This is a genomic window from Pseudomonas arsenicoxydans (assembly GCF_900103875.1).
GTDB classification, from domain to species: Bacteria; Pseudomonadota; Gammaproteobacteria; order Pseudomonadales; family Pseudomonadaceae; genus Aquipseudomonas; species Aquipseudomonas arsenicoxydans.
The window spans coordinates 262,501-318,692 of sequence record NZ_LT629705.1 but is presented as its reverse complement, the minus strand read 5'-3'; the positions used below and the strand labels follow the sequence as shown (position 1 = coordinate 318,692).

At 56.3% G+C, this 56,192-nt stretch carries 53 protein-coding genes and 1 pseudogene (2 of these 54 only partly in view); 20 read left to right on the top strand and 34 right to left on the bottom strand.

Going from position 1 to position 56,192, the window contains the following annotated elements:
* Positions 1-838: the 3' portion of an acetyl-CoA C-acetyltransferase gene (locus BLQ41_RS01450; protein ID WP_090175950.1), read on the top strand. Its footprint begins 440 nt before the window's first position; only the last 838 of its 1,278 coding nucleotides appear in the window; its start codon lies beyond the left edge, outside the window; its stop codon occupies positions 836-838.
* Here the strand turns inward: BLQ41_RS01450 and BLQ41_RS01445 are convergent.
* Positions 825-1,853, bottom strand: coding sequence for a bile acid:sodium symporter family protein (locus BLQ41_RS01445; RefSeq protein ID WP_090175949.1), 1,029 nt, complete (start codon positions 1,851-1,853; stop codon positions 825-827). The genes BLQ41_RS01450 and BLQ41_RS01445 overlap by 14 nt on opposite strands.
* An 84-nt stretch (positions 1,854-1,937) precedes the next feature.
* Between BLQ41_RS01445 and BLQ41_RS01440 the strand changes: the two genes are divergently transcribed.
* On the top strand, positions 1,938-2,729 hold the full coding sequence (locus BLQ41_RS01440) for an AraC family transcriptional regulator (RefSeq protein ID WP_090175943.1): 792 nt from the start codon (positions 1,938-1,940) through the stop codon (positions 2,727-2,729).
* Positions 2,730-2,856: 127 nt separating this feature from the next.
* On the opposite strand, the gene BLQ41_RS31275 is transcribed toward BLQ41_RS01440, so the two are convergent.
* Positions 2,857-3,585, bottom strand: coding sequence for a methyl-accepting chemotaxis protein (locus BLQ41_RS31275; protein WP_405046104.1), 729 nt, complete (start codon positions 3,583-3,585; stop codon positions 2,857-2,859).
* A gap of 129 nt (positions 3,586-3,714) precedes the next feature.
* Positions 3,715-4,803 (bottom strand): annotated as a pseudogene (locus tag BLQ41_RS31270) (cache domain-containing protein); the annotation flags it as partial.
* Between the two features lie 444 nt (positions 4,804-5,247).
* Between BLQ41_RS31270 and BLQ41_RS01430 the strand changes: the two are divergent.
* Together BLQ41_RS01430 and BLQ41_RS01425 are read left to right on the top strand one after the other, a co-directional pair.
* Positions 5,248-6,141 (top strand): PA4780 family RIO1-like protein kinase, encoded by an 894-nt coding sequence (locus BLQ41_RS01430; protein ID WP_090175938.1) that lies wholly within the window; start codon positions 5,248-5,250, stop codon positions 6,139-6,141.
* Positions 6,142-6,216: 75 nt separating this feature from the next.
* The gene (locus tag BLQ41_RS01425) at positions 6,217-7,428 is read left to right on the top strand and encodes an MFS transporter (RefSeq protein WP_090175936.1); all 1,212 of its coding nucleotides are present in this window, start codon (positions 6,217-6,219) and stop codon (positions 7,426-7,428) included.
* On the opposite strand, the gene cueR is transcribed toward BLQ41_RS01425, so the two are convergent.
* The 3 genes from cueR to BLQ41_RS01410 all read right to left on the bottom strand — a co-directional run bounded on the left by cueR (position 7,382) and on the right by BLQ41_RS01410 (position 10,728).
* Positions 7,382-7,795 carry a Cu(I)-responsive transcriptional regulator gene (gene cueR, locus BLQ41_RS01420; RefSeq protein WP_090175934.1) on the bottom strand — a complete coding sequence of 138 codons (414 nt, stop codon included), beginning with the start codon at positions 7,793-7,795 and terminating at the stop codon, positions 7,382-7,384. The two genes, BLQ41_RS01425 and cueR, sit on opposite strands and share 47 nt — an antisense overlap.
* Positions 7,792-10,185 (bottom strand): heavy metal translocating P-type ATPase, encoded by a 2,394-nt coding sequence (locus BLQ41_RS01415; RefSeq protein ID WP_090175932.1) that lies wholly within the window; start codon positions 10,183-10,185, stop codon positions 7,792-7,794. Before BLQ41_RS01415 ends, cueR begins: the two co-directional genes overlap by 4 nt.
* A gap of 159 nt (positions 10,186-10,344) precedes the next feature.
* Positions 10,345-10,728 (bottom strand): hypothetical protein, encoded by a 384-nt coding sequence (locus BLQ41_RS01410; RefSeq protein ID WP_090175930.1) that lies wholly within the window; start codon positions 10,726-10,728, stop codon positions 10,345-10,347.
* 147 nt (positions 10,729-10,875) lie between these two features.
* Here BLQ41_RS01410 and BLQ41_RS01405 point away from each other — a divergent pair, with 147 nt between their 5' ends.
* The gene (locus tag BLQ41_RS01405; protein ID WP_090175928.1) at positions 10,876-11,073 is read left to right on the top strand and encodes a cation transporter; all 198 of its coding nucleotides are present in this window, start codon (positions 10,876-10,878) and stop codon (positions 11,071-11,073) included.
* A gap of 143 nt (positions 11,074-11,216) precedes the next feature.
* Positions 11,217-12,413: a multidrug effflux MFS transporter gene (locus tag BLQ41_RS01400; RefSeq protein WP_090175926.1), complete on the top strand. Its 1,197-nt coding sequence runs from the start codon at positions 11,217-11,219 to the stop codon at positions 12,411-12,413.
* Positions 12,414-12,421: 8 nt separating this feature from the next.
* Here the strand turns inward: BLQ41_RS01400 and BLQ41_RS30620 are convergent, their stop codons facing one another.
* The 3 genes from BLQ41_RS30620 to BLQ41_RS01390 form a co-directional block, all read right to left on the bottom strand.
* Positions 12,422-12,592, bottom strand: a complete 171-nt coding sequence (locus BLQ41_RS30620; protein ID WP_167360467.1) for a hypothetical protein — start codon at positions 12,590-12,592, stop codon at positions 12,422-12,424.
* Positions 12,593-12,743: 151 nt separating this feature from the next.
* Positions 12,744-13,757, bottom strand: a complete 1,014-nt coding sequence (locus BLQ41_RS01395; protein WP_090175924.1) for a zinc-binding alcohol dehydrogenase family protein — start codon at positions 13,755-13,757, stop codon at positions 12,744-12,746.
* Between the two features lie 32 nt (positions 13,758-13,789).
* Positions 13,790-14,083 (bottom strand): putative quinol monooxygenase, encoded by a 294-nt coding sequence (locus tag BLQ41_RS01390; RefSeq protein WP_090175922.1) that lies wholly within the window; start codon positions 14,081-14,083, stop codon positions 13,790-13,792.
* 119 nt (positions 14,084-14,202) lie between these two features.
* Between BLQ41_RS01390 and BLQ41_RS01385 the strand changes: the two genes are divergently transcribed.
* Entirely contained in the window at positions 14,203-15,132 is a 930-nt protein-coding gene (locus BLQ41_RS01385) for a LysR family transcriptional regulator (protein WP_090175919.1), read from the top strand.
* Between the two features lie 578 nt (positions 15,133-15,710).
* Here the strand turns inward: BLQ41_RS01385 and BLQ41_RS01380 are convergent.
* Positions 15,711-15,992, bottom strand: a complete 282-nt coding sequence (locus tag BLQ41_RS01380) for a helix-turn-helix domain-containing protein (RefSeq protein WP_090175917.1) — start codon at positions 15,990-15,992, stop codon at positions 15,711-15,713.
* Positions 15,993-16,131: 139 nt separating this feature from the next.
* Here BLQ41_RS01380 and BLQ41_RS30400 point away from each other — a divergent pair, with 139 nt between their 5' ends.
* Positions 16,132-16,860 (top strand): hypothetical protein, encoded by a 729-nt coding sequence (locus tag BLQ41_RS30400; RefSeq protein ID WP_157694994.1) that lies wholly within the window; start codon positions 16,132-16,134, stop codon positions 16,858-16,860.
* Between the two features lie 657 nt (positions 16,861-17,517).
* Positions 17,518-18,711, top strand: coding sequence for a hypothetical protein (locus tag BLQ41_RS01370; protein ID WP_090175913.1), 1,194 nt, complete (start codon positions 17,518-17,520; stop codon positions 18,709-18,711).
* Positions 18,712-18,857: 146 nt separating this feature from the next.
* On the opposite strand, the gene BLQ41_RS01365 is transcribed toward BLQ41_RS01370, so the two are convergent.
* From BLQ41_RS01365 to BLQ41_RS01355, 3 genes are read right to left on the bottom strand one after another with little or no spacing between them, the layout of a single operon-like run.
* Complete coding sequence (locus tag BLQ41_RS01365; RefSeq protein ID WP_090175911.1) at positions 18,858-20,051, bottom strand: patatin-like phospholipase family protein; 1,194 nt, start codon at positions 20,049-20,051, stop codon at positions 18,858-18,860.
* Positions 20,052-20,085: 34 nt separating this feature from the next.
* Positions 20,086-22,185: a tetratricopeptide repeat-containing protein gene (locus BLQ41_RS01360; RefSeq protein ID WP_090175909.1), complete on the bottom strand. Its 2,100-nt coding sequence runs from the start codon at positions 22,183-22,185 to the stop codon at positions 20,086-20,088.
* Positions 22,186-22,212: 27 nt separating this feature from the next.
* On the bottom strand, positions 22,213-22,602 hold the full coding sequence (locus BLQ41_RS01355) for a hypothetical protein (protein WP_090175907.1): 390 nt from the start codon (positions 22,600-22,602) through the stop codon (positions 22,213-22,215).
* 897 nt (positions 22,603-23,499) lie between these two features.
* Between BLQ41_RS01355 and BLQ41_RS01350 the strand changes: the two genes are divergently transcribed.
* Both BLQ41_RS01350 and BLQ41_RS01345 read left to right on the top strand, forming a co-directional pair.
* Positions 23,500-25,380: an ATP-binding protein gene (locus tag BLQ41_RS01350; protein ID WP_090175905.1), complete on the top strand. Its 1,881-nt coding sequence runs from the start codon at positions 23,500-23,502 to the stop codon at positions 25,378-25,380.
* 232 nt (positions 25,381-25,612) lie between these two features.
* The gene (locus tag BLQ41_RS01345) at positions 25,613-26,026 is read left to right on the top strand and encodes a very short patch repair endonuclease (RefSeq protein ID WP_090175903.1); all 414 of its coding nucleotides are present in this window, start codon (positions 25,613-25,615) and stop codon (positions 26,024-26,026) included.
* Positions 26,027-26,462: 436 nt separating this feature from the next.
* On the opposite strand, the gene BLQ41_RS01340 is transcribed toward BLQ41_RS01345, so the two are convergent.
* The 4 genes from BLQ41_RS01340 to BLQ41_RS01325 form a co-directional block, all read right to left on the bottom strand.
* A complete protein-coding gene (locus tag BLQ41_RS01340) occupies positions 26,463-27,524 on the bottom strand; it encodes a DNA cytosine methyltransferase (protein WP_090175901.1) in 1,062 nt (353 codons plus the stop codon).
* 14 nt (positions 27,525-27,538) lie between these two features.
* Complete coding sequence (locus tag BLQ41_RS01335) at positions 27,539-27,913, bottom strand: hypothetical protein (RefSeq protein WP_090175899.1); 375 nt, start codon at positions 27,911-27,913, stop codon at positions 27,539-27,541.
* 422 nt (positions 27,914-28,335) lie between these two features.
* Entirely contained in the window at positions 28,336-28,524 is a 189-nt protein-coding gene (locus tag BLQ41_RS01330; protein ID WP_090188331.1) for an AbrB family transcriptional regulator, read from the bottom strand.
* Between the two features lie 145 nt (positions 28,525-28,669).
* A complete protein-coding gene (locus tag BLQ41_RS01325) occupies positions 28,670-29,140 on the bottom strand; it encodes a hypothetical protein (RefSeq protein ID WP_090175897.1) in 471 nt (156 codons plus the stop codon).
* A gap of 335 nt (positions 29,141-29,475) precedes the next feature.
* On the opposite strand from BLQ41_RS01325, the gene BLQ41_RS30785 reads away from it, so the two are divergent.
* Positions 29,476-29,694, top strand: coding sequence for a hypothetical protein (locus tag BLQ41_RS30785; protein WP_090175895.1), 219 nt, complete (start codon positions 29,476-29,478; stop codon positions 29,692-29,694).
* Here BLQ41_RS30785 and BLQ41_RS30395 read toward each other — a convergent pair.
* Entirely contained in the window at positions 29,652-29,807 is a 156-nt protein-coding gene (locus tag BLQ41_RS30395; protein WP_157694993.1) for a hypothetical protein, read from the bottom strand. The two genes, BLQ41_RS30785 and BLQ41_RS30395, sit on opposite strands and share 43 nt — an antisense overlap.
* A gap of 255 nt (positions 29,808-30,062) precedes the next feature.
* On the opposite strand from BLQ41_RS30395, the gene BLQ41_RS01315 reads away from it, so the two are divergent.
* Positions 30,063-30,599 (top strand): DUF6998 domain-containing protein, encoded by a 537-nt coding sequence (locus BLQ41_RS01315; protein ID WP_197678910.1) that lies wholly within the window; start codon positions 30,063-30,065, stop codon positions 30,597-30,599.
* A 23-nt stretch (positions 30,600-30,622) separates the two neighbouring features.
* The gene (locus BLQ41_RS01310; protein WP_090175893.1) at positions 30,623-31,495 is read left to right on the top strand and encodes a hypothetical protein; all 873 of its coding nucleotides are present in this window, start codon (positions 30,623-30,625) and stop codon (positions 31,493-31,495) included.
* A 262-nt stretch (positions 31,496-31,757) separates the two neighbouring features.
* Here the strand turns inward: BLQ41_RS01310 and BLQ41_RS01305 are convergent, their stop codons facing one another.
* The 4 genes from BLQ41_RS01305 to BLQ41_RS01290 are packed head-to-tail and all read right to left on the bottom strand — an operon-like array spanning position 31,758 to position 36,861.
* On the bottom strand, positions 31,758-32,153 hold the full coding sequence (locus tag BLQ41_RS01305) for a TetR family transcriptional regulator (protein WP_090175891.1): 396 nt from the start codon (positions 32,151-32,153) through the stop codon (positions 31,758-31,760).
* A complete protein-coding gene (locus BLQ41_RS01300; RefSeq protein ID WP_090175889.1) occupies positions 32,150-34,033 on the bottom strand; it encodes a site-specific integrase in 1,884 nt (627 codons plus the stop codon). Before BLQ41_RS01300 ends, BLQ41_RS01305 begins: the two co-directional genes overlap by 4 nt.
* Positions 34,030-35,709 carry a hypothetical protein gene (locus BLQ41_RS01295; RefSeq protein ID WP_090175887.1) on the bottom strand — a complete coding sequence of 560 codons (1,680 nt, stop codon included), beginning with the start codon at positions 35,707-35,709 and terminating at the stop codon, positions 34,030-34,032. Before BLQ41_RS01295 ends, BLQ41_RS01300 begins: the two co-directional genes overlap by 4 nt.
* A 3-nt stretch (positions 35,710-35,712) precedes the next feature.
* Positions 35,713-36,861, bottom strand: coding sequence for a tyrosine-type recombinase/integrase (locus BLQ41_RS01290; protein WP_090188329.1), 1,149 nt, complete (start codon positions 36,859-36,861; stop codon positions 35,713-35,715).
* A 70-nt stretch (positions 36,862-36,931) separates the two neighbouring features.
* On the opposite strand from BLQ41_RS01290, the gene BLQ41_RS01285 reads away from it, so the two are divergent.
* Both BLQ41_RS01285 and BLQ41_RS01280 read left to right on the top strand, forming a co-directional pair.
* The gene (locus BLQ41_RS01285; RefSeq protein WP_090175884.1) at positions 36,932-37,666 is read left to right on the top strand and encodes an ArsR/SmtB family transcription factor; all 735 of its coding nucleotides are present in this window, start codon (positions 36,932-36,934) and stop codon (positions 37,664-37,666) included.
* 137 nt (positions 37,667-37,803) lie between these two features.
* Positions 37,804-39,183 carry an MFS transporter gene (locus BLQ41_RS01280; RefSeq protein WP_090175882.1) on the top strand — a complete coding sequence of 460 codons (1,380 nt, stop codon included), beginning with the start codon at positions 37,804-37,806 and terminating at the stop codon, positions 39,181-39,183.
* 134 nt (positions 39,184-39,317) lie between these two features.
* Here BLQ41_RS01280 and BLQ41_RS01275 read toward each other — a convergent pair whose 3' ends face one another.
* The 3 genes from BLQ41_RS01275 to BLQ41_RS01265 form a co-directional block, all read right to left on the bottom strand.
* On the bottom strand, positions 39,318-40,271 hold the full coding sequence (locus BLQ41_RS01275) for an adenosine deaminase (RefSeq protein ID WP_090175880.1): 954 nt from the start codon (positions 40,269-40,271) through the stop codon (positions 39,318-39,320).
* 79 nt (positions 40,272-40,350) lie between these two features.
* Positions 40,351-41,316, bottom strand: coding sequence for a 2-oxoglutarate and iron-dependent oxygenase domain-containing protein (locus BLQ41_RS01270; protein ID WP_090175878.1), 966 nt, complete (start codon positions 41,314-41,316; stop codon positions 40,351-40,353).
* Between the two features lie 74 nt (positions 41,317-41,390).
* Positions 41,391-42,473 (bottom strand): BMP family ABC transporter substrate-binding protein, encoded by a 1,083-nt coding sequence (locus BLQ41_RS01265; protein ID WP_090175875.1) that lies wholly within the window; start codon positions 42,471-42,473, stop codon positions 41,391-41,393.
* Positions 42,474-42,747: 274 nt separating this feature from the next.
* Between BLQ41_RS01265 and BLQ41_RS01260 the strand changes: the two genes are divergently transcribed.
* Complete coding sequence (locus BLQ41_RS01260; protein ID WP_090175873.1) at positions 42,748-43,836, top strand: calcium:proton antiporter; 1,089 nt, start codon at positions 42,748-42,750, stop codon at positions 43,834-43,836.
* Between the two features lie 118 nt (positions 43,837-43,954).
* On the opposite strand, the gene BLQ41_RS01255 is transcribed toward BLQ41_RS01260, so the two are convergent.
* The 3 genes from BLQ41_RS01255 to BLQ41_RS01245 form a co-directional block, all read right to left on the bottom strand.
* The gene (locus BLQ41_RS01255) at positions 43,955-45,313 is read right to left on the bottom strand and encodes an 8-oxoguanine deaminase (protein WP_090175870.1); all 1,359 of its coding nucleotides are present in this window, start codon (positions 45,311-45,313) and stop codon (positions 43,955-43,957) included.
* A gap of 253 nt (positions 45,314-45,566) precedes the next feature.
* A complete protein-coding gene (locus BLQ41_RS01250) occupies positions 45,567-46,253 on the bottom strand; it encodes an SDR family oxidoreductase (protein WP_090175868.1) in 687 nt (228 codons plus the stop codon).
* Positions 46,254-46,278: 25 nt separating this feature from the next.
* Positions 46,279-46,629, bottom strand: a complete 351-nt coding sequence (locus BLQ41_RS01245) for a MerR family transcriptional regulator (protein WP_090188327.1) — start codon at positions 46,627-46,629, stop codon at positions 46,279-46,281.
* 83 nt (positions 46,630-46,712) lie between these two features.
* Here BLQ41_RS01245 and BLQ41_RS01240 point away from each other — a divergent pair, with 83 nt between their 5' ends.
* The gene (locus tag BLQ41_RS01240) at positions 46,713-47,135 is read left to right on the top strand and encodes a hypothetical protein (protein WP_090175866.1); all 423 of its coding nucleotides are present in this window, start codon (positions 46,713-46,715) and stop codon (positions 47,133-47,135) included.
* A 46-nt stretch (positions 47,136-47,181) separates the two neighbouring features.
* Here BLQ41_RS01240 and BLQ41_RS01235 read toward each other — a convergent pair whose 3' ends face one another.
* The 6 genes from BLQ41_RS01235 to BLQ41_RS01210 form a co-directional block, all read right to left on the bottom strand.
* Entirely contained in the window at positions 47,182-48,108 is a 927-nt protein-coding gene (locus BLQ41_RS01235) for an ABC transporter permease (RefSeq protein WP_090175864.1), read from the bottom strand.
* Positions 48,108-49,214: an ABC transporter permease gene (locus BLQ41_RS01230; protein ID WP_090175862.1), complete on the bottom strand. Its 1,107-nt coding sequence runs from the start codon at positions 49,212-49,214 to the stop codon at positions 48,108-48,110. The genes BLQ41_RS01235 and BLQ41_RS01230 overlap by 1 nt, the downstream gene beginning before the upstream one ends.
* A gap of 11 nt (positions 49,215-49,225) precedes the next feature.
* The gene (locus BLQ41_RS01225) at positions 49,226-50,791 is read right to left on the bottom strand and encodes an ABC transporter ATP-binding protein (protein WP_090175860.1); all 1,566 of its coding nucleotides are present in this window, start codon (positions 50,789-50,791) and stop codon (positions 49,226-49,228) included.
* 529 nt (positions 50,792-51,320) lie between these two features.
* Complete coding sequence (locus BLQ41_RS01220; protein ID WP_090175858.1) at positions 51,321-51,902, bottom strand: IMPACT family protein; 582 nt, start codon at positions 51,900-51,902, stop codon at positions 51,321-51,323.
* 7 nt (positions 51,903-51,909) lie between these two features.
* On the bottom strand, positions 51,910-52,560 hold the full coding sequence (locus BLQ41_RS01215; RefSeq protein ID WP_090175856.1) for a TetR/AcrR family transcriptional regulator: 651 nt from the start codon (positions 52,558-52,560) through the stop codon (positions 51,910-51,912).
* Positions 52,561-52,647: 87 nt separating this feature from the next.
* Entirely contained in the window at positions 52,648-53,568 is a 921-nt protein-coding gene (locus BLQ41_RS01210; RefSeq protein ID WP_007940170.1) for a LysR family transcriptional regulator, read from the bottom strand.
* A gap of 139 nt (positions 53,569-53,707) precedes the next feature.
* Between BLQ41_RS01210 and BLQ41_RS01205 the strand changes: the two genes are divergently transcribed.
* The gene (locus BLQ41_RS01205) at positions 53,708-55,057 is read left to right on the top strand and encodes an aspartate aminotransferase family protein (RefSeq protein WP_090175853.1); all 1,350 of its coding nucleotides are present in this window, start codon (positions 53,708-53,710) and stop codon (positions 55,055-55,057) included.
* A 63-nt stretch (positions 55,058-55,120) separates the two neighbouring features.
* Positions 55,121-56,192, top strand: partial view of a CoA-acylating methylmalonate-semialdehyde dehydrogenase gene (locus tag BLQ41_RS01200; RefSeq protein ID WP_090175850.1) — the 5' portion only. The gene runs 422 nt beyond the window's last position; only the first 1,072 of its 1,494 coding nucleotides appear in the window; the start codon lies at positions 55,121-55,123; the stop codon falls past the right edge of the window.

Sequence of the window (56,192 nt, the reverse complement as noted above, 5' to 3'; positions counted from 1 at the left end):
CAAACTGAAAACCTTTCTGCAATTGCGTCCCCGGGATTTGATCCCTGAGTTCCCGCGCAACGGCGAACCGCGCACCGGTTTGTCCATGGGCCAGCACTGCGAATTGATGGCGCAGACCTGGAACATCCCCCGCGAAGAACAGGATCAACTGGCGCTGGAGAGCCATCGCAATCTGGCCGCGTCCTACACCGAAGGCTGGCACAACGATTTGATGACGCCGTTCCTCGGCCTGACCCGCGACAACAATCTGCGCCCGGACCTGACCCTGGAAAAACTCGCTGCGCTGAAACCGGCCTTCGAGAAAAGCGCCAAGGGCACGCTGACGGCGGGCAACTCCACGCCACTCACCGACGGTGCATCGCTGGTGCTGCTGGGCAGTGAGCAATGGGCGAAGGAACGTGGCTTGCCGATCCTCGCTTACTTGCGCGATGGTGAGACGGCGGCGGTGGATTTCGTCAATGGCGCCGAAGGGCTGTTGATGGCGCCGGTGTACGCGGTGCCGCGTTTACTGGCGCGCAACGGCCTGACCTTGCAGGACTTCGACTACTACGAAATCCACGAAGCCTTCGCCGCGCAGGTGCTCTGCACATTGAAGGCCTGGGAAGATCCAGAGTTTTGCAAAACCCGCCTCGGCCTCGATGCGCCGTTGGGGTCCATCGACCGCAGTCGACTCAACGTCAAAGGCAGTTCGCTGGCGGCGGGGCATCCATTTGCCGCAACAGGCGGGCGCATTGTCGCCAACCTGGCGAAGTTGTTGGATGCGGCGGGCAAGGGCCGAGGCCTGATCTCGATTTGCGCCGCCGGTGGTCAGGGTGTGACGGCGATTATCGAGCGCTGACCAGTTGCGCGGTCTGCTGCGCGATGCGTTCACGGTTGAGGTTGGCGTAACGCTCGGCCATCACCGAGCAGACGATCAACTGCAACGGGTGATAGATCATGATCGGCAGCAGAATCAAACCCAGGCCCGGGTTGGCACCGAAGATCAGCGCCGCCATCGGTGCACCGGCAGCCAGGGATTTCTTGCTGGCGCAAAACACCGCCGCGATCTCGTCTGCCGGGCTGAATTTCAGCGCGCGAGCGGTGCGGGTGGTCATCCACAGGATGATCGCCAGCAGGATCGCACTGCCGATCAGCGCCGTCAGAATCACTGTGTTGCCCTGGTTTTGCCACATCCCCGAGACCATCGAGTTGCAGAACGCCGCATACACCAGCAGCAGGATCACCAGTTTGTCGGCGACGTTGGTGTAGCGCTTGTGTCGCGCGAAAAACTTGCCGAACAGCGGCCGCACCAATTGGCCCAGTACCAGCGGCAACAGCAACATGGCGCAGAGGTCGAGCAGGGTTGAGCCCAGATCGATGCCGCCGGCCCCGCTGCCGACCACGAAGCTGACCAGCAGTGGCGTCAGGAAAATCCCCAGCACGCTGGACAGGCTGGCGTTGAGAATCGCCGCCGGTACGTTGCCGCCCGCGCTGCCGGTCAGGGCCACGGAAGAGGAAATGGTCGAGGGCAGGGCGCAGAGGTAGAGGAAGCCCAGCATCAGCAGCGATGGAAGGTGCGAGCCCAGCAGTTTGTCGCTCAGCAGCCAGATCAGTGGAAACACCGCGAAGGTGAAGCACTGCACCATCACATGCAGCTTCCAGTTCTTCAGGCCATGACGGATCTGCTCGCTGGACAAGTTGACGCCGTGAAGGAAGAACACCAGAAACACACCGATGTTGATCACATATTCGGCGTGCATACCGCCGCCCGTGGCGCCAAAGGTCGGGAAGAAATACGCCAGCAGCGTGGCGATCAGCATGCCGCACAAGAACCAGTCGGTGACCACGCGTTTGAGGTGTTTGAAGGCATGCATAACAGGCACCGAATACATTTGTAAGAAATGGTGACTTAGCCTACCGTTGGCCATGACTGCCGTCTTGCGACATAAGGCCAATCAATGCCGACTAACGGACAACTTTCCCTCGAACGGACCATTCCGACGCTGACCGCGCTGCCGCGTCCGCTGTTTGCGCGGGCGGAAAGCCTGAACGCCGGTTCCTGGACGCCGCCTCATCGCCATGACTGGGTGCAGTTTTCCTACGCCATCAGTGGCGTTCTCGGCGTGCACACCGCGGAGGGCAGTTTCTTTGCGCCGCCGCAGTGGGGCATCTGGATTCCGGCGGACCTGGAACACCAGGTGGTGACCTCGATGCGTGCCGAGATGCGCAGCCTCTACGTGCGCCGCGAAGATTGTGAGTGGGCAGACGGGCGTTGCCGGGTGCTGGAAGTCACGCCACTGGCGCGGGAGCTGATCAAGAGTTTTTGTTTGCTGCCGGTGGAATATCCGCAGGGCGACACTCAGGCCGCGCGGCTGGTGAATGTGCTGCTGGATCAGTTGGCGAGTTTGCCGGAAGTCGGATTTTCTCTGCCATTGCCTAGGCACCCGCGATTGCTGGGCTTGTGCAATGAACTCATCGAAAGCCCGGAGCGCAACGTGACATTGCAGGAATGGGCAGAACGCCTCGGCACTTCGGAAAAGACGCTGATGCGCTTGTTTCAGCGTGAGACCGGGTTGAGTTTTCGCGGGTGGCGCCAGCGGATGCGGCTGCTGTCGTCATTGAGTTTGCTGGAGGAGGGTGACAGCGTGACGAATGCGGCGCTGTCTTGCGGGTATGACTCAACGTCGGCGTTTATTGCGGCGTTCAAAAGCTTGTTCGGGTTTACCCCGGGGGAATTGTTCAAGCAGTGACGGCCTCATCGCGAGCAGGCTCACTCCCACATTGGATCTCAGTGAACACAAGATTTGTGCCTGACATCAATTCTCTGTAGGAGTGAGCCTGCTCGCGATTGGCCGCGAAGCGGCCACCGGGATTGGATCAAGTCCGGAAGCGACGAACCAGAACATCCAGTTCATTCGACAACCCGGCCAGGCTCTGGGAATCCAGCCGCGCCGAGTTGGCCAGTTCCGCCACCAGCTGCGCATCGCCATGAATCTGGCTGATGTGCCGGTTGATGTCTTCCGCCACCTGATGCTGTTCTTCCGCCGCCGTGGCGATCTGGGTGTTCATGTCGCGAATCACATCCACCGACTCACGAATCAGCCCGAAACTGCTGCGTGCCTCGCCAATGCGGCTCACCGATTGCTGAGAGACCTCAAGGCTCGCATGCATCTGCTGAGTCACCTGGCTGGTGCGTTTGGCCAGGTTGCCCAGCAGCCCGTCGATTTCCGCCGTGGAATCGGCCGTGCGCTTGGCCAGGGCGCGAACTTCATCCGCCACCACCGCAAAACCGCGACCTTGTTCACCGGCCCGTGCCGCTTCGATGGCCGCGTTCAGTGCCAGGAGGTTGGTCTGTTCGGCAATCGAGCGAATGGTCCCCAGGATCGACTGAATATCGTTGCTGTCGCGCTCAAGTTGTTGCATCGACTGCGCCGACTGTTCGATTTCCTGGCTCAGGCGATCAACGCTGGTCACGGCCGCATCGATTTGCTGTTGACCTTCACGAGCCTGACGCTGACCGCTGTCTGCCGACTCGGCAGCCTGGCTGCAAGAACGCGCGACTTCGTTGGCCGTGGCGACCATTTCGTGGAACGCCGTGGACACCATGTCCACCGCTTCACGCTGGCGCCCGGCGGCTTCGGCCATGTCACTGGATACCTGGGTCGAGCTTTTGGAGGTGGCGAGAATCTTGTTCGCTGCGCCACCGATGCTCTGGATCAGGTTACGAATCGCGGTCAAGAATTGGTTGAACCAGTTGGCCAGTTGCGCGGTTTCGTCGCTGCCACGGATTTCCAGGTTCTTGGTCAGGTCGCCTTCACCTTGGGCGATGCCTTCCAGGCCACTGGCCACGCTGCGGATCGGCCGCACGATGAGGCTGGCGAAACTGGCGCCGACGATGGCAAAGAATACCGCCAGCACGGCAGCAATGATCGCGATCAGCCAGGTCAGTTGCGTGGCCGAGCTCATCACGTCGTTCTGTTTAATCAGACCGATAAAGGTCCAGCCCAGTTGCTCCGACGGCCAGACGTTGGCCATGTAGCGCTCGCCGTTCAGCTCGACTTCCACCAGGCCTTTACCGGCCTTGGCCAGTTGCGCATAGCCTTCGCCGAGGCTGCTGAGGGCTTTGAAGTTGTGTTCCGGCTGCTTTGGATCGACCAGTACGGTGCCGGTGTTTTCCAGCAGCATCAGATAACCGGTTTCACCGAGTTTGATCTGTTTGACGATCTCGGTGAGCTGCTTGAGCGTCACGTCGATACTGACTACGCCGCCGTTGGTGCCCAACTTGTTGTCGATGGTACGCACGGTGCTGACGTAGGTTGCGTCGTCCTGGGCCCAATAATAAGCCTCGGTGCGAAACGGTTTGCCCGGCTTGGCCTGGGCAGCCTTGTACCAGGGGCGTTGGCGCGGATCGTAATTGCTCAGCTTGGCATCGTCCGGCCAGGACACATAACCGCCCGCCGCCGTGCCGAGGATGGCGTAGGCATAGGATGGATGGCTGTTGCCCAGGTCCTGCAGGAGGCCGAAGACTTTTTTGTCCATCTCGCCCTGGGGAATGCTCTCGGCGTTGGCGCCCATGTAGGTCTTGAGGCTGTCGTCGGAGTTCTTGATCAGAGGTTGATTGGCCAGGTAGTTGACGTTCTGGCTGATGCCGTCGAAGAACAGTTGCATTGCGTTGCTGACCTGACGAATTTCGCGACCGCTGCCGTCGACGAAATTCTCCTTGGCGTCACTGCGCAAGTTCAGCACGACGAGGGTGGCGACCAGCACCACCGGCAAGCAGGCGATGATTGCAAACGCCCAGGTCAACTTCTGTTTGATGTTCATCCGCGCTCCAGATTTTTCTTGTAGGCCCACGCAGTACAGAAGACTCGCGGATTTTTGGCAGCCGTAAACGTTTTTGGTCCCCGATCCTGGAGCGCGCCATCGTTTTTGTTGTCGGAACGATTGTCGGACAAATCACTTTGTCACTGAGGACTTCGGCTGATTGCGGGGGAAATTGAGGCTTAAAAAGAAAAATCCTACGAAGGGTATGAACTAAGGTGTCAGCTTCTGTCGCAAATGCCCTCACAACCCTCTGCCAACAAGTGTTGCCGGCTCAGCTATGATCTTTTGCGGCCGATAATGACCGAAGGAGAGGGACCGAATAATCCGGCACATTGTGTGCATCACGACGTTCATAGGTCGGCAACCCCTCCCCCGAACGAGTGGATTGCCGTATAACGAATGACTTTCGCGTGTTTGGTAATAAAGGACCCACAATAAAAGCTGATGAAGACTCCAAAACGCATTGAACCCCTGATCGAGGACGGTCTGGTCGACGAGGTGCTGCGCCCACTCATGAGTGGTAAAGAAGCAGCTGTTTATGTGGTGCGCTGCGGTAACGAGCTACGTTGCGCGAAGGTCTACAAGGAGGCGAATAAACGCAGTTTCCGCCAGGCGGCCGAATATCAGGAAGGCCGCAAGGTGCGCAACAGCCGTCAGGCTCGGGCGATGGCCAAGGGCTCCAAGTTCGGCAAGAAAGAAACCGAAGACGCCTGGCAGAACGCCGAAGTGGCGGCATTGTTCCGTCTGGCTGGCGCCGGTGTCCGGGTGCCTCAGCCGTACGACTTCCTTGAAGGCGTGCTGCTGATGGAACTGGTGGCCGACGAGTACGGCGATGCAGCGCCGCGTCTGAACGACGTGGTGCTGGAGCCGGATCAGGCGCGCGAATATCACGCGTTCCTGATTTCGCAGATCGTGCTGATGCTGTGTACCGGTCTGGTGCACGGTGACCTGTCGGAGTTCAACGTGCTGTTGACCCCGACCGGCCCCGTGATCATCGACTTGCCGCAAGCGGTCGACGCGGCGGGCAATAACCACGCGTTCAGCATGCTGGAGCGGGACGTGGGCAACATGGCGTCCTACTTCGGCCGGTTTGCGCCGGAGTTGAAAAAGACCAAGTACGCCAAGGAAATGTGGGCATTGTTCGAAGCCGGCACCTTGCACCCGGCCAGCGTGTTGACCGGCGAGTTCGACGAACCGGAAGAGCTGGCTGACGTGGGCGGGATCATGCGCGAGATCGAGGCGGCACGCCTGGATGAAGAGCGTAAACAAGCGGTGCGCGCGGCAGATGATGCGCCACCGGGCAGGACCGAAGAACCGCCTCCACCGTGGATGCAGTGATCGGTTAACGAAAAACCCGGCTTCGGCCGGGTTTTTTGTCGAAACATTGAACATCACCACACTCAAGGATTGAATGTGAACACCTCCACCCGCAACGCCCGACTGATCATCAGCGCTCGTCTGGTCTCGGACTTCGGCGCCTTCCTCAACATGGTCGCCCTGGCCACCTACGTCTACCTGCTCAGCAACGGCGCCATGAGCGTGGGGATCTTTCTCGCCAGTCGCGTGGGCGGAGGTATTTTCGCCAGCCTCATCGGCACGACGTTCTATCGTCGCTGGGCCGGGCGCTGGCCGCTGATCGCATTCGACCTGCTGCGTGCTGCGCTTTTGGGTTTGCTGTTGGTACTGCCGGTCACCCAGCAGGCTCTGTTATTACCGTTTATCGCTTTCGGCCTGGGATTCGGCAATTCCATGTTTGCGATCGGCCTCAACAGCCAATTGCCGCACTTGATCGAAGGCGAACACCTGCCCAAGACCAACGCCTGGATCACCTCGGCGTCGTCGGCGGCCATGGTTGGCGGAAGTCTGGTGGCGGGGTTGTTGGTGGCCGCGTTTGGCTTCGAAACAGTGTTTGCGTTGAACGTGGTCACTTATTTGCTGGCCGCGGTGTTCATCGTGCCGCTGCGCTTTTCCAGACCGGCTTTCGAACCCACTCACGAGCACAGTGAATGGTCGGCCCTGCGCCAGGGTTTGCGCAGCACACCCGTGGTAGCCGCGATGCTGGCCGTCACCATGGCCGACACCCTGGGTAGCGCCGCGCACAATGTGGGCTTTCCGATCATTTCAAAACTGCTCACCCCCGAATCCGCCAGTACCACGCTGGGTTTGATGCTGGCGGTCTGGGCCAGTGGCAAACTGATCGGCGCGCGAATCGCCAGTCACCTGCAAGGCTCGGACAATGCACATCTGGTGCGACGATTTTTCTTCGGCGTGTTGCTGATGTCCTGCGGATTCATCCTGATGTTTCAGCAGCAGACGCTCTACGGTTTGCTGTTGTTCTCGTTGCCGGCTGGGTTGGGTGACGGGTTCTCGGAGGTTGGTTTGATGTCGCGCCTGCAACGCGAGCCGGACAACCTGCGCCTGCCGATCTTCAGCGTGTTGACGCTGCTGCAAATGACCGGGTTCGGCATCGGCATGCTGATCGCCGCGCCGTTCTATGCATGGTGGGCGCCGGGGGCCGTGGTGCTGCTGTTCCACGGCATTCCTATCACCACCGTGTTGCTGGTGAAGGGGCTGGCGCTCAGGCGCGGGCAGGTTCGGCGCAACAGCCCGACGCCAGCTCCTTGAGGATCGGGCAGTCGGGGCGATGGTCGCCCTGACAGTGCTCGACCAGGTCTTGCAAGGTGTCGCGCAACTGTCCGAGTTCGCGGATCTTCTGGTTCAGTTCGTCGATGTGCTGACGGGCCAGGGCTTTCACGTCGGCACTGGCGCGTTGGCGGTCCTGCCAGAGGGTCAGCAGTTTGCCGACCTCCTCGAGTGAAAACCCCAGGTCCCGGGAGCGCTTGATGAACGCCAGCGTGTGCAGGTCGTCATCGCCGTAAACCCGGTAGCCGCTGTCGGTACGGTGGGCGGCCTTGAGCAAGCCGATGGACTCGTAATAACGGATCATCTTCGCGCTCAGACCACTGTGGCGGGCTGCTTGGCCGATGTTCATGGATTGTCCTCCAGGTCCTTGGGTTTCCACGTTTTCAACAGTAACGCATTGCTCACCACGCTGACGCTCGACAACGCCATCGCCGCGCCGGCCAGTACCGGGTTGAGAAAGCCGAAAGCGGCCAGCGGAATGCCGATCAGGTTATAAACAAAGGCCCAGAACAAATTCTGCCGGATCTTCGCGTAGGTCTTGCGGCTGATTTCCAGAGCCGCGGGCACCAGCCGTGGATCGCCGCGCATCAAGGTGATGCCGGCCGCGTGCATGGCCACGTCGGTGCCACCGCCCATGGCGATGCCGATATCGGCCGCCGCCAGCGCCGGGGCATCGTTGATGCCGTCGCCGACCATCGCCACCACGCCGGTTTTTTTCAGTGTGGCGACCGTGGCGGCTTTGTCGGCCGGCAGCACTTCGGCGTGCACATCGGTGATGCCCAAGGCTTCGGCAACCACTTTGGCGCTGCCGCGATTATCGCCGGTCAGCAAGTGGCTGCTGATGTGGCGTGCGTTGAGTTGTTGCACCGCTTGCAGGGCGCCGGGCTTGAGGGTGTCGCCGAATGCGAACAGGCCGAGCACTCGAGGTTTGGGGCTTTGTTCAATCAGCCAGGACAGTGTCCGGCCTTCGGTTTCCCAGGCCGTTGCCGAGTCAGCCAAGGGGCCGGCATTCAAACCGCTTTCTTCCAGCATCCGGCGATTGCCCAGCGCCAGGCGACGACCGTCGAGCGTACCGGCGATGCCGCGTCCGGTCAGCGATTGGCTGTCACTGACATCGGCCACGCTCAGGTTGCGTTCGGCGCAGGCGTCCAGAACTGCCTTCGCCAGTGGATGTTCACTGCCACGTTGCAGGGCACCGGCCATTTGCAGCAGGGCGGCTTCGTCATCTTCGATAGCGCTTAGGTGAGCGATGCGTGGGGTGCCCGAGGTCAGCGTGCCGGTCTTGTCGAACACCACGGCGCTGACTTCATGGGCGCGTTCGAGGGCTTCGGCGTCCTTGATCAGGATGCCATAGCGGGCCGCCACCCCCGTGCCGGCCATGATCGCGGTCGGCGTGGCCAGGCCCAATGCGCAAGGGCAAGCGATGACCAGCACCGCGACGGCGTTGATCAGCGCGGTTTCCATCGGCGCACCGTACAACCACCAGCCGATCAGTGTTGCCAATGCGATCAGCAAAACCGTCGGCACAAACACCTGACTGACTTTATCCACCAGTTTCTGAATCGGCGCCTTGGCGGCCTGGGCGTCTTCGACCAGGCGGATGATCCGCGCCAACACGGTTTCCGCGCCCAAGGCCTGGGTGCGAACCAACAACCGACCTTCACCATTGATCGCGCCCCCCGTGACCTTGTCGCCGGGTTGCTTGGGCACCGGCAGGCTTTCGCCGCTGATCAGCGCTTCGTCGGCGTGGCTCTGGCCTTCGACCACTTCACCGTCCACCGGGAAGCGTTCACCGGGTTTGACCAGCACCAGGTCATTGAGGTGCAAAGCGCTGATGGCGACATCCTGCTCGCGGCCATCGATGACTTGAATCGCTCGTTCCGGGCGCAAGGCTTCGAGGGCGCGGATGGCGCTGGCGGTCTGGCGTTTGGCCCGGCTTTCCAGGTATTTGCCCAACAGCACCAGCGCGATCACCACCGCCGACGCTTCGAAATACAGGTGTGGCATGCGCCCGGCCGCGGTGGCCCATTCATAAAGGCTCAAGCCATAACCGGCGCTGGTGCCGAGGGCGACCAGCAAATCCATGTTGCCGGCACCGGCGCGCACGGCTTTCCAGGCGGCGATATAAAAACGCGCGCCGAAAATGAACTGCACCGGTGTGGCCAGCGCAAATTGCACCCAGGCCGGGAGCATCCAGTGCACGCCAAACGGTTGCAGCAGCATCGGCAACACCAGCGGCAAGGCAAGGGCGATGGCCATGATCAATGCCCAACGCTCGCGATGCAGGCGCTGTTGCTGGTTGTCGGTCTGCGGGTGTTCGACTTCCCAGACACTGGCGCTGTAGCCCGCCTTGGTCACGGCGCCGATCAACGTTTGTGGATCGACGTGTCCGAGCAGTTCGAGGTGGGCGCGCTCGTTGGCGAGGTTGACGCTGACGCTTTTCACCCCCGGCACCTTGGCCAGCGCCCGCTCGACACGGCCGACGCACGACGCACAGGTCATGCCGTCGATGCTCAATTCCAGTGTCTGCTGCGGCACGCTGTAACCGGCCTGCTGCACCGCATCCATCAACGCCGGCAGGCTGTCGCTGGGCGCTTGAACTCGAGCCTGCTCGGTAGCGAGGTTGACGCTGACGGCGGAAGCGCCGACGACTTTGCTCAAGGCACGCTCGACACGCCCGGCGCAACTGGCACAGGTCATGCCGGCAATCGGCAGATCGAACGTAATGGATTCGGACATCGGTCGCGCTCCCTGTAGAAGATGTCTACAGGATCAACCTTGCCATGCTGGCAAGGTCAAGCGCCATGTCTCAGATCAAAAGATCGCAGCCTCGTTGCACTCGACAGCTCCTACACGGTTCGTGTTCCTGTAGGAGCTGTCGAGTGCAACGAGGCTGCCTCAATATCCGAGGGCGGCGGGTTTGAGGTACATCCCTTCCGACGTCATCGCAATCCGGAACTTCAACACATCACCGGCCTTGAGCATGATGTTCTGCGAGCCCGGTGCGAGCATCCCCGGGTTGCAGCCCGGAGCCTGGCCCGGCAACAGTTTGAGGCGCAGGGACACATTGCCCGGCGGCAGGTTGAACGAGGTGCTTTGTTCCTGGAACAGCCGCGCCGACAGTTGATCCTGAATGTACACGCCGATCTCGCAGTTGGTCGAGACTTCCAGGCGCTCGCGGGAAATGATCAGAACCCCGTAGTCCTCCCCGGCGGCTTGAACCGAAGGCGTCGCGGCAAATAGGCTGAGGAAGCCAAACAGGCTGAGAGCTGACCAGCGCATGGCTGAATCTCCTGAGGTCGAGTCATTGATGCACGCAGCTTGGCCGAGCGCGACGCCGATTGCCAGCCCGGCAGCGATTTGCAGAACTTGACCTTGCCATGGTGGCAAGCTCGAGACTGTTCGCAACCTCACTCAAGGAGTCATCCCATGCAAGTGTTCAATGTTCAAGGCATGTCCTGCGGTCACTGCGTCAAAGCCATCACTGCGGCGCTGCAAGCCAAGGATCCTGCGGCGAGTGTGCGGGTCGAACTGGCGGCAAAAGAAGTCGGCGTCGAGAGCACGCTGACCGCCGACGAAGTGATCGCGGCGATCACTGAAGAAGGCTATGAGGCAAAACTCGCCTGAGAACCTTGTGGAAGTGAGCAGGCTCGCTCCCACACAAGTTTTGTGTTCATCCAGCGGTTTTTTAATAGTTAGCGACCTAACGGAATGTTCAAGGCGTCCGCGCGCGGCTAAACTGTCGGGCTGCCGACCCCACTGGATGCCTGATGAACTTCCGTACCATTTTGATTCTTGGCGCCCTGAGCGCTTTCGGCCCGCTGGCGATCGATTTCTACCTGCCAGCGTTCCCGGCGATGGCGCTCGCGTTTGGCACCGATGAGAAACATGTCCAGCTGACACTGGCCGCGTATTTCCTTGGTTTGTCCATCGGGCAACTGGCTTACGGCCCGGTCGCGGATCGCTTCGGGCGACGCATTCCTCTGCTGACTGGCGTGGGCTTGTTCACCGCCGCTTCCCTGGCCTGCGCATTCGCGCCGAATCTGGAATGGCTGATGGGCGCGCGATTCATTCAGGCCCTCGGCGGTTGCGCCGGGATGGTGATCTCCCGCGCGGTGGTCAGCGACAAATGCGATGCGGTGGGTTCGGCGAAAGTCTTCTCGCAACTGATGCTGGTGATGGGGCTGGCGCCGATTCTCGCGCCGATGCTGGGTGGGCTGTTGGTCAACACCACGGGTTGGCAGTCAATCTTCCTGGTGCTGACCGGTTTCAGCGCCCTGGCTGGCCTGGCCGTGGCAATCGGTCTGCCGGAAAGCCTGCCCGCCCATGTACCGCGCCAACCGTTGTCTGGGGCGCTGCGTCAGTACGGTCGGCTATTGTCGGATCCGGTGTATCTGGGCCACGCCCTGACCGGCGGCATCGCCATCGCCGGGATGTTTGCCTACATCGCCGGTTCACCGTTCGTCTTCATCAAGCTTTATGGCGTACCGGCCGAACATTTCGGCTGGCTGTTCGGCACCAACGCGGCGGGTTTCATTCTTGTGGCGCAGGTGAACGCACGGCTGCTGGCCAAACGTGGCCCTGCGTTCCTGTTGGTACGTACGGTATGGATCTATCTGGGGGCAGGCCTGACATTGCTCGCCGTCAGTGCACTGCACACCATGCAGCTATGGCCGTTGCTGATCCCACTGTTTATCTGCATCGCCAGCCTCGGCTGCATCCTCCCGAATGCCTCGGCCTGCGCCATGAACGGGCAGGGCGCTCGTGCCGGCAGTGCGTCGGCGATGCTCGGTTGCCTGCAATTCAGCGTCGCCGCCGGTGCGGCAGCGTTGGTCGGTGTCTTGCATGATGGCAGCGCCGTGCCGATGGCAATGGTCATCAGCCTGTGCGGGATTCTGGTGGTGAGCGCGGCGATGCTCACCCGGCGTTTGCAAAATGCCCGGGCACTGGCGCAAGCCCAGGTCTGAGGAGGGCCTCAGCCAGCGGCGCGTTGCTGGCGGTCGGGAATCTGATGCGGCGCGAGCAAGCGCGCTTCGAGGGTGCGGGTGAAGGCGAGGGCTTCGGCTTCGCTGCGAAAGGTCACGGAATGTTGGTCCAGACGGACCTGCCACTGGGATTTTGCCACTTCTTTTATCAGGATCTTCATTGCTGATCTCTCCTCTCGTAAAAGATGTTGCGTAACGAATTGCATCGTAGAGGAGACGATTGTAGACCTGAATACGATCACTATTATGACGGAGGTCAACTCTCGGACTGACGGTGTCGTCTTTTCGGGACGACACTTGTGTCAGTGTGTTTCAGAATCCTTCGAGCACAATCTTGCCCTTGGCTTTGCCGCTCTCCAGCAGCTCATGGGCGCGACGCAGGTTGGCTGCGTTGATCGTGCCGAAATGCTCGCCGACCGTGGTTTTCAGTGTTCCGGCATCGATCAGCTCGGCCACGCGGTTGAGCAGTTTGTGTTGCTCGATCATGTCGGCGGTTTCGAACAGCGAGCGGGTGTACATGAACTCCCAATGCAACGACAAGCTCTTGCGCTTGAGTTTGGTCACGTCCAGCGCCTTCGGATCATCGATCAGCGCCAGTTTGCCCTGAGGCGCCAGCGCCTCGACCAATTGATCCAGATGCTGATCGGTCTGGGTCAGGCTGGCGACGTGGGTCACCTGGTCCACGCCTGCGCGTTTCAGTTCTTCGCTCAGCGGCTTGCTGTGATCGATCACCAGATCGGCCCCCAACTCGCGCACCCAGCTCTGGGTTTGCGCACGGGAAGCGGTGCCGATGACCTTCAGCCCGGTGAGCTGGCTGGCCAGTTGCGTCAGGATCGACCCGACACCGCCCGCCGCACCGACGATCAGCAGGCTCTGGCTTTCATCGGTTTTGCCTTCACGCACTTGCAGGCGTTCGAAGAGCAGCTCCCATGCGGTGATGGCGGTCAACGGCAGCGCGGCGGCTTCGGCGAAACCGAGGGACTTGGGCATATGGCCGACGATTCGCTCGTCCACCACGTGCAGTTCGCTGTTGCCGCCGGCGCGGGCGATGGAGCCAGCGTAAAACACTTTGTCGCCAGCCTTGAACAGCGTGACATCGCTGCCGACGGCCTTGACCACACCGGCCACGTCCCAGCCCAGCACTTTCGCTGCGCCGTCTTCAGGCTGGACGTTCTGGCGGACCTTGGTGTCGACTGGGTTGACCGAGATGGCTTTGACTTCGACCAGCAGATCACGTGGTCCGGCAACCGGTTCTGCAAGCTCGATGTCTTGCAGGGAGTTCGCGTCGCTGATCGGCAACGAGGCGTAATAGGCGATGGCTTTCATGTAGGGCTCCTGAACAGTAATAAAAGAAGGGATCAAGCCACGGTGCGCAGGCGCTTGAGTTCGAAGTGCTCGAGAAACTCGCCGGCCTTGGCGCGGAAGTTCTGGATGTGCGCGCTGTCGTCGTGGGCTTGCAGGGCTTCGTCGCTGCTCCAGTGTTCAATCATGTAGAAGGCCAGTGGATTGGCCAGGTCCTGATGCAGATCGTATTGGCCACAACCGGCCTCGGCGCGGGTCGGTTCCAGCAGTGCACGCAGGTGCTGTTCAAGGGCGTCCTGCTGGCCGGGTTTGGCAATGAGGGTCGCAATGGCGGTAAAAGGCTGGGACATGGTCGGGCTCCGGGAGCGGGATGATTTCGATGGGACAGATGATTGGCTATTTCTCTGCAAGATAAAACCCGCTAAAAGAGCAGTCTCTTTCAATATTTTTTTGATAATCAGGGCTGAAAATGCTGCGTTTCGATGATTTGCAGTTGTTCGTGCGTGCCGCTGACCTCGGCAGTCTTTCAGCGGCGGCGCGGGTGATGGATATGTCCGCGGCGGTGGCCAGCGCGGCGCTTAAACGTATCGAACAACAATTGGGCGCACGCTTGCTTGCCCGCTCAACGCGCAGCTTGCGGCTGACCGCCGAAGGCGAGGGTTTTCTGGAGTACGCCCGTGCGGCCCTGAGCAATCTGGATGAAGGGCGCCGCTTGCTGGCCAGCGGACAGGACCAGGTCAGCGGGATTTTGCAGTTGTCGGCACCTTCGGATTTTGGCCGCAACCTGTTGCTGCCGTGGCTCGACGAGTTCCAGCGGGAGCATCCCAGGTTGACCGTGCGCCTGTTGTTGGGTGATCGCATCGCCGACCTGTTCCGCCAACCGGTCGATATCGCCCTGCGCTACGGCGAGCCGGAAGACTCAAGTCTGGTGGCGTTGCCCATCGCGGCGCAAAACCGCCGCGTGCTGTGTGCCGCTCCTGCTTATTTGGCCAGGCATGGCGAACCGCGCCACCTGGAGCAACTGGCCCAGCACAATTGTTTGTTATTCATGCTCGGCAGCCGGGTCCATGACCGCTGGAGTTTCCACGACGGCAAACGCGAGGTCGGCCTGACGGTCAGCGGTGATCGCTTCAGCGACGATGCCGATGTCGTTCGGCTGTGGGCGATTGCGGGCGCCGGAATTGCCTACAAGTCCTGGCTCGATGTCGCCGCCGATGTGCTCGCCGGTCGCTTGAAAGTGTTGATGCCGGAGCTCCTCTGCGAACGCGCACCGCTGAATCTGCTGTGCGCCCATCGCGCACAATTGAGTAAGCCTGTGAACCTTTTGCGCGAAATGCTTGCCAGCCGATGCGCTCATCTGGGCAGTCAATTTCCGGGTATTTCGAGCATCGATCATTAGTCGCAGGCAAATAGCGAAATTTCTGTCAGGAACTATCACCACCCACGCTTTCCAGAAGGCAGGAACCGTCGGTCAACCCGCTTATACTAGCGCCCGCCTCGTGTACGCACGGTCGATCTCGCCAAGGCGGTGGCCCCACAGTCAATCACCGACCTTCGTCCTGCCTGTGAAGCAGTGGCATGGGTGAGTGGGGGCTTTGTCCGGCTGACGGCGATTTTTGCTTCTTGGCCGACGACACATTACTGGTCAAGATGTCTCTGAGCAGCAGACGAAACGATTCAACAGGGAGTGAATACTGCTGTTCTGGATCCTTCTTAACTGTTACTTGGAGTATTCCTGAACGTATTCAAGAAGTTATATGAGGAAATCTTTTTAGCTTTTTAAGCGTTTTCCCCGCCTCTGGTTGGCCGACTCCACGGTATTGACCATCCATTTTCACTTGATCTGACAGAGCATTTCCGTAGGACTTTACCAATAGCATCGTAGGCGTGACTTGCCAAACATAGGCCGCTTGCGCTGCTTATGCTGTCCAGGTATTCACCTACAAATTTCTGCTACCAGCGGAAAACGAGTATCAGTTAAAACCCTATTTCAGCAAGCTCCTTTCGGATCCTGTCAAACAGATCCTCCTTGGTGACATCCTCGTTTGATGTGAGGTATCCAGCGAAGATTATGCTCATTGGATGAATCCCGAGAATATCTGCCATCTGCTCGATTTTGTCTATTGACGCACTGCCTCTTCCTGCTTCCAGGTTGCTGATGTACGGCTGGCTTGGGCCTAAGCTTTCCTGTGGGATGTTTTTCTTAAGTCGATATGCCTTAACGCAGGTGCCAATTGCCCGTTTGAGTTCCAGTCGCATGAGTACTTCTCGCAAAAGGAACGATAAGGCCGGTCAAAGCAGTTTTGTTCTATACTCAGCACAGTATAATTTAACGGTCATTCCGATTTTTCGGTGGTGGGACTTCATCTTTTACAGATGTTGCGAGATCGATACGTCTATGAAAACGAAATCAGCACGTTTGCCCGCATGTATCGAATTGCCGGAATGCACGTTGCTTGAAAATGGAACGTGTTTTGTCCGCTTGCGAACGCTTGATGAGCTCGATGTGTTTTGGAGTAAGCATCGGGATAGATTTGCCTTTGCCTGTGAGGGACACACCTCCAATGATCCAAGTTTTTTACACGAGTATGAATGGGTATTTGGCGCTTCTAAGGCAGCAGTGGTTCGCACGGTGTTGCGGTGGGGACAGTCAGGAATCGTTTGCGAATTCTATGACTGGGCGAAGCATGATCCTCAAATGCACGAAATATTTTTCTTGGATCGTAATGCAAACCGCGATTACATGATTGAAAAGGGCATTTGGTCAGCAAAGAACGAAGCGGATTTTCGCGCTGATTGCGTTCGTCGATCTGTGGAGTCATACCGCGGATGGTGGCGTTTTTGCAATCTGCCCAATGGGTACAGTTCTAACGAATGGCTTAATGGCAGCCGGGGTCACCGGGAATTGATTGACCCTCACATGGCCTATCAGGATGTTGCTACCGAACTCCAAGAACAAACGTTCGATGACTGGCGACTATCCGATTTTTGTGAGCTCGAATCCCACAATGGTGAGAGCATCGACGAGCTTCTCCAGTATTGGAAGAATGAGCGTGCTAAAGGAGAAGGTTATTATGGTGACGAAAACGTATCCCCTGCGTGTACGTCCCCCTCCACGTCTGACTAGCGGAGACCGCTTTGTAAAGTTGACTGCCCGTCGTGACGGGCAACTGTCGAGCCATTGCAGTCGGTCGTCACCGGCAGAAATTGGCCTAGTGCCTTTGGTCACGACATACGACTTTAGATGCTCACGGCGCCTTAGGATATTCCTTGAGTCCTTGTTCTAGTCTTTCAATGGTTTCCGCGGCCACGGCTAAACCTACGAATTTTTTTGACCACTGCAAAGTTCAGAGACGTTCAATTTGACCAGTGGATCGTCCACTTTGGCGATGTTGGACAAGATTTCTCAATACGTGCTTACTGACATGATCGCACCATCGTCTAGTTCGATGAATAGTACAAAGTTGAAAACTTTGTTGGTCTTGGAAGTCCTCTAGCAAAGCCCAAGGGCGGAACGCGCAACATTGAATGAAATTCAGTTTGGGTTGTGGCAAGCTTCTTAGATTACTATCGATGGGCACAAAAGTATTGGACGGATGGAGATTTTCTGTTTGGGAAGTCAAAATCAGAGCAATGATTGCTCTCGAAAGTATCCATGTTTTAGGTGATGCCACACATGCGGCTGTATGGTCTATGCTGATATAAAAATGGCGAGGGGGTTTGCGTGCCTAGCAACAACTTCGCAGTGATCGCATAGAAGTTTTCTTTACAAGGGGGGCGCATAATGCTCGATTCAGTAGGGATTTTTGTATTTAACCTTCTACGAACCGCTTACGCGGCGCTACTCTCCTCATCTCTATTGTTTTTCCTGCTGTTGTTAGTCTCGAAACTCCCCTTTGCAGAGATTCTGTTTTTGGGTGAGGACGGAATGCTTATGATCGTTGGCATTCTGGTGTATACGCTTACTGCGATAGTGACACTGAGAGCGCTAGTCCGAACTTTTCCGTTACGAGCCGATTTAAAGCCTAGGTATGTAATTATTGGGGCGATAATGTCAACGATTTTATTGTGCTTTGCGCCCCTCGCCAGCTTGATTTTTGAGGAGGAAAGCAGGCCAGCTAACTTCGATGTGACAATAGAAGGGCTTAATGGGGATCAAGCTAAAGTGTTAGCCGCCGCTGCCCCATTGGGGGTTTCCATATTTATTGGGCTTTCGCGATTTGGCGCTGGCATAGTTCTAATTTATCTGACGTATTTTTTAATTTTCATTTTGATTTTTCCACTTGTTGCTATGCTCTACATCCATATTAGAAGACGAACTCCGAGAAAAATTATTCTATTTCTGCGTAGATTCGGCGGACCGGCGGATGTGGCACTAATGTCGGCACTAATGCGTGCAGCTCCAAAGGGCGCGCAAGTTGCACTGATTGCTTCGCCTGGCTCAAAGACGACATCGTGGGATCCGATGGTACTGATATTCGCTGGTTTTCGCTGGATGCGCCCGTGGTCGAACTTGCCAGTTTATTTGCGATCAAGCGACGCACAATGGAAAGACAATGTAGCTCACTGGATATCCTTAAGTGACGTGATCGTATTTGATGGATCTGATCTTTCAGTATCAATGGCCGCGGAGTGGGCGATGATCAAGAGTAAGAGGGCTGAGCCACGTACCATAGTAATGAGCAATGCCAATGAGAATTTTCAGGCGCCCATCAAGCCCGGCGAGGGGGGCACGGCCATAGAGTATCGTCTTAGCTGGCTAGCAGCGATTCGGCGCTTGCTCATTGGATCTTTTATCCTAGCGATCGCCGGATATTTTGCATTCGATATTGGTGGAGTGGGAATCGCCTTGCTTTTGATACTGGTAACAGTACCTACATTTCTACATCGCTCACTTGCTACATGCTCAATCTTAGAGCTTCAGACAATTGTCTCCAGCAAGCTCAGTCATTCTCAGCAAGCGGATGTGCAAACATAAGATGTTGCTATCAGAGATCGGAACAGTTCGATTTCCCTTGTTTCCGAACGTGGGGCAGTATCGCGCTTAGAAAGACGCTCTCGTTGCACGCGCATGCGGAACAGGCTTGTCGACGTTAGTCTGCGACTTTTTCGTAGTTGCCGGTTTCAGTGCACGCGTACTCCAACGTCGAATTTCGTTGGGAAGTGCGCGGTGTCAACTTGCTTTCTGGCCACGGCCTCTCCCAACTCGCGTAACTTGGCGAGGTTTTCGGGTTTGTCCATCTCCTGCATGCTGGCTAAGTACGAGGCGTCCGCTTGGATGCCAATATCCGCTTGGTCGAACCAATCCTGCGTGAACAGAGCGTTGTAACGATGATAGGTAAGCAGGCCGTCACCGCCGCCCAGGACTGGCCCGGCAAGCCCCGCCACGCGATCGATGAGGCGCGCCGTTGGCGTGGGTGCCGAGATCCATTGCAGCACTGTCTCTACTAGATCGCCGCAGTCCTCCATGAGATTCTTCAATGCCAGCAGGCCTTGGACCGCTGCTGCGTCGGTAAGCTTACTAGAGACCTTGACGGAGGCATCCGCTTTGCCGGTGCCCACAGAAACTAGCAGCAACTTGTCGGGCCCAGCCTCCCAGCCAAACTTGTAGCCCTCCATTGTTGCGGCCATCAGGGCCTGCAGTGACGGGTTATTGTGTGGGCTACACCCTCCGTCGATGAATAGGCCCACTGTGTCCGCTCGATCCTTGGATTCATTGGAATGAATTTGGATCTCCTCTCCTTCGAAGAAGGTTGGCGCCGCCGTACTGGCACGCACCACTTGCCACAATGGGTATTCACCGTTGGGGATAGTCTGAGGGTTATCCGGGTTGGGAGCAAAGTACTTGGCCTTTGGGTTGTTGGTCATCACCCAAGTGCTTCCGGTGTCCAGCCGTTTGGCGACTACGAGCAGGCCAGTATGGAACTTAGCGTCTTTCAACATGGCTGTACCTAGCACGTCACTCAGCGCATCAGCTACCGCTTTGGCGTCATACATCTGACGTGCGAAGCCTCGTCGCCAGAAGCTGCGTTTGAAGACTTTATCGCCGAGGTCGCAGTAGTGTTTATCGATCTCGTCGACAGTCATGCCCAACGATAGCCCCGCCGCGATGATGGCGCCGGTGGAGGTGCCGGCGATAAGGTCGAAGTAGTCACTGAGGAGCATCTTTTCATCGTCGAAGCGCTGCCTTAGTAGCGACTCGATCTTCCTCAGTACCTGTATAGTCATCACGCCACGCAGTCCGCCGCCGTCGAGGGAAAGGATGCGTTTGGGCGTGCCATCGGCTTCTAGGTGATCGGCGAAGGCGCGGTAGCTCATAAAATCTCCATACGGGGTTGATAATGCTCTCGGATCAACTTGATGCGAGCGGGCGACAATCGATTAATTCTATATATATACCACCGGCTTTCTGTGCAAGTTTCAGCATGCCGGCAGTGCCGTCAAGGGACTTGTCGTCTTTGTTGTGGTCCCACAGAATAAGCAGTGTGATGCGGTCGGCGCCCCAGGCTTGGGCCTGGTGCAGCATCCAGCGGTTTCCACGCGACCAAGCCGTCATCATAGGGCGTGCGCCTAGCCACTGAGGCAGCCCGCCGTTATTGCTGAGCACGAATGTTTGGTTGCGCGGATGGGTGTTGGTCAAGTCAAAGAAGCGGTTGCGCCAGTCATCGTGATCCTTGAATACTTCTCGAGCAACGGCCTCACGCTGCATGGGTAGGCATATCCATGTGGCTAGATTAAGCGTCTTACAGGTCTCAAGTGCCAGTATGTCCGCCCCTGGTGCAGCAGATACCAGAACTTCAATTTGGTCGCCTTCGTTCTTGAGCTTCACCAAGGCCGCCTCAATCAGATCACGAGCCCGATCTTGTGCACTGCAGGGAAAACGCGGAACGGTCGGCGGTGGTTCTTTGGGATCTACCTTGTGGCCGCTGAAGACCACAAGGTGACGCCTCTTTTGTGATAAGTCCTTTACTTCGTGGGTTGGCGAAAACGGCCCGTCGAATTCCTCAATCACAGCGCGCGCGGCCGCTGCCCCGATGTCGAGCTGTTCAAACAGCATCAGTTGACCGCGCGCGGAGTCCCAAAAGAAGTTGTCCCGTGGCGCGGAGCGCCCCTTCCAACGGCCAGAATCCTTCGGTGAGACACCGTCTTCTGGCACGCTGTGGCGATATGCATCCACCACGGCAGACATGTCGGCCTCAGGTGAGTCGTACACATGCTCTAGGAACACTAGGTCCGCGCTGCTGATCTGCGCCCACCTGCGATCCTTGTTTTCCTTAGTGGCGAGTGCATTCTCTATCGATAGACGTACTACCTGTCTCAGGGCAGTCAACTCCTCTTTGAGATCCTCGATGAAGCGCCGAGCTTGCTTCTCACCGCTAAAGAGGTTTCTGAAGCGCATATGGCCAGACAAGGCAAGCAAGATGTGCCCCATCTGCAAGGCGGCCAACGCGGGGAAGAAGTTATTGAGGTCGACCTTGTGGGCGGCTCGGTAAGCCTCGTAAGCCTGTTTGGCTTTGAGGTCGATAGCGCACTCGCGTCTTTGCTCAACGGTTGGCAGCTTCTCGAAAGTAATCCGCCACAAAGTCTTCAGATTGCGACCCTGAAGCGCCAGCGCCTCGGACTTGTGCGCTGGCGAGATGCCTCCGCGCTGCAGCACCCGCATGATCGCTTGGTTTGAGCTCTGGAGTTGAACCGGGTCCTCGGTCTGTCGAAAAAGACGCTCATAAAGGTTGGCAAGCGCGAGGTTAGCATCAAGGTCCTGCTCGGCGAAACGCCGTACAGTTTCCCAAGTGGCAATCGCGGCTTGATAGTCCTTCAGCACCCATTGAGCCCAGCCGATGAGCTTGAGCCCTTCTCGCTGAAAGAGTTCTCCGCGTACATCTTCTGCTAGCAGTCGCAGCCAGCCCCTGTCGGCACGCGCTTCGGCATGTTCCACCTCTTCGATAAAGGTCAGCGGCACTGCCGCGACGCTGTTGACGTCGGCTTCCGGTAATTCCGGCATCATTAGGAAAATGGGGCTATCGGTCTCGCGCCCGCGTGCCAGCGAGGACTTAATTGCGGCGATGAGGTCATCCAAGGCTTCTCCTGGCTCCGCCAATTCATAAGACGTGTATCGCGCACCAGTGATATCAAAGGGCGTAGCGTCGGCTGATGGTCTGCCCTTAATCAGCACGGTATGCTTCTTACGCAAGGCATGGCGCGCACCCAATTCGTAGAATACGTTGGGGTTGTGTACCGTAATGTCGCAGATAACAAGGTCAGCTTTGAGGATGAATTCGAACATATCCTTGTGGACGGCTCCTGCATCCACAACCCTTACTGTCGTGCCGCCAATCAACTCGCACTTCTCCAAGGCCGGCGTAATGAGCGCCGCGTCTACCTTGTCAAAGTCAATTTCCAAACCATGGGAGTCCTTCTTCTTCCCGAAACCCCGAATTACAAAACAGTCCATGGAGGCTCCCCAACGATTGAACTTCGATTACTCGTCCAGTTCGTACAATTTTTCGAACTTCTCTGCGCTGATTGAATAAGCGTCCGACCCGTCCTCTCCGTTGGAAACGAGCCAGTCGCCCGCTTCGTAGCCAGTGCTGCCTTCATTCGTCGTCACGCGACCTGCTGAGACAGCTCGCTCGGCCCATACCCTGCTAGTCTTCACATATGTGCCAAGCGTCAAAGCTGTATAGGTACGAGCAAACGACTCGGCATCCACGGTGTACACCTCGCCGCCGTTGTCGACCAACCAATCATTTGCCTTGCAGCGCTGCTCGCCGCCCCATTTGTGGTATTTGAAGCCATCCGTGTCCAGTTTTAACTGTACGGCCACGATTGGCTGACTTGGCTTCCGTCGGTAGCGTTTGCGGTCACTCATGGGGATAACCTTGATTTGTTGAGAATAGAATAAGTATGTGGCCAATCAACTATATACGTGTTGGAGGCGCGACGTTCAAAGCAGTTCATCCGTTTGCAAATCGCGCGATGACGAAGATTGAATCAGTAAAACAAATGCTTAGGTTTGAGGTGTCTGGGTCTGTCATTAGTGATGAATTGACCACCACAAGGTTCCGTGAATGCAATCGTAATGGCAAAAAGCCTTATGCATACCTTTACCCAAGCGCAAGCACTGGATTAAGGTTAGGAGCGCTGCGGTAGGACCGACGGCGATGCCTAACAGTGGTTGACCTGTGAGGTGCTGCGCACATTGACGGTGGCACCTCGGGGGGGGCTCTTCCGCCACGTGACCTATTGAGCTCCATGCTTCGTTTCTTTGAGTCCCGCCTAGCATGCGCTACCGTTTGTCTTAGGTTTCAGCAGTTGGATTTTCCCAAGGAGTAGAGAGTGGCTGTAACGTTGGGCGACAGCGGCAACCGTACCATTTTCGAGCTAAGCCACCTCGTTGAAGCTAGCGTCTACAGTGGGTTGGGTCCGTAGTATGCGGTTCCAATTTAAATCGCGAGCGTCATCAAGCAGCCACGCTGGAGTCCGTCACCGAGGGCATGCGTTTTGGTTGCTTGCGACCATCGGGAAGATGCACGCTTACAGACGGCGGGCGGGTGACTACGGGTCCTCGGTTAAGTTTGATTTGCTTGAAGGTGCGTTTAGGTGTTATGCCCTACGTGGAAGTTATAAAAGGCTGCGACATGTGATTGGGAAATCCTTGCTTGATAGAAGCACGTATTCAATGAATGATTCGCATCAGGTAGCTAGTACTGACGCGTTAATGAGTTAAAATGGTGTTGAAGAAAATAATTACTGAAGGGATTAATTGGTGAAAGAGTATCAGCTGAATGTTGACCCACGTATCTTGGAATTGCTTGGGCCAAACCTCTACACGAATATTTATTATGTCTTGGCGGAGCTGATTGCCAATGCATATGACGCCGATGCTAAGAATGTCTATATTATCGCTAATCCGGATGATATCCGGATTGAAGATGATGGGCACGGTATGTCCTATGACAAAGGTGATATAACTAAGTACCTCAATATAGCGGGGGTTTCAAGGGTTAAAGAAACTGATTCATTCTCCAAATCTGGTGACCGGCGCAAGATGGGTCGTAAAGGCGTAGGAAAATTAGCCGCCCTGTCAGTTTCTGAAGATGTCGATATATTAACTGTAGCAGATGGCGAGAAGTCTGGTTTTATTCTTTCTCGCCACCCGGAGGAGGGGAGTAAGCTCAAAGCCGTCAATGAGTCTGATATCAAGTTTGAGTATGTGAAGGAGCACGGTTCCGCAATTGTCATGCGGAATCCGCAGTACAGGCTGCATAAGACTCTTGCCGCCGTTAAGCGCAATCTTCTGAAAATATTCCCTTTGGTAAATTCTGATTTTCGTATACATGTAATCAGGGGGAAGGAGAATGTAATCGTTGATGCTTTTGATAAGCATGTGATGTCGGAGCTCGGTACACTGATTACTCTAGGTGATGAGTATTCGCCATTAGTCGATCTCGTTCCTGACAGTTATCCAGATAAGCGAAAAGATTTTGTTTCATCAGTCGGTGAGAAAACCATTCCACTAGTCATGAAGGATAATGATGGGGTGGAACACGAATATACGATGAGAATTGCAGGTTGGATCGGAACATATAAAACAACGCGAGGCCGGAAAGCGGAAATGTCTGATTTTCCGGATAATTTTATTTCTCTTTTCGCTAATAAAAAAATGGGTGAGTTCAATATACTACCAGTTGTTGGTCAAAATAAACTGAATGAGGTTTATGTTGTCGGGCAGCTGCACGTGGATTTGTTCGAGTTTACCGAGTTGCCCGACATGGCGCTAAGTAATCGTCAAGGATATAAGTCTGACGATTTACGGCATTCCACCGTCTTGGATTATGTGAGGACAGACCTCCTTACAGAAATCCTCAAGAAACGAGAGGCTTACACTGATAGAGCAAACCGTGATAAAAAGCAATTGAAGGAGGAAGAACAAAGAAATAATGAAGAAAAACTTCGGCGAGATGTCGATGCCTTCCGTCAAAAAGCGAGCGAAGAAGCGGCTGATGATTTGTTAAATCTCGGTTCGGGATTGTCACGCGAGGCAATTAAGGATGCCATTGATAAATCGATAAACAAAAACAGTCCGGAATTGGGTATCAAGTCACTCGTCGACTCTCAAAAGAAAAAGATACTTATCAGCCAGACATCTCCCGATAAATCATTTGCCGATATAATTTATCAGATGTTGCTATATAATAACGTACCGGCTGAAGATATTTTATATACTAACTGCGATGATGAAGTCTGTCGCGTACCTGAAGGGAGGAATGTGTACGGCTATCTGAGGGATTTTTTTGTCGAAAGTTATTCGACTCAGAAAATTTTCGTACTTTTCGTCACGAGTCAGAATACCAAGAAGTCATGGGGTGCTATTACGGAAATCGGGGCGTCTTGGATTACTAAAGTTGACCACAAGATATTTAATGTCGAGCCGTTCAAGCCGGAACATCCCTTGGATAATGATACGCAATGGCAAAACACTAACCGGGAAAAGCCTACTAAAGGCGAGCTTTGGATGATTCCCCTTAACGCAGATGTGTTTTGCCAGAAGATTGAGTCTGTATGTGATACTTTTGGCTACAAGAAAAAAACCAGGCAAAGCAATAAAACGCAGCTCGGCACGTTGATTTCAATCCGAAATACTTAAATGAAGCCAGTTATTTTTTTGCCGTGGCTTCTTCCTGATGTCTTACGACGAGATTGAGGGGGCAAGTTGGCTAATTCTGCCTAGTCCAGAACATGGGAGGGTTCTAAGCTTCGACTTGAGGCGAGCTTGAGGATTGGATCGCTTTACCTTCCTCGGAACAGTAGGAGTATGAGCTTAGGCGATTCGCTCGCCCCAATCTCTAAGGGCATTGGCGATGATGAGGTGGTCGATAATGGGCGTCGAGAAAGCGGCAAAGTCGCGGAGCGACATCATGCGAGCGGTCAAGCGTGCTCATACGGCGCCAGAAATCAAAGTTCGCCAAGCTTTGCATGCTATAGGGCTCCGATTTCGTCTACATCGTCGGGATCTCCCAGGGTCACCTGACATAGTCCTGCCGCGATTTGGAGTGGTGGTCTTCGTGCATGGTTGTTTTTGGCATCGACACTCAGGCTGCCGCTACGCAAGCACACCGAAGAGTAGAGAAGAATTCTGGCTTGCCAAATTTGAGGCTAATGTACGCCGCGATGCTAATAAAGAAGCCCAGTTGCTGGGACTGGGCTGGCGAGTAATTGTGGTGTGGGAGTGTGAGACTCGCAGTCCTGAAAAACTAATGCTGCGGCTGAAGCGAGAACTTAACGACACCTAGACGACTTACGGTCATCCGGCAATGAGCTCAATGGGGTCAAGCTTAGAGGCAACAGGATGTGTCGACGATTCTGAGGTACCGCTGTTCCGCGATTACGCAGTAGAGTGGGCCGACCATGATACTCACCTTGAGAGTCCAGTTGCAGCTGCTCTCGGGCGGTCAGTCGGCTGCTCTGTTTCTGGTGTATCAATGCTAAATGGCCAGCTCTGTCCATCCTAGGTAGCAAGAGGTGAGATAATCGGACGTACGTTTTACTAATCCGCATCTTTTTTTGAAAGGCATCCCAAGTAGGGCTGTTTAGATCTTCAGCCAGGAGCTAACGGGCAGTTTTGCAGGCTACTGGTAAGCATTCGGCCAACACACCTTTCGACTCGAGTATTAGGGGAGAGAAATTCAGGGGTGAATGTTGCCCGAACATATACCCTCATTGAGCAAATTAAGCCGTGGCTCCTTGAAGGCGGTTCTGCTCGTATTCCCTAACGTGACGCATGAGACTCTCACCGATTACTTCGCCTAGGCGTACCGGTACGGCGTTGCCGATCATCCGGCCCACTGCCTTGAAAGTAATTTTATCAGGAGGCATAAACTCATAGTTACGCGGGAAGGATTGAAGAATGGCGGCCTCGCGCAGCGAAAGCGCTCTAGCTTGTTCGTAGTGACCAAAGCGACCATTACCGAAGCCATAGCAAAGAGTAGTCATCGTGGGGCTCGGTTCATTTCTATTCATTCGGCCGTAGACGCTGGCATAAGTCTTGCCGCTGGTCTTGCGGTGGCACGCCGCAACTAGGTGAGCAGGCCAGTCCCGCCAAGTGCCGCCTTCACGAGAGTGGAGAATTCTCTGCAGATTAATCGGGGTAAGTGTGGCAGCGCGATGCATTGGATCATGAGGATCGCAATCGCCAGCAGCAATTTGTGGCAAGTCACCTATCTTTTCTTGCACGGAAACCGGTGCATCACGGTGAGTAGGGTCAATGAGCTCAATCGGGCCGAGCTTGGATGCTAGTAGCACGTGCCGTCGGCGGCGCTGAGGCAAACCGTACTCAACGCAAGCCACGCGCTCGGCCCAAACCTTATAGCCCTGAGTTTCAAGGTTCTTCACAAAATCGCCGTAGACCTCATGTTTAGTAACATCCGGAACATTCTCCATGGTTACTAATTCTGGCTGAACCTCCCGAATCAAACGCGCGAAGTGGTACAGCAGCGGCCATTTGCTGTCAGCGCTGGTGTCCCTACCTTGATTGTAGGTAGAGAAGGGTTGGCATGGTGCGCAACCTGCGAGCAGGCGGTAGCGTCCATCCACTCGTGGATACCAAGCTTCGAGTTGTTCCTTGGAAAGGCTCTTGACGTCTTGAGTTATGAAAACTGCCTGGTTGTTCACTTCGTAGGCGTGCCTGCACTGGGCCTCAATATCGTAACCCGCATGTACTTCAATACCGGCTTGCCGCATACCTGCGGTCAGGCCGCCGGCACCACAGAAGAGGTCAACTGCATCAATCATCGGTTTGTCTTCTTTTAAACGAGGCGCATTTTATGCACTTTTGGCTGCAAGTCGAGTGTCGGCTCCTTCGGATACGCCCAACCATCTTGGATGCTGAACGTAACTTCGTCTTTCAAAAAGACTTGGTCAGGGTGCTGAGTGATCCGGTAGCCTAAGAAGCTCGTAACCCCTCGCTCCAAATATTCAATGATTTCCACCTCCCAGGCGAAAGCGCCATGTTGGGTTTCAATCCCGAAAAGTAGAGTCGCCTTTGCCCAATCGTCACCCGAGCGCTCACCTTCGTAGCTTTCGAGTTGTTGGATGCCTTCGGCTAGAAGGGGGTACTCCTCTCCGCCGGTCACGTAGCTGCCATCGTTACAGATCTCGATCCAATACATTTTATGAATCATCCTTGGTTCTTGATGGAAGAGATGATCGATCACATGGCGTGTTACGTCAATTGGCAAATCTTAGCCCGCAGCATAACAATGGCCTCTCCTGGCAGCGGCGGTTTACACCTTGCAAGAAGCGCTAGCAAAATACGTGCACCTATAATATTGCTGAGGAACTCACCATCAATTGAGTTCCTTGCAGACTGCAGCCTCCTCCTGAATCGCTGGTCTCGGGGGATGGCTGTTCTAGCAGGATGCAGCTCCTATAGAGTGATCGCCCAGGCCGCGTCTGGTGCGAATATTTGTGAGCCGCTGCTCAGTCGGCAACAAACTTGCCGCAGCGAACCTTCGTCGACAGCAATCAATGCCCAAACGTCCCCGTTCAGATGTGCCGTTCGCATTAGCCCGTTTGAAGATTGTGTGAAGCGCGTCGGTGCGTTTCAGGGGGCAGCCGAGTCGCTTGATTTCGGCGTCAGTAATATCGCCTTGTCTATCTCTTCCATGGTCAGTACGCCGCCGATGGTCATTCCTAAACTGGCGAGTACGTCCGGCGGCAATTCAATGATGACGTCGCCACTTCCGTCTGAAGGATCTTGGCATTTCATCCTCCAGCGTTGGGGTTCGGTCATCACACTATTCCAACTTTTGTCTTGGCGGGCATGGCTCATTATGCTCGCGAATATCTTCGCCAGTTGAAGCGCGATGCTGACTGTGACTACTTCTCCGTCCACACGGGGACATACAGCAACGATGCGGCTTTTAATCAAGAGCTGGCTACTGCTGAAGGGTGACCATGATCGAAGCAGAATCTACGCCATAGAAACGCGCCATAGCTTCCTTGGCCCCCTTGATCGCGAGGTAGGGCTGGCCTTCTGTCTCTGCGACTAAGCCCTCGACTTCGATGATCGTCCCCCTACCGAAGAGCTCTCTAATTCCACGTGCTAGAGCTACGTCATCGTGAGTGAATAACGCGCTGACGGTTCCAGGAACCTCGATCGCTTTTCTGAACCTTATATTCCAGTGCTTCTCTCCTTCAGGCGACAAGACCTTGCGCCATTCACAGATCTCGAAAACCAAACCACCAGGATCAAACGCAGTGTTGTCGGATTGGCCCTTGGGCCAGTATACGAATTTCACTGCCAACGCTTTTTCGTCATCTTCAACGGGCAGGTGAAGTGAAGCACCATGGGCTTTGTTCCAAGGAGCTCCCTTCGCATGTCGATAAATCAATTCGCGGTCAGTCATAGCATTGCCTCAAAGTACTTACCTTGACTCTTCGTTCGCTTCGGTGTCAATCCGTGTCTCGCGTTACTCCCGGAGAGGGCCGGCCGTTTCCGGGCAGCGAAGGCCGATGCCGAGCGGGACAGGAATGCCACTTGGATTGTGTCCGCTACTGGCCGCTCACTGCCGGTCATAGTTGTTGGGAATGTGGGTCAAATCCGGCGCTAAGGGCTGGTTGTGTCGCTGCGAATGGATGGTCAAGTCGGTGCAATTTTCGTAGGTGTCAGCGGATCTGGAAAAGTGAGTCCCAACCAGCGGTGAGATGATCTAGGCTGTACCATCACTCAAGGACGACAACCATGTCAGATAACTCGGATTCCAAAATCGCGACAGCGGACGCACTAACATTGCTTCTGCACAACCAACATGCCCTAGCGGCCGCTATCGAAGAGGTTACCAAGTGGCTCTCAGAAAATGGCGCAAGCAGTGTCGGAGCTAACGCGTTTGCGGCCATGGAAACGCTGGATAGGAACGCTCAAGACATCACAGAAGCCATCATGCGGCTACGCCAGTCGTAGGCATCATCTAGCGCCCACCCTCCTTCATGAGCGAGTCCAAGTTTAATGCGGGAAAAAGGGTAATATGGAGATTGATAAAATTTTCCCGCTTGACCATTATTTTTCGTTGCCATCCAATTGCATCCGTGCTTACCAAACGTTTCCATTTGACTTGATTACCAGGCGCAATAGCGGTAATCGACAAAGAACGGCCAAAGGCCGACGGTGGACATGATTCTTATGTTTCCGTAATGTACCTAAAGGTCATGACACTTTTCCTGATCGCCACTGTCGTGTTTCTAGCTCGACTTTCAACTGACCAAGGAGTTACGTATGAACATTGAACGTTATCCGACATCAACGTCATCTAATTAAATACCTTTAACGATATGAACCTGGCCGACCTATCAATATCTGAGTTGCTCAAGCTACACGCTGCCGCAATTAATGAGCTTAAAAATCGTGGCGTACTCAGAACAAAAAACAATCCTGTTGGGGATTACGCTGAATGGTTAGTCTCATCGGCGTTTAACCTAACCCTTACACGTAATTCAGCCGCAGGCCACGACGCCGAATCCAGAGATGGGAAAAAGATTCAAATCAAATCACGTCGCTTAACCGCAAAAAGCCGTTCCAAGCAACTAGGTGTGATACGAAACCTCGAAAAAAATGATTTTGATGAACTCATAGCTGTTATTTTTAATGAGTCCTATGAAATCATTGAGGCGTATTCAATTCCACACTCTGTAATCTCAAAGTACAGCGCGCATAGAGCACATGTCAACGGTCACATTTTGCACCTGCGCGGGGCTTTGCTGCTAGACAACTGCGTTCTGAACATTAGTGACAAGTTAAAAGCTTCCAACAATGCACTTACATCGCTCGTTTCACTCGCTGGGAGCGGGAAAACCGCCCCACTGGCTTAATCGTTAGACATCAGAGCCATAAAATGGAATTCACTGACCCAAAAGTTCAATCGGCACTAATCGCGGCCGCCGTTACAATAGTCACACTTCTCTTACGCGCCATAACAAAGCCGATATGGGAACGTAATTTCCATAAATTCAAATTAGAAAGTGATTACAAATATGACCAGCGCAAAAAAGTTAGAGAAGCAATTTCAAAATACAAGGTTCCACTGCTGAACTCAGCTGAGTCGCTTAATCATCGGCTATGGAATTTCTCTAAAAATGCATCAAAAGCATGGCACATTCAAAGAGATGGGGAAAACATTTCAGACAAATACTACCTATTGTCATTTTGTTATAGGTTTTTATTGTTTTTTTCACTTTGCCGCAAGATCGATCTAGAGCTTGTGTATCTTGACAGCACGGTGAGCACAAAGAAAGACCTTGATTTTCTAAAGTATCTAAAACTCTTTCCGCAAATATTTAGTGATACCGAAATTTTCAAAGGTACAGGCTACAACCAGTCTGTAGCCACTGATCATTTCTTTAGCGATGAATTCCGAGAAATTGTCAGAGAAATGAGCAGTGATGACAAAATGCTAAGTTATTCCGAGTTCAAGAAAAAAGTCGAAGAAAAAGAATTCACACATTTGATCACTTATTTTTCAGGTATTTCAGTCGACCACAGCTGCCTTCGCTGGCAAGTACTTAATAGCTTTCATTTCATACTCATGGCATTCCTAAATGACTATGGCTATGATTTTCAAAAAACATCAAGAGAAAAGATTTCAGGTTTGGCCAAGAGCCTGCCCCCAAATAGACTCATTAAAAACGCTTATACATTCATCGAACGAGCATGCCTCAACAATAACAAAGAAGTCCGTAACGTTATGTCCGCGTTTTCTGATGTCTAATTATCGTTTCAAACCGTTCACTTCGCTCACTGGGTCGGGCTAAGTCTGCCCTTGACCATAGGTTGTGGTCGCAGGAAAGAATGTGCGTAAAGTACAACAGATCGATTCCATTGACGCTCTGAAAAGCCCGGTTCTTTGCGAGCGAGCCAAACGATCTCATGGAGGCAGGTCGCAAGATTTGTCATGATGGAAAATGGGAATGCCTTCGGAGTGGAATTGATGCCTAGGAGTGAACGAATGGGAAGCGTATAACGAAGGGAACTCAGATGAGGTCGATAATTTTCAGGTCTTCTCGTTTCGCTTTCAGGATGCTATTTTCGTTTAACAGCGTTTCGTTCAATGAAGCTAGGCTAGCAAGCTTAATTTGTAATTCACTGATCTCTTTCCTCAATTTACGTGTCTTTTCTTGCTCATTAAGTAGGTCCTTTTGCTTCACATCGCGCTGATTGCGGCTTGAGCGGCCTTGGGCATTACGAATGGCTTCTGCGATATCTGGATAATGGTTGTGTATCAGGGCTGCTGAGACGCCGGCTTCGCGAGCTACGGCGGCGATAGATATTTTTTTTGCTGCTGATTTAGCTTTACCTAGAGCGATACGATGGAGCGCGAGTTGGAGTTCCTTTTTACGAACGTCGGATGACATGCGTTTGCTGTTCATTCTGTGTCGTCTTCTGGATTATAGCCAAGTTGCATAATTACATCGCGGCAGCGTTCGAGGTCTCGTAAAACACGTATCTGCCCCGCCTCGCCTATATCGCTTAAAGAGTGCAAATCTCTTAGGTTGTTATATTGCTGTCGGTAGATATAAAGATGGCTGCTACTAATCACGGCATGATTGCAATTGCTGCATCGTGTTCGCTCAATTGTGTTGCCCACGCAGCCATCATTGTCGGCAGTGCACCAGGCGTGGCCATTGCTACGGATAGAAGTGCTCTGTGCTATCGACGCCACCATTGTCTTGTGGTCCTTAAATATGGCAAGATTTCTAGAGTCTCGCTGCCATTGTTTGATTGAGAGTCCGTAACGTCCTGATAGCGAATCGTTAACAAACCAACCATCCACTGTATCAAGCTTGATGTTCTCGTATTCTGCTTGGATTTCGTCGTATAACTCTAAATCGAGATGGCCACCCCATTCATCGTCCATTGCGTAATGTAGAGTCATGTCCATACTCCAATGTGCAAAATGTTCACGTAGATATCGTAAGTCTCCAAACCTGCTGTGCGCCACATAATTGGCAAACTTACGACGGAACTGATGACTATTAGGGGACCAGTTCAGTCCTGCATTGTCTGCGAATATTCTGAGGTTCCGATTCCAGGCTGTTCCAGAGAGTGTTCGAACAATCTTACCCTTGTGCGCATCCACCCCGAGAAAGAGTGAGTGACGGTGCTGCTGCGCCTGAGCGATTTCTGGATCTCGAGGGTTGATCTCGCGTCGCTCTGCAATTTCCTCAGCAATCATGGCCTGATAAGGGGCGGCCCAGCTGTACATTAAATGTAAAGCACGCACCGAAGCGTCGGGGATCATCCAGTCACGTATTCCGGAATCGATTTTTTCCGATTTAGATCGCATCCAATGAAAAATGGTACCTTCATTATCTTCGGTGCGATGGTGCGAACCTTCCTGCACATTTCCTAATTCGTGGTTACGGCAACCCGAAGTGCTGGCCAAAACAATGTAGCAAGCTGTGCGTAGATCAATTAGCGCATGGTTGAACGCCGCCAAGCTGTCGTTCCAGCCCAGGGCTGCAAGATGTCTTTTTCTTGCATAGCTAACTATGTAGGAGGCGCAGTTTTGCTCTGTCTTGGTCTTAGCAATGGCATCGCGTAGATTGAGTAATGCTTCGCCTCCCTGAACTAGTTTAAAGGCCTGTTCGAACAATTTGCAGAACACTTCATCCGGCATAAGCGGTGTTTTGCTGGGTTGTTGTGGCATGTTTGCTCGTGTGAGCTTAACCATGGCTTTAGGAGAAGTCCCAGGCCAAGGATGAATCGGGAATGGGTCGTGAGTGTACTGACTTAACTCATATAGTGCTTGGACGGCTAGGAAGCGCGAATTAAGACTGAAACTTGATAGCCGCTTGCCGCTTTTTTTTCGGACTTCTCGGCACTCAGCAGCGTAATTGGCAAATACGACGTAGGGAACGTCACGGAAGGTGGGTATTTTGAGTTGACTGAGATACCTCAAGAAAGGCATAGCCGCGCTAAAAAAGCCGCTTGATGTATTTCCTTTCGGTCTTGGTTGGCCTTCCTGTCCACGTCGTAGGTAGCGATACATGACCGCTTTCATTGTCGCCCTATAAATAGCTGGCACTCTCAGAAAATTCACTTGTCTTCTATATTCGGGCGCATTGTTCGGCAAACCGTCGAGTTGCCAGCAATCATCACCATAGCGACTTTGAATGACCCAATTTCCGTCGACTTGGATGGCCTTGACAATAAGCGCGGCACGCTCGCTTTCCGGCAGCTCGCGCGTACTTTCTGGCTGCAACTCGATATCTGCTAGCGAACACGTGGCTTCTGAATCGTAGCTCATGTGAATACATCCAGATCTTGTACTAAATCGGACGACCAAAACGGATGTGGGTCGGTACGGGCATGCTCGCGTGCAGTCTCAACATCCGAGAGCTTGAAGACACCGCGCCGCAGGCCTTCAACAACAATATAGTCGTCAATTAATCTAGGGATGTGCGCGTAGTCTCGGGCCCAGCGGCGCTTATCCATGCGCGCTCGCTCGCTGAATATACGAAAGTAAAAACTGAAAAGTTTGTATAGGTCTTCACCGGTAACCACGTAATGTCTGCAGCGAACGCAGTTTAGGAAGTTGATGCACGTTGCACCCTCTTTTTTTGGGGCGTATTCGCCATTCTCTGGGTCGGTACAATGCCCTGTCGGACTTTGATGGTAGGTCGCGCCGATTGTGCCGCTCAGCAATTCCTCGACAAGAACTTTACCCATGAAGCGCCAGTTTCTTTTGGCGTCCTCGTTTGCGCTCATGTAGTTATGATCGGTAACCTCTGGGGAGTTTCCCATGGCAATGGCAGTCGTTATTAAATCACCATCTAATAATTCGAAGACGCGGTTGGCAAATGTTTTGCGGAGCCGCGAAATGTTAAGGCGCAGTGGCTTCCCATCGCTATCGATGAGTTTATATTTCGCCACAAGTCGCAAAATTGCTTTTTCCAGCGTTCTTACGGAAAGCGCGAGCACTTCACCAAGTCCTTCCGTACGGCGCGATCTATAAAGCCATACTCGCGCTTGAAGGTCGCTGGGTGCCTCTATGCGTAGCGACTCAGTGCGGGCAATGATGTGTCGAATTAGCCGCTCGACATTACTCTTTATGATCGGCGAGGACTCCAAAAGCCGCTCGTGCGAACTCTCTGCGCGCAAAACCACTTTGCTGGTGTTGTGCCCGCGTCGTTTCCATAGAGTTAGGAAGGTATAGCCGTCCTTGGGGTGTGGTTGTAGACAATTCCGTCCCATTTCCAGTAGCGGGGTTGTATTTCGACCCGTATGCAAGGCTACGATTAAAAGTGCGTAAGCCAGCAATTCGCTAGTCAATGGAACATCGTCACACCAAATCGGCATGCTCGCCTGCTTTACAGCCGCTGTGAATGCCTGGCGCTGCTGCTTCGGCAGGGGTAGCTCGCCACTTTGTCGACGGCAGGTGTTCGGGTACGGATTGCGGGGAAAAGTGGCGGAGTCACCAAATGCGATCAAGGTAAACAGCTCGCGCCGCCCCAACGCCTGTAATACACATTTCGTGTGTGCGTAACAGGATTTCTGAGTGGTAGCAGTAACTCTGAGTGCGACCAGATAACTGATAAATCCGTCAATAAGCTCGCGATTGATGTCTTCTAAGGTCACATCGCGTCCGAGTGCATCTTTTTGAAGTAGAAGGTAGTCGAAGAAGAAGCGCAGGCCTCTACAGCAGCAAGATACAATCGTGCTGACTTCGATTTCCGCGTCCTGCCCAGCTAGAAATCGCTCGATTTGCGTCTGGCAGGCGTAGGTGATCGAGTCGATACCTTTACCGTACCATCTTGCAAAATCAAAAGATCTCACTGACACGGGATTTCGACCAAAATGAACGCGGGTAATAAGTGGTGGAAAAGTCTGCGGCCGAATCAGCGTCGACCCCTCTTTACCGGGGTTATGCTCGACGTGCGGAATACTGATATCGGATCTTATGTAGACCTTACGCTTACCCACACTTCACTCCTTCACGCCTTCACTGTCATTCAGTTCATCGTCGTAGGCCAGGACCGCGTTGTCTGCAAGCTCATTGACCAAATGCAGATACACCATTGTCGTTTGGATCGAGCTATGGCCGAGCTGGCGTTGCAAGAATACAAGCGGGTCTATGCTCCCTCTAACGCGCTGTAGTACAGCTAAGGTTTGGGTGGCATAGGTATGGCGCAGCATGTGAGGACAGACCTCAACATTCGCCGACTTGCCAATATCGTTCACTATGCGCCTGAGCCCCTTTCCATCATTGGCATAGGGCTTGCCAAATTGATTCAGAAACAACTGCTGATGCTTTGTTTTGCTTAACCCCTCTCGTTCACCTCGAGTTTGGATCACGTAGCGGTACATGTCGGATAGGAAGCGACGACTAACATAGATGTCCCGCGGCTTTCCTCCCTTCGTTAGCATGCCGTGGCCGTCGTATGGATCGAGATGAATCCTAATGTTGCGTTCGCGTCGGCCTGCTTGATCTGGATCGAAGATATAGGCAACGGGGAAAGTGGCGATCTCTTCCCGTCGCAGGCCGGTTTGAAGCGCGAGCCGGATAATCATCCGGTGATGAGGATTTACAGCAGCTTTTATCAATGCCCTCGCTTCGTCGATGCTTAGGAACTTCGGAAGCGTTGGATATTTTCGAGGCATCGCGTCGTTCGCTAATGCTTTGCGAAAGCCGGCATGCATCTGGCCCAGGACGTGGGTTGCGTTTTTAACGTTTCTCTTTTCATAACCAAATGGCAGCCGACTTACCCATTTGCGCGTATTTGCGTAATCGTAAAACTTACAGATGTAGTGCAGCCGTTGTCTGATCGTTGTCGTCGCTAATCCGCATTTTTCCTTGGAGTAGTCTCGATAGGCGGCAACAAGACTTTTTGCCTCGCCACGATCTACATCGTGCCAATCCAGGTCGTGCGCCTGAAGGAAGCTGAAAAAATCGTACAAAGCACGGCCGATGCTCGGCCATGACTTCTTCGAGCCGATCGCTCCGCGTAATAGGTAGTGTCGAATGAAGTCGTTTGCAGGAACACAGCTCTCCATAGTATCCCAGAGCAAAATCGGTAAGCCTGGGTATGGGCGCCCAGCAATCACCAAATCTTCGGTTGCCCAGACAAGCTCCATCAACGCGCTCCCAAGCTCAAACCACTGCTCAAACGCTAGACTATTCCTAACGCTTAGCAAGCCCCAGTACATGGAACATGCACCTTGCATCAGCCAGATTGCCACGTTGTTGGCTGACCCGAAGCGCAGCGCAATGATGTGGGCTTTGATGGACGGCTCGGCGCGGCAATCCGAAGAGCTGGCATTGCTGGCCGGCCTGTCACCGTCTTCGGCCAGTGCACACCTTGGGCGTTTGTCCGCCGGAGGTCTGTTGAAAGTCGAAATCCGTGGACGCAAACGCTTTTTCCGCCTGGCCGCACCTGAAGTGGGCGCGGCCATCGAGGCCTTGGCCAGCGCAACGCTGGCCAGTACACCACGTGAAGTGCCGGACATTTTCAAGCGCGCCAACCCCGTCGCCAAATCTCAGGCAGCGCCCTCATCGCTGTTACGCGCCCGATTGTGCGACGACCATCTGGGCGGCACGCTGGCCTCCGATCTTTACCAGCGCCTGCTCGATGCCGGCTGGATCGAGCAGTTCGAACAACGCGTGATGATCACGCACAAGGGTTCCACGCAACTGGCCGCTCGCGGTGTATTTATCCAGGCGCTGGCCCATCGCAACAGCAGAGTCGCCTGCGCGTGTCCCGACTGGAGCGAAAGACGCCCGCACATGGGCGGTGCGCTCGGCGCGGCGCTGTTGCAGTTGTTCATGCAGTCGGGCTGGTTGAGTCTGCCCGGCGACTCGCGGGCATTGCAGATCACCGCCACGGGACAGCGAGAAATCCATCGTTTCGCCAAGCAGACCGAGCTGGAAGCTGCGCTTTAGAGCCTTTTGTGCCCGATGTCTGCTGTCAATGAGCTCGGGCGTCGTTAGCAGTTGCGGACAGGTCGCATCCAGCCATCACCCACAGGGTCTATCGCGCACACTCGAATTCGGGGATTTCCGGATTGGGGGAATGTGGCATGGACACACAAGGCTTCAGCGCGGCAGAACGACTGGAACGACTGCCCATCAGCGGTTACCACCGCATCATTTTCATCATCATTGCCTTGGCGTTTTTCTTCGACTCCATGGACCTGGCGATGATGACCTTCCTGCTCGGCTCGATTAAAACCGAATTCGGCCTGAGCTCGGCGCAAGCCGGGTTGCTGGCCAGCTCGAGCTTCTTTGGCATGGTGCTCGGCGCTTCGCTGTCCGGCATGTTGGCCGACCGCTTTGGCCGTAAACCGGTGTTCCAGTGGAGCATCGTGTTGTGGGGCATCGCCAGTTACCTGTGCTCGACGGCGCAGAGCATCGAAACGCTGACCTTGTTCCGCATCCTGTTGGGGATCGGCATGGGCATGGAGTTTCCCATCGCGCAATCGATGCTCTCGGAGTTGATTCCGGCCAAGAGGCGTGGGCGTTACATTGCGCTGATGGACGGGTTCTGGCCGCTGGGCTTCGTCGCGGCCGGGGTGTTGTCGTATTTCCTGTTGCCGGTGGTTGGCTGGCGGGACATCTTCCTCGTGTTGGCGGTGCCGGCGGTGTTCGTTCTGGCGATCCGTTTTTTCATTCCCGAGTCACCGCGCTGGCTGGAACAGGCCGGGCGGCATGAGGCGGCCGATAAAGTGTTGCTGGGGATCGAACATCGAGTCCGGGCATCGCTGGGGCGTTCGGACTTGCCGGAGCCGATTCCCCTGCCACGCGTGGCCAGTACGCCGGGCAACTTTTTGTCCGCCTTGCGCCAGATCTGGTCGCCGCTGTATCGCCAGCGCACGATGATGATCTGGAGCGTCTGGTTCTTTGCCTTGCTGGGTTTTTATGGCCTGACGTCCTGGCTCAGCGCATTGCTGCAACAGTCGGGTTTCGCCGTGACGCAGTCGGTGTATTACACGGTGCTGATTTCCCTGGGCGGAATTCCAGGCTTCCTGATGGCGGCGTGGCTGGTGGAACGTTGGGGGCGTAAACCGGTGTGCGTGGTGACCCTGCTCGGCGGCGGGGTGATGGCGTTTCTTTACGGCCAGAGCGCAGTGTTTGGCGGCAATGTCGGCTTGTTGATTACCTCGGGCCTGTTGATGCAGTTCTTTCTGTTCGGCATGTGGGCGGTGCTCTACACCTACACACCTGAGTTGTACCCGACGTCGGCCAGGGCGACGGGGTCGGGATTTGCGTCGGCGATTGGTCGCGTGGGTTCGTTACTCGGACCACTGGTGACCGGGCTGGTGTTTCCTATCACCGGGCAGGGCGGCGTGTTCGCGCTGGGGGCTATGTGCTTTGCGATTGCGGCGGGGGTGGTTTGGGTGTTCGGGATGGAGACGCGGGGCAAGACGCTTGAAGAGCTGACCGAGGCAACCCCGATCTAACTGTTGATGATCGTTCCCACGCTCCGCGTGGGAATGCCTCACCGGACGCTCTGCGTCCGCTCTTGGGACGCGGAGCGTCCCGGGCTGCATTCCCACGCGGAGCGTGGGAACGATCAGTTGTCAGCGAACAGTCACTAGGGTTTGACCAACCTGGCATCCAGGCTGTTTTGCGCCAATCGCTTGGCCTGATCCTGGGTCATGCCCAGATCGGTGTAGAGCGCATGGAAGTTCTCGGTCACGTACCCGCCGAAGTACGCCGGGTCATCGGAGTTCACCGTGACTTTCACGCCACGCTCAAGCATGTCCAGAATGTTGTGCTGGGACATGTGATCGAACACGCAGAGCTTGGTGTTCGACAACGGGCACACGGTCAGCGGGATCTGCTCGTCGATGATCCGTTGCATCAGACGCTCATCTTCGATGGCGCGCACGCCATGATCGATGCGCTGGATTTTCAGCAGGTCGAGCGCTTCCCAGATGTACTCCGGCGGGCCTTCTTCACCGGCGTGGGCGACGGTCAGGAAACCTTCGTGGCGGGCACGATCGAACACGCGCTGGAACTTGCTCGGCGGGTGACCCATTTCCGAACTGTCCAAACCAACGGCCACAAACGCATCGCGGAACGGCAGCGCCTGGTCGAGGGTTTTCTGTGCTTCGTCTTCGCTCAAGTGACGCAGGAAGCTCAGGATCAAACCGCTGGTGATGCCCAGTTGTTGTTCGCCATCCTTGAGTGCAGCGGCGATGCCGTTGAGCACCACTTCGAAGGGCACGCCACGGTCGGTGTGGGTCTGCGGGTCGAAGAACGGTTCGGTGTGAATCACGTTCTGCGCCTTGCAGCGCAACAGGTACGCCCAGGTCAGGTCGTAGAAATCCTGCGACGTGCGCAAGACATCGGCGCCCTGGTAATACAGGTCGAGAAACTCTTGCAGGTTGTTGAAGGCGTACGCCTTGCGCAGGGTTTCGACATCGCTCCACGGCAGGGCGATCTTGTTGCGTTCAGCCAGGGCGAACAGCAACTCGGGCTCCAGCGAACCCTCCAGGTGCAAGTGCAGTTCTGCCTTGGGCAGGGCGTTCAGCCAGTCATACATAGTCTTTTCTCATCAGGTGCAGATGACGAGCATTCTACAGATGCTCGTGGAAACAATTAGCAAAACCTGACCAGCCGGTTCACACCGCTTCCTGTTCCCGTCGATAAGCGTAGGTGTCGGCAAAACGCGAGATCAGGAATTCGGCGCAGGTGGTGGCCGGGTATTTCGCCGGATGCCGTTCATCCTGACAACCGGGCAGACATTCAATCGGCGTATCGGGATGAGGTTCGGCGAAGAACGGCATCGAGTATCGATCGACACCCAGCGGGCTGATCACCCGGTGCGGCGTCGACAGGTAACGGTCGTTACTCCAGCGCGCCATCATGTCGCCGAGATTGACCACGAACGTGCCCTCGATCGGTGGCGCGTCGATCCATTCGCCTTTGACGTTGCGCACTTGCAGTCCACCGGCGGCGTCCTGGTAGAGCAGGGTGATGCAACCGTAATCGGTATGGGCACCGGCACCTTGTTGTTCTTCGCAACTGGCGGTGTGACGCGGCGGGTGATGAATCATCCGCAGCACGCTGACGGGCTCATTGAAGCGCGTGTCGAAGAAGTCGCGCTCGATGTTCAGCGCCATCGTCATCGCCCGCAACAGGGTTTGGGCAAGCGCCTGCATGTCGACGTAGTGTTGCTCCATCAACGCTGCCCAGCCAGGCAACGACGGATGACGGTTGGGGCCGCGCAAGGGTTTTTCGGCGAGGACATCCGGATGATCGGCCGCAAGGTGCAGGCCCATATCGAAGGTTTCTTTCAGGTCGCTGGGCTTGCTCGGGTCCAACTGTTCGGTGGCGATGGCGCCGTAGCCGCGATGGTGACGAGTCTGGGTGATGTCGATCTTGAGCTTTTCATCAGCGGGCAAGGCGAAGAAGCGTTGGGCGTGGTCGAGTACCGCGTCGATGCGCGACGGGCTGATCGGGTGGCCTTTGATGTAGAAGAAACCCCACTCGCGGCAGGCGCGGTCGATTTGGGTCGCGACGAATTGCCAGGCGGTTTGATCGTCGCTGTAGAGCGGGGTGATGTCGATGATCGGGAGTTGGTTCATGCGCTGTCCTTAAGAACGCTGAAAATCCAATGTGGGAGAGGGCTGCTCCCACAGGGTTTTGTGTTCGGCGCGGATTACTTGGGAATGTCCGCCTTCATGCCTTCAACGTAGTAGTTCATCGACGCCAGTTCCGCATTGCTGGCTGTTGCACCCGCCGCGATTTTCACGGCGCCGGCCTGATCCTTGATCGGTCCGGTGAACGGATGCAATGCACCGCTCTTGATGTCGGCGATGAGTTGTTCTGCCTCGGCTTTCACCGGCGCTGGCACCAGGTCGCTGATCGGCAGTTCAACCGTGCCATCCTGCAACCCGCCCCAGTAATCCTGCGACTTCCACGCGTGATCGATCACGCTCTGCGTCGCCTGAATGTAATGCGGAGCCCAGTCATTGACGATCGAGGTCAGGACCGCCTTGGGTCCGAAGTGCGCCATGTCCGAAGCGTAGCCAACGGCATACACGCCGCGACGCTCAGCGGCCTGAATCGGCGCCGGGCTGTCAGTGTGCTGGAACACCACGTCGACACCCTGGTCGATCAAGGCGTTGGCGGCGTCGGCTTCCTTGCCCGGGTCGAACCATGAGTTGACCCACACCACTTTGATCTCGGTGCCCGGGTTGTATTTGTTCAGGGCCAGTTGAATGGCGTTGATGTCACGGATGACTTCAGGAATCGGGAACGAGGCGACGTAGCCGATTTTTTTGGTCTTGGTCATTTTTGCCGCGAGGAAGCCGCTGACGTAGCGACCTTCATACGTGCGCGCCAGATAGGTGCCGAGGTTCTTGTCCTGCTTGTAGCCGGTGGCGTGTTCGAAGGTCACTTTGGGAAATTGCTTCGCCACTTTCAGGGTCGGGTTCATGTAGCCGAAAGAGGTAGTGAAGATCAGGTCGTAGTTGTCTTTGGCCATGTTGCGGATCACCCGCTCGGCGTCCGCGCCCTCGGCGACGTTCTCGACGTAGTTGGTGGTGATCTGATTGCCGAACTTTTCGGCCAGCAACTTGCGCCCCTGTTCATGCTGATAAGTCCAGCCGTGGTCACCGATCGGGCCGATGTAGACGAAGCCGACTTTCAGCGGGTCGGCGGCACTGGCGGTCAGGCTGGCGCTCAGACCGATAGCCGCGACAACGGCGCCAAGCAGCTTCTTCAACGGACGTTTGTGCATGAATTGGAACTCCATGTTGTTGTGAGGTTGGCAGGGGCAATGCAAGTTGCTGACCAACAAGACAACAAATGGCTTGCGACCGCGTAACGGCTATCGCGAGCAGGCTCGCTCCCACAGGTCCCTGCTCGCGATGTGGCCAGTGCGGACAATAAAAGTGCATCGCCTGAAACGGCTGCCATCCACTGGTGCGCTAAGGTGTAACGAAACGTTAGCGCTCCACCGCAGTCAGTAGCTCATCACTCTGCTTTCGCTGCATCGGCAAAAAAGGCCCGCAATGCTCACACTCTTCAAGCAAGAAAAGTTTCTCCTGCTGGCGCTACTCGCCGCCGTGGTCGCTTATCCACTGGAACACTGGATGTTGCACAGCGGCCAGCCGGTCGCACTCGCCGCCGGCCTGGTCCTGATCGCCTTCATCGTTGCGGCCTCCATGCGCGTGGCGCATCACGCCGAACTGCTCGCCGAGAAAGTCGGTGACCCCTACGGCACGATGATCCTGACACTGGCCGCGGTGCTGGTAGAGGTAGTGATCCTGGCGATCATGATGAGCAATGAAGCCTCATCGACCCTCGTGCGCGACACGATTTACTCGGCGGTGATGCTCGACATCAATGGCATCCTTGGCCTGGCGGCGTTGATGGGTGGGATCAAGCACGGCGAACAGTCCTATAACGACGACTCGGCCCGCAGTTACAGCGTGATGATCCTCACCGCCATGGGCGTCTCGATGGTGGTGCCGGAGTTCATTCCCGAAGCCAACTGGAAGGTGTATTCGGCGTTCACCATCGGCGCGATGATCGTGCTCTACACCCTGTTCCTGCGCATGCAGGTAGGGCCACACAGTTATTTCTTCAGCTACAGCTACCCGGAAAAACGTCGCAAGAAAGTCCCGGAAGAAGAGCCTGAACCGGTCAATCTGACGCTGAGTATCGCCACCTTGGTGTTCGGCGTTGTGGTGATCGGCGCGTTGGCCGAGGTGATGTCCAAGACCCTCGACTTGGGCCTGGAAGGAACGGGCGCTCCGCCGGTGATCACGGCGATTCTGGTGGCAGCGATATCGGCGGCCCCGGAAATCCTCACCGCATTGCGAGCGGCATTGGCCAACCGCATGCAGTCGGTGGTCAACATCGCCATGGGGGCGTCGTTGTCGACGGTGATCCTGACGGTGCCGGTAATGGAAGCCATGGCGCTCTATACCGGTCAGCCGTTCCAGATGGCAATGACCCCGGTGCAGACGGTGATGATCTTCCTCACCCTGATCGTCAGCGCGATCAACCTCAACGATGGCGAAACCAATGCCATCGAAGGGATGACCCACTTTGTGCTGTTTGCGACGTTCATCATGTTGTCGCTGCTGGGCCTTTGAACACACACAAAACCTTGTGGGAGCGGGCTTGCCCGCGATGAGGCCAGCACATGCAACATATTTGTTGGCTGACAGGCCGCCATCGCGGGCAAGCCCGCTCCCACAGGAATAGTGTGTGTCAGGTGCCGGCGATCAGCTGCCGGGCTGCCTGGCTGTGATCGGCAATCAGACCTTTAAGATCCAGCCCCTCAACCTGTCCGTCTATCACCCGCCACTTGCCACCCACCATCACCCGATCCGCGCGATCCGCACCGCACAGCAGCAACGCCGACACCGGATCATGACTGCCGGAGAAGCGCAGCTCATCAAGCTTGAACAGCGCCAGATCTGCCTGCTTGCCCACTGCCAGTTCGCCGATATCCGTGCGCCCGAGCAGACTTGCCGAGCCCTTGGTCGCCCAGCCCAAAACCAGTTCCGGAGTGATCTTTTCCGCGCCGTAACGCAGCCGCTGAATGTAAAGCGCCTGACGGGTTTCGAGCATCATGTTCGACGCATCGTTGGACGCTGAACCGTCCACCCCAAGACCCAGCAACGCGCCAGCAGCGGTCAGGTCCAGTGTTGGGCAAATGCCAGAGGCCAGGCGCATGTTCGAGCTCGGGCAATGGCAGATGCCGGTGCCGGCCGCGCCGAGGCGGGCGATTTCGTCCGGGTTGAAGTGGATGCCGTGAGCCAGCCAGGTGCGCGGGCCGAGCCAGCCGACGCTGTCCAGGTAATCCACGGTGCGCAGGCCGAAGCGTTGCAGGCAGAAGTCTTCTTCGTCGAGGGTTTCGGCCAGGTGAGTGTGCAGGCGTACATCGAGTTTGTTGGCCAGTTCGGCGCTGGCGGACATGATCTCCGGGGTCACCGAAAACGGCGAGCACGGCGCGAGGGCGATCTGGATTTGCGCGCCATCGCCACGCTCGTGATATTCGGCGATCAGGCGCTGACTGTCAGCGAGAATCACTTCACCTTCCTGCACGGTTTGCTGCGGCGGCAGGCCGCCGTCCTTTTCGCCCAGGCTCATGGAACCGCGTGTGAGCATGGCGCGCATGCCCAGCTCGCGGACGCTTTCGACTTGCACGTCGATCGCGTTTTCCAGACCCTCCGGAAACAGGTAGTGGTGGTCGGCGGCGGTGGTGCAGCCGGACAGCAGCAACTCGGCCAACGCGACTTTACTGGCGAGGGCGAGTTTTTCAGGAGTCAGACGCGCCCAGACCGGGTACAGGGTTTTCAGCCACGGGAACAACGGCTGATTGACCACCGGCGCCCAGGCGCGGGTCAGGGTTTGATAGAAGTGGTGATGGGTGTTGATCAGCCCCGGCAGGATCACATGCTCGCGGGCATCGAACACCTGTCCACAGGGCACGGAAGGTTGCTGGCCGGCGGCGAGCACTTCGACGATCAAACCGTCTTGCAGCACCAGGCCGCCACGGGCATCGAGGCCATTGGCAGTGAAGATCGCGAGGGGATTTTTTAACCAGGTACGGGTCGCAGGCATGGTGGCCGGCTCCTCTGAAAGTGGGTTCAGGTTAGCCAGCTCAGTGATTACCCTGTCTGCTGATCCAGGGTCGCCGCGAGGGCGAGGTGCGAAGTTTCAAACAAAACGGCTTTCCCGGCAAGCCTCGTCCGACAGAGCAACCCGAGACCCTGTGGGAGCGGGCTTGCCCGCGATGACGGAGTGTCAGTCGATATCGTTGGCGCCTGATACACCGCTATCGCGGGCAAGCCCGGCTCCCACAGGGTTTTGTGTGTTACCAGGGAATGGTTTCACCCCGGTAATTCACGAAGTGATGCCCGCCCTTGCCGGTGTACGCGTTCACCTGATCAATCAGGCCACGGGTGCTGGTTTCCACATCGATGTCGGCTCCTTCACCGCCCATGTCCGTCTTCACCCAACCGGGATGCATCGACAGCACGGTGAGTTTCTGCTCGCCCAATTGCGTCACGAAACTGTTGGTCATCGAGTTCAACGCCGCCTTGCTGGCCTTGTACAACGCCATCTCCGGCGCGTCCGGCATGGTCACGCTGCCCAGCACCGAACTCATGAAGGCCAGCACGCCGGTCTCCGGGCGAATCTGCCCGACAAAACGCTGTGCCAGGTTGATCGGCGCCACGGCGTTGGTGAAGAACAACTGGCCGACCTCAGCCAACGTCGCGCCACCCGGCGTTTGCACGTCCGGTCCTTTGACTCCGGCATTCACGAACAGCAAATCAAACACTTCGCCCTTGAGCTGTTGGCTCAGGGCGATGACCGCCTGCTGGTCATCCATATCGAGTTTCTCGATCCGCACCTTTCCCAGCGCTTGCAGTGCCTCGGCGTTCTGCGGGTTGCGCACGGTGGCGGTGACTTGCCAGCCGTCGGCCAGCAAGGTTTTTACCAGACCGAGGCCAAGGCCCCGGGAGGCGCCAATGATGAGTGCGGTTTTTGCCGGAGACATGAGGGGCTTCCTTGATCAATGAGGGTCACGGATTTAATGGACAACGCTGGCCGAGCCGTTGCTGCAACTCACTGCGCAGCGCGCCAAGTTCGTCCATTCGGGTTTCAATCAGTTTGAGTTTGTCTTGCAGCAATTGTGTGACGGCACTGTCCGGGTTGGGCGACTGCCACAACGCGGCGACACTGTTACTGATCTCGCCGAGGGTAAACCCCAGCCGTTGAGCCGTCTTGATATACAGCACCAGTTGCACCATGTCCGCCGGGTAGTCGCGATATCCGTTGGCCGTGCGTTGCGCCGCGATCAACCCGCGTTGCTCGTAAAAGCGCAGCGTGTCGCGACTGACGGCGCAGGCCTGGGCTAATTCACCGATGCGCATCATGACGTCTCGAGAGGGGCTTGACCTTGGAGCATACTCCAGGCTTTAGCCTTTTTGCTCCCTGATTTTATGGAGCAAGAAGGATGTGGACTTCAACGCAATATCGCCGGTTGGTGCTGGGTAGCGCCTGGTATGACTTGATCGTGACGGCGGCGTTTGCCACGCCGTGGAGCTTCACCGCATTGCATGGAGTGTTGTCGAGTTTGAGTCAGGCTTTCAACCTGCCCGGTGAATTACCGGCGTTCGAGCCGATGCACATGCTGATAGCCAATCTGTTTGGCTCGATTGTGTGTATCTGGGCGGTGCTGCGGATCCGTGATCCGCAGCAGATTTTTGGTCGGTATGACGCGGTGGGGCGGCTTCTGTTTGCGGCTTGGCAGTTGTATGCCTTGGTCCACGGCGCCAGTTCTTTGCTGGTGATTTTCCTGTTCTTTGAATTGGCGTGGGGCGTGGCTCAGGTGTTGCCTGTTCGGACGCCTTCGCGGGCAAGCCCGCTCCTACAGTGACCGGGTTGCCTGCAGAATGATTGGCCGTGGCCAGTGCAGGCAACCGCTAATGCCCGGCCTGCCACGGCTGACCCAAGGACACCGGCGCATACAAACGTGTGCGCACTGCATCCCGCGACAGCAGCACCAACACCACGATGGTCGCGACATAAGGCAGCATCGCCAGCAGGCTCGACGGAATCGCCAGCCCCAATCCCTGCGCCACCAAATGCAGGATGCTGGCGAGCCCGAACAGATACGCCCCCAGCAGCAACCGCCACACCCGCCAACTGGCAAATACCACCAGGGCCAGGGCAATCCAGCCGCGCCCGGCGCTCATGTTTTCCGCCCACATCGGTGTATACGCCAGGGACAAATACGCCCCGGCCAAACCGGCCATCGCGCCGCCGAACAGCACCGCCAGCGTACGCACAGCCAACACCGGCAAGCCCATCGCGCTGGCCGCATCCGGGTTTTCCCCGACGGCTTGAATGATCAATCCGACGCGGCTTTTCACAATCACCCAGGCCACCAGCGCAAACAACGCGAACGACAGGTACACCAGCAGATCCTGGGCAAACAGCATTCGTCCGATCAGCGGAATGTCACTCAAGTATGGAATCGCCACCGGCTCAAAACCGGCCAGCGGTTTACCGACCCAGGCCGCGCCGACAAAGGTCGACAGACCGACGCCGAAGATCGTCAACGCCAACCCGGTGGCCACTTGATTGGCGTTGAACACCAGCGCCACCAGCGCAAACAGTGACGACAACAGCATCCCCGCGAGCATCGCCAACAAGACGCCGAGCCACAGGTTGCCGCTATTCAGCGCGACGATAAAACCGATCACCGCGCCAAACAGCATCATGCCTTCCTGGCCGAGATTGAGGACGCCGCTCTTCTCGCAGATCAACTCTCCAAGGGCCACCAACAGCAACGGCGTACCACAACGAACCATGGCGTAGAAAATATTGCTCAGCAGATCGATATCCATCACAGCGCTCCTGCCGGTACGGCATTGGTTTGCGCACGGCGGGACCAGCGCAGGTTCAAACGGGGCCGGTAGAGAATCAGCACGTCACTGGCCAGCAGGAAAAACAGCATCATCCCCTGGAACAACTGCGTGATCGCTTGTGGCAGGTTCATGCTCATCTGCGCACTCTCACCGCCGATGTACAGCAACGCCATCAACAGGCTGGAAAACACAATGCCGATGGGATTGAGCCGTCCGAGAAACGCCACTGTGATCGCCGCATAGCCGTAACCGGGCGAGACCTGCGGCACCAGTTGACCTATCGGCCCGGTGACTTCGCACACCCCGGCCAACCCCGCCAACCCACCACTGATCAGCAGCGCCAACCAGATCAGGCGCTTCTCGCGAAAGCCGACGAAACCTGCCGCACGCTTGTCCAGCCCCAGCACTTTGATCTGGAACCCGACAAAGCTTTTCTGCAGCAACACCCACACCGCCACCAACGCAAGGAGGGCGAAATACACCCCGGCGTGAACCCGGCCGTCCTCCATCAACAGCGGCAGGCGACTGGCATCGCCAAACATCGCCGACTCGGGAAAGTTGAAGCCGGCGGGATCTTTCAGCGGCCCATGCACGCAGAACAGCAACAGGTTCAAGGCGATGTAATTGAGCATGATGCTGGTGAGGATTTCATTGGCGTTGAAACGCGTGCGCAACCACGCGGTGAGCCCGGCCCACGCGGCGCCGGCCAAAGTGCCGACCAGCAGGATAAACACCAGCGCCCAGCGACTTTGCATGTCGATAATGTTCACCGCCAACGCGCTGCCGGCCAGCGCACCCAGCAGCAGCTGGCCTTCGGCGCCGATGTTCCAGATCCGTGCCTGATACGCCACCGCCAGGCCCAGCGCGCAGAGCAGAATCGGCAGCGCTTTGACGAGCAGCTCGGAGACGCCATACAGGTCGCTGATCGGCGCAATCAACAGGGTGTGTAGCGTCAACAATGGATCGTGTCCCAGCGCAATAAACAGCAGCGAACCGCAGCCCAAGGTCAGGACCGCCGCCAGCAACGGCGAGCACCACAGCATCAGGCGCGATTGCTGACCACGGGGTTCGAGAGAAAGCAGCATGTAAAACTCCGTTAAACCGTAGCGGGTGCGAGGGATTGAGGGGCGTCGAACTGGCCGGCCATCCAGCCCCCGACATCGATCAGGCGCGTGTCGAGCGTGGCTCTGAGCGGCGACAGGTGTCCGCCGCACAAGGCGCCGAGGCGGTCGCTGATCTGGAACAGTTCGTCGAGGTCTTCGGAAATCACCAGGATCGCCGCGCCGGCATCGCGCAAGGCAATCAGGGCACGGTGAATGGTGGCGGCGGCGCCGACGTCCACGCCCCAGGTCGGGTGCGCGGCCACCAGCAATTTGGGTTGCTGGAGGATTTCCCTGCCGAGAATGAATTTCTGCAAGTTACCGCCAGACAGGCTGCGAGCAGGTGTCTGGGTACCGGGTGTTTTCACCGCGAAGCGACGGATGATTTCTTGCGCCAGAGCTTCGACCTTGCTGCGCTGGATCAGCCCGCGGCTGACCAATCCTTGCTCAAATGCGCTCAGCAGGGCGTTGTCGGCCAGACTCAAATCGGGCACGGCGCCGTGGCCCAGACGCTCGGCAGGAACGAATGCGAGGCCGAGCCGGCGTCGTGCATCGGGCCGCAAATCGGCAACCGGTTGTCCGCCGAAACGGATCGTCGCGCTGTCGTTGCGGGTCAGCCGCTCTTCACCGCTGAGCAAGGCCAGCAGTTCATCCTGACCATTGCCCGCCACACCGGCGATGCCGACGATTTCACCGCTGCGCACTTGCAGGTCAATGCCTTTCAGGGAGCAGCCAAACGGGTCCGGGTTGTGCCAGGACAATCCGTTCACGTTCAAAAATACCTCGCCGCCCGTCACCTTCGGATAATCGGTGATCAGCGCGGCCGCCTCGCCAACCATCAGTTTCGCCAGTTGCTGGTCCGAGCACTGCGAAGGCACGCAATGGCCGGCGACCTGTCCGCCGCGCAGCACCGTGGCGCTGTGGCACAAGGCGCGAACTTCGCCGAGCTTGTGGCTGATAAACAGAATGCTGCAGCCCTCGGCCGCCAGTCGGCGCAGGGTAATGAACAGTTCATCGGCCTCTTGTGGTGTCAGCACCGAGGTTGGCTCATCGAGAATCAACAGGCGGATGTCCTGCATCAGGCAACGAATGATTTCGACTCGCTGCCGTTCGCCTATCGACAGGCTGTGGACAAGTCGCTCCGGCTCCAGCGCCATGCCGTAGCGCTGGGAGACCTCACGAATCTTAGGCTCCAGCTGTTTCGGCGTGCCGGCTGCCGCACCCATCGCGAGGGCAATGTTCTGCGCCACGCTGAGGGTTTCGAACAGTGAAAAATGCTGGAACACCATGCCGATCCCCAGCGCGCGAGCCTGTGCCGGATTGCGCATGCTCACACGCTGGCCTTGCCAGATCATCTCCCCGGAATCGGCATGGATGACGCCGTAGATGATCTTCATCAACGTGCTTTTCCCCGCGCCGTTTTCGCCCAGCAGCGCATGGATTTCACCGGGGGCGATGCTCAGGTCGATAGCATCATTGGCCAGACAACCGGGGTAACGTTTGCTGATCTTGCGCAATTGCAGACGGGGTATTTGATCGGGGATCGGCACGGGGTTGGGCATGACGGGCTCGTTCGATGGGCGTTATACCTGTGGATAAAGCAATTTCCTGGCCATTGAGTCAGGAAAACTGAAAATCCGTGTCGGCAACGGCTTCAGCGACGGTGCCTCGCCATATTTCGAGCCCGGCTCGGCACCACTTGAGGGCAAAGTCATTGATCAGGCTCTAATTTTGCCCAAACGCTTTGATCAAAAAACGAGCAACACGCCGCAAGCTATGCCAGATAGGGGGCAGCGCCAGCCATGAACGGGTTATCCACAGGTTGCTCCACAGTATTTGTGTGCAAGCCGAAAACACGGGCATAAGCACTGCGAGGCTATCTTCTAAAGGTGATAAACCGCTCTAACTATTTGTTTTTTCGCTAAATTTGTCTTTTTGATGGCAAATTGGATGAAAAGTGAACAAACGCCGCAAAGCCGCATGACAGAAGGGTTACAGCAGAATGTGCTCAGGTTATCCACAGCCGGGTGCACAGCAGATGTGGGCAAATACATCGACTCGACGAAAGGATGATGAACGTAGTTGGTGCGATCAGTGCTGCAACAGAATGCGTCCGCGACTCAAATCTGCGAGCTGGGTTTGCAAGCGGTCGATGTGCTCCCTGCCGATTGCCAGTTGCAGTTCAACGCCGTTGGCCGTGAACGTTTCTTCCACCACCAGACCGCCCGATTCTGCGACCCGCAGTTTCACCAGGGCCAACTCGCCAAAGGCGCAGGCACAGCTGACGGGTACACGGCTGATCAACTCAACCTTCGCCGCCGTTTGCAGGCACTTGTTCGCACCACCGCCGTAGGCCCGGGCGAGGCCACCGGTGCCCAGTTGAATACCGCCGTACCAGCGGATCACCAGCACCGCGACCTGATCGCAATCCTGCGCTTCGATTGCCGCCAGAATCGGCCGGCCGGCGGTGCCTCCGGGTTCGCCATCGTCGTTGCTGCGGTATTGGTCGCCCAGTTTCCAGGCCCAGCAATTGTGCGAGGCATTCAGATCGCTGTGCTGTTCGATGAACGCCTGAGCGTCAGCAGGGCTGGAGATCGGCGCGGCGAAGGTGATGAAGCGGCTTTTGCGAATCTCTTCGCGGAACTCGCAAAAGCCGCTGAGGGTAAAAGGCATAAGTGTCTTAGATGGTTGGCGTCAGGCCGCAGCCCTTGAGGATGATGCGGATCAGGTTGTTGCCGGCGTCTTCCATGTCTTGCTTGGTCAGCTTGGTGCGGCCGCTGACACGGCAGATCTGGGTAGCGAAGTCCGCGTAATGCTGGGTGCTGCCCCACAACAGGAAGATCAGGTTGACCGGATCGACCGGGTCCATCTTGCCGGCGTCGATCCACGCCTGGAACACCGCCGCCCGGCCCTGGAACCAGTCGCGATAATCCTGGTTGAAATACTCGGTCAGGCACTCGCCACCGCTGATCACTTCCATAGCAAAGATGCGCGAGGCTTGTGGCTGGCGGCGCGAGAATTCCATTTTGGCGCGGATGTAACGGGTCAGCGCTTCCGCCGGATCATCCTGGGCGGTGAGGGTGTTGAAGGTGCTGTCCCACAACTGAAGAATGTTGCTCAACACCGCTACGTACAAACCCAGCTTATTGGTGAAGTAGTAATGCAGGTTTGCCTTGGGCAACCCGGCATTCAAGGCGATGGTGTTCATGCTGGTGCCTTTGAACCCGTGACGGGCGAACTCGTCTTCGGCGGCTTTGATGATGGTCTCTTCGTTCTTCTGACGAATGCGGCTGGCAGGTTTGCCGCCGTGAGCGGGGACTTCAAAGGTCATAGGCACTTCCAGACTGTTGAGTGGGTGCAACCAGTGCGTTGATAGCGCACCCACAGGCTCCAGACAAGTCCCGGGGCAATAAAAGCCCTAGCGTGTCGCCGCCAGGCTCTCCAAAAAGCTTTCCAGCACCAGATGGGGGCGCCGGCCCTTGCGGGTGACCGATGCGAGGCTCAGGTCATAAAAGCGCGCCTTGGGTTTAAGTGCGCGCAATCGACCTTGTTGCACCCAAAGGCTCGCGTAATGATCCGGCAGGTAACCGATGTAGCGTCCGGTCAGAATCAGGAAGGCCATGCCTTCGCGATCCGAAGCGCTGGCGGTGCAATTGAGTGCCTGGTAATGCGCCTGAATCTCGGCCGGCAAGCGGAACGTCGGGGCGATGGCGTCCTGGCTGTTGAGGCGCTCGTCGTCCAGTTGTTTGTCGTCGACGTAAAACAATGGATGCCCGACCGCGCAATACAGCAGTGAACGTTCGCTATAGAGCGGCTGATATTCCAGCCCCGACAGCGCGCTGGCCTGCGGCACGACGCCGACATGCAAGCGGCCGTCGAGTACGCCTTGTTCGACTTCGTTGGGCGCGATCATGCGGATCTGAATCTGCACGTCCGGCCCGCGCTCTTTCAATTGCGCCAAAGCGTGGGTGATGCGCATGTGGGGGAGGGTGACCAGGTTATCGGTCAGGCCAATGGTCAACTCGCCGCGCAGATGCTGGTGCAGGCCGTTGACCTCGGTGCGGAAACTTTCCAGGGCACTTAATAGCTGCAACGCCGATTGGTAGACCTCGCGACCTTCTTCGGTCAGGGAAAAACCGGCGCGCCCGCGTTGGCACAGGCGCAGGCCGAGGCGTTGTTCCAGATCGCTCATCTGCTGGCTGATGGCGGAACGGCCAATGCCCAACACCGATTCCGCGGCGGAAAAGCCACCGCATTCCACCACGCTGCGGAAGATGCGCAGCAGGCGGATATCAAAGTCACTGACTTGGGCCAGCGGATCGGGACGGCGAGTACTCATGCGCTAATGACTCAAAGTTTAGTGGTTGCCAGACTGAACGTTAGAAAAGTTGGATTTCACAGACTTTATCCCCGTGGCACTTTAGCTGCAAGAACGCTTTTGATCTCTACGCCGCTTATCGCCCTGCGAGGTTTTGCCCATGAACTTGCCTGAAAACGCCCCGACTTCCCTGGCCAGCCAGCTCAAGCTTGATGCTCACTGGATGCCCTACACCGCCAACCGTAATTTCCAGCGTGATCCGCGACTGATCGTGGCGGCTGAAGGCAGTTGGCTGACGGACGACAAGGGTCGCAAAGTCTACGATTCGCTGTCCGGTCTGTGGACCTGCGGCGCCGGGCACACCCGCAAGGAAATTCAGGAAGCGGTCGCCAAGCAGTTGGGCACCCTCGATTACTCGCCGGGCTTCCAGTACGGACATCCACTGTCGTTCCAGCTGGCTGAAAAAATCACCGATCTGACGCCGGGCAACCTCAACCACGTGTTCTTCACGGACTCGGGTTCCGAGTGCGCCGACACCGCAGTGAAAATGGTTCGCGCCTACTGGCGTCTGAAAGGCCAGGCGACCAAGACCAAAATGATCGGCCGTGCCCGTGGTTATCACGGCGTGAACATCGCCGGCACCAGCCTCGGCGGCGTAAACGGCAATCGCAAAATATTTGGCCAGGCGATGATGGACGTCGATCACCTGCCGCACACCTTGTTGGCGAGCAATGCCTACTCCCGTGGCATGCCGACCGAGGGTGGCATCGCCCTGGCGGATGAACTGCTCAAGCTGATTGAACTGCACGACGCTTCGAACATCGCTGCCGTATTCGTCGAGCCAATGGCCGGGTCCGCTGGCGTGCTGGTTCCGCCACAGGGTTACCTCAAGCGTCTGCGCGAGATCTGCGATCAACACAACATCCTGCTGGTGTTCGACGAAGTGATCACCGGTTTCGGCCGTACCGGTTCGATGTTCGGCGCTGACAGCTTCGGCGTAACGCCGGACCTGATGTGCATCGCCAAACAAGTCACCAACGGCGCGATCCCGATGGGCGCGGTGATTGCCAGCTCCGAGATCTACCAGACCTTCATGAACCAGGCGACGCCTGAGTACGCGGTTGAATTCCCGCACGGCTACACCTATTCCGCGCACCCGGTCGCTTGCGCCGCAGGCCTGGCTGCCCTCGATCTGCTCCAAAAGGAAAACTTGGTGCAGAGCGTGGCCGAAGTCGCACCGCATTTCGAAAATGCGCTGCACGGTCTCAAAGGCTCGAAGAACATCATCGACATTCGTAACTACGGCCTGGCTGGCGCGATCCAGATCGCACCGCGTGATGGCGATGCCATCGTGCGTCCGTTCGAAGCCGGCATGGCGCTTTGGAAAGCCGGGTTCTACGTGCGCTTCGGCGGCGACACCCTGCAGTTCGGCCCAACTTTCAACAGCAAGCCGCAAGACCTTGATCGTCTGTTCGACGCGGTCGGCGAAGTGCTGAACAAGATCGACTGATTTTTCCTTTCTATATAGGCGCCCTATGACGGGCGCCTTTGGACAATTTTTCTGGAGCGCTGCATGAGCCTTATCCCGCATTTGATCAATGGCGAACTGGTGACCGAAGACGGTCGCACGGCCGACGTGTTCAACCCGTCTACTGGCCAGGCCATCCACAAGCTGCCGTTGGCCAGCCGTGAAACCATTCAGAAAGCCATCGACTCGGCCAAGGCTGCGTTCCCGGCGTGGCGTAATACGCCACCGGCCAAGCGTGCGCAGGTAATGTTTCGCTTCAAGCAATTGCTGGAGCAGAACGAAGCACGTATCGCCCAATTGATCAGCGAAGAACACGGCAAGACCCTGGAAGACGCTGCCGGTGAACTGAAGCGCGGCATCGAGAACGTCGAATTCGCTTGCGCAGCGCCGGAAATCCTTAAGGGCGAGTACAGCCGCAACGTCGGCCCGAACATTGATGCCTGGTCGGATTTCCAGCCGTTGGGCGTGGTGGCCGGTATCACTCCGTTCAACTTCCCGGCGATGGTGCCACTGTGGATGTACCCGCTGGCGATCGTCTGCGGCAACTGCTTCATCCTCAAACCGTCCGAGCGTGATCCAAGCTCGACATTGTTGATCGCTCAATTGTTGCTGGAAGCCGGTCTGCCTAAAGGTGTGCTGAGCGTAGTGCACGGCGACAAGGCAGCGGTGGACGCGCTGATCGAAGCGCCGGAAGTCAAAGCATTGAGCTTCGTGGGTTCGACGCCAATTGCCGAATACATCTATGCCGAAGGCACCAAGCGCGGCAAACGCGTCCAGGCACTGGGCGGCGCGAAGAACCATGCGGTGCTGATGCCGGATGCGGATCTGGATAATGCCGTCAGTGCGCTGATGGGCGCGGCGTATGGTTCCTGCGGCGAGCGTTGCATGGCGATTTCGGTGGCCGTGTGTGTTGGTGACCAGGTGGCGGATGCGTTGGTGGCCAAACTGACGCCGCAGATCAAGGCACTGAAGATCGGTGCTGGTACTTCCTGTGGTCTGGACATGGGCCCGTTGGTTTCCGCTCAGGCTCGCGACAAGGTGAGTGGCTATATAGAAGACGGCGTTGCGGCCGGTGCTTCGTTGGTGGTTGATGGCCGTGGCTTGAGCGTAACCGGCC

Excerpts from the sequence above, each read along its gene's own strand:
- BLQ41_RS01340 (WP_090175901.1), bottom strand. The coding sequence starts at position 27,524 with ATGATTGATGCAGTTGACCTCTTCTGTGGTGCCGGCGGCCTGACCGCA.
- BLQ41_RS01355 (WP_090175907.1), bottom strand. The coding sequence starts at position 22,602 with ATGAGTGACCGCAAACGCTACCGACGGAAGCCAAGTCAGCCAATCGTG.
- BLQ41_RS01395 (WP_090175924.1), bottom strand. The coding sequence starts at position 13,757 with ATGAAAGCCATCGCCTATTACGCCTCGTTGCCGATCAGCGACGCGAAC.
- BLQ41_RS01310 (WP_090175893.1), top strand. The coding sequence starts at position 30,623 with ATGGAATTCACTGACCCAAAAGTTCAATCGGCACTAATCGCGGCCGCC.
- BLQ41_RS30785 (WP_090175895.1), top strand. The coding sequence starts at position 29,476 with ATGTCAGATAACTCGGATTCCAAAATCGCGACAGCGGACGCACTAACA.
- BLQ41_RS01345 (WP_090175903.1), top strand. The coding sequence starts at position 25,613 with ATGGGCGTCGAGAAAGCGGCAAAGTCGCGGAGCGACATCATGCGAGCG.
- BLQ41_RS01265 (WP_090175875.1), bottom strand. The coding sequence starts at position 42,473 with ATGCACAAACGTCCGTTGAAGAAGCTGCTTGGCGCCGTTGTCGCGGCT.
- BLQ41_RS01250 (WP_090175868.1), bottom strand. The coding sequence starts at position 46,253 with ATGTCTCCGGCAAAAACCGCACTCATCATTGGCGCCTCCCGGGGCCTT.
- BLQ41_RS01225 (WP_090175860.1), bottom strand. The coding sequence starts at position 50,791 with ATGCCCAACCCCGTGCCGATCCCCGATCAAATACCCCGTCTGCAATTG.
- BLQ41_RS01230 (WP_090175862.1), bottom strand. The coding sequence starts at position 49,214 with ATGCTGCTTTCTCTCGAACCCCGTGGTCAGCAATCGCGCCTGATGCTG.
- BLQ41_RS01385 (WP_090175919.1), top strand. The coding sequence starts at position 14,203 with ATGCTGCGTTTCGATGATTTGCAGTTGTTCGTGCGTGCCGCTGACCTC.
- BLQ41_RS01285 (WP_090175884.1), top strand. The coding sequence starts at position 36,932 with ATGGAACATGCACCTTGCATCAGCCAGATTGCCACGTTGTTGGCTGAC.
- BLQ41_RS01365 (WP_090175911.1), bottom strand. The coding sequence starts at position 20,051 with ATGAGCTACCGCGCCTTCGCCGATCACCTAGAAGCCGATGGCACGCCC.
- BLQ41_RS01440 (WP_090175943.1), top strand. The coding sequence starts at position 1,938 with ATGCCGACTAACGGACAACTTTCCCTCGAACGGACCATTCCGACGCTG.
- BLQ41_RS01430 (WP_090175938.1), top strand. The coding sequence starts at position 5,248 with ATGAAGACTCCAAAACGCATTGAACCCCTGATCGAGGACGGTCTGGTC.
- BLQ41_RS01445 (WP_090175949.1), bottom strand. The coding sequence starts at position 1,853 with ATGCATGCCTTCAAACACCTCAAACGCGTGGTCACCGACTGGTTCTTG.
- BLQ41_RS30400 (WP_157694994.1), top strand. The coding sequence starts at position 16,132 with ATGAAAACGAAATCAGCACGTTTGCCCGCATGTATCGAATTGCCGGAA.
- BLQ41_RS01240 (WP_090175866.1), top strand. The coding sequence starts at position 46,713 with ATGTGGACTTCAACGCAATATCGCCGGTTGGTGCTGGGTAGCGCCTGG.
- cueR (WP_090175934.1), bottom strand. The coding sequence starts at position 7,795 with ATGAACATCGGCCAAGCAGCCCGCCACAGTGGTCTGAGCGCGAAGATG.
- BLQ41_RS01330 (WP_090188331.1), bottom strand. The coding sequence starts at position 28,524 with ATGACCGAACCCCAACGCTGGAGGATGAAATGCCAAGATCCTTCAGAC.
- BLQ41_RS30395 (WP_157694993.1), bottom strand. The coding sequence starts at position 29,807 with ATGGCAACGAAAAATAATGGTCAAGCGGGAAAATTTTATCAATCTCCA.
- BLQ41_RS01280 (WP_090175882.1), top strand. The coding sequence starts at position 37,804 with ATGGACACACAAGGCTTCAGCGCGGCAGAACGACTGGAACGACTGCCC.
- BLQ41_RS01370 (WP_090175913.1), top strand. The coding sequence starts at position 17,518 with ATGCTCGATTCAGTAGGGATTTTTGTATTTAACCTTCTACGAACCGCT.
- BLQ41_RS01275 (WP_090175880.1), bottom strand. The coding sequence starts at position 40,271 with ATGTATGACTGGCTGAACGCCCTGCCCAAGGCAGAACTGCACTTGCAC.
- BLQ41_RS31275 (WP_405046104.1), bottom strand. The coding sequence starts at position 3,585 with ATGGTGTCCACGGCGTTCCACGAAATGGTCGCCACGGCCAACGAAGTC.
- BLQ41_RS01390 (WP_090175922.1), bottom strand. The coding sequence starts at position 14,083 with ATGTCCCAGCCTTTTACCGCCATTGCGACCCTCATTGCCAAACCCGGC.
- BLQ41_RS01205 (WP_090175853.1), top strand. The coding sequence starts at position 53,708 with ATGAACTTGCCTGAAAACGCCCCGACTTCCCTGGCCAGCCAGCTCAAG.
- BLQ41_RS01335 (WP_090175899.1), bottom strand. The coding sequence starts at position 27,913 with ATGATTCATAAAATGTATTGGATCGAGATCTGTAACGATGGCAGCTAC.
- BLQ41_RS01325 (WP_090175897.1), bottom strand. The coding sequence starts at position 29,140 with ATGACTGACCGCGAATTGATTTATCGACATGCGAAGGGAGCTCCTTGG.
- BLQ41_RS01360 (WP_090175909.1), bottom strand. The coding sequence starts at position 22,185 with ATGGACTGTTTTGTAATTCGGGGTTTCGGGAAGAAGAAGGACTCCCAT.
- BLQ41_RS01235 (WP_090175864.1), bottom strand. The coding sequence starts at position 48,108 with ATGGATATCGATCTGCTGAGCAATATTTTCTACGCCATGGTTCGTTGT.
- BLQ41_RS01400 (WP_090175926.1), top strand. The coding sequence starts at position 11,217 with ATGAACTTCCGTACCATTTTGATTCTTGGCGCCCTGAGCGCTTTCGGC.
- BLQ41_RS30620 (WP_167360467.1), bottom strand. The coding sequence starts at position 12,592 with ATGAAGATCCTGATAAAAGAAGTGGCAAAATCCCAGTGGCAGGTCCGT.
- BLQ41_RS01300 (WP_090175889.1), bottom strand. The coding sequence starts at position 34,033 with ATGAGCTACGATTCAGAAGCCACGTGTTCGCTAGCAGATATCGAGTTG.
- BLQ41_RS01315 (WP_197678910.1), top strand. The coding sequence starts at position 30,063 with ATGAACCTGGCCGACCTATCAATATCTGAGTTGCTCAAGCTACACGCT.
- BLQ41_RS01410 (WP_090175930.1), bottom strand. The coding sequence starts at position 10,728 with ATGCGCTGGTCAGCTCTCAGCCTGTTTGGCTTCCTCAGCCTATTTGCC.
- BLQ41_RS01260 (WP_090175873.1), top strand. The coding sequence starts at position 42,748 with ATGCTCACACTCTTCAAGCAAGAAAAGTTTCTCCTGCTGGCGCTACTC.
- BLQ41_RS01220 (WP_090175858.1), bottom strand. The coding sequence starts at position 51,902 with ATGCCTTTTACCCTCAGCGGCTTTTGCGAGTTCCGCGAAGAGATTCGC.
- BLQ41_RS01290 (WP_090188329.1), bottom strand. The coding sequence starts at position 36,861 with ATGGAGCTTGTCTGGGCAACCGAAGATTTGGTGATTGCTGGGCGCCCA.
- BLQ41_RS01255 (WP_090175870.1), bottom strand. The coding sequence starts at position 45,313 with ATGCCTGCGACCCGTACCTGGTTAAAAAATCCCCTCGCGATCTTCACT.
- BLQ41_RS01405 (WP_090175928.1), top strand. The coding sequence starts at position 10,876 with ATGCAAGTGTTCAATGTTCAAGGCATGTCCTGCGGTCACTGCGTCAAA.
- BLQ41_RS01305 (WP_090175891.1), bottom strand. The coding sequence starts at position 32,153 with ATGAACAGCAAACGCATGTCATCCGACGTTCGTAAAAAGGAACTCCAA.
- BLQ41_RS01210 (WP_007940170.1), bottom strand. The coding sequence starts at position 53,568 with ATGAGTACTCGCCGTCCCGATCCGCTGGCCCAAGTCAGTGACTTTGAT.
- BLQ41_RS01415 (WP_090175932.1), bottom strand. The coding sequence starts at position 10,185 with ATGTCCGAATCCATTACGTTCGATCTGCCGATTGCCGGCATGACCTGT.
- BLQ41_RS01215 (WP_090175856.1), bottom strand. The coding sequence starts at position 52,560 with ATGACCTTTGAAGTCCCCGCTCACGGCGGCAAACCTGCCAGCCGCATT.
- BLQ41_RS01270 (WP_090175878.1), bottom strand. The coding sequence starts at position 41,316 with ATGAACCAACTCCCGATCATCGACATCACCCCGCTCTACAGCGACGAT.
- BLQ41_RS01245 (WP_090188327.1), bottom strand. The coding sequence starts at position 46,629 with ATGCGCATCGGTGAATTAGCCCAGGCCTGCGCCGTCAGTCGCGACACG.
- BLQ41_RS01380 (WP_090175917.1), bottom strand. The coding sequence starts at position 15,992 with ATGCGACTGGAACTCAAACGGGCAATTGGCACCTGCGTTAAGGCATAT.